Annotated in this window: 56 protein-coding genes, 1 tRNA gene and 1 pseudogene (1 of these 58 cut by a window edge); 28 read left to right on the top strand and 30 right to left on the bottom strand. The window is 60.0% G+C overall.

The features are described 5' to 3' along the window. The first annotated feature begins 64 nt into the window (after window positions 1-64). From GFM02_RS17910 to GFM02_RS17900, 3 genes are all read left to right on the top strand, one after another. Window positions 65-140 (top strand) — tRNA-Phe (locus tag GFM02_RS17910). 148 nt (window positions 141-288) lie between these two features. After that, window positions 289-534 (top strand): type II toxin-antitoxin system RelE family toxin, encoded by a 246-nt coding sequence (locus GFM02_RS17905; RefSeq protein ID WP_168322327.1) that lies wholly within the window; start codon window positions 289-291, stop codon window positions 532-534. Between the two features lie 9 nt (window positions 535-543). Continuing rightward, window positions 544-891 (top strand): helix-turn-helix domain-containing protein, encoded by a 348-nt coding sequence (locus GFM02_RS17900; protein WP_020048406.1) that lies wholly within the window; start codon window positions 544-546, stop codon window positions 889-891. A 177-nt stretch (window positions 892-1,068) separates the two neighbouring features. On the opposite strand, the pseudogene GFM02_RS17895 reads toward GFM02_RS17900, so the two are convergent. The 4 genes and pseudogenes from GFM02_RS17895 to GFM02_RS17880 all read right to left on the bottom strand — a co-directional run. After that, a pseudogene (locus tag GFM02_RS17895) lies at window positions 1,069-1,332 on the bottom strand (transposase); the annotation flags it as partial. A gap of 7 nt (window positions 1,333-1,339) precedes the next feature. Then, window positions 1,340-2,785 carry an HlyD family type I secretion periplasmic adaptor subunit gene (locus tag GFM02_RS17890; RefSeq protein ID WP_168322326.1) on the bottom strand — a complete coding sequence of 482 codons (1,446 nt, stop codon included), beginning with the start codon at window positions 2,783-2,785 and terminating at the stop codon, window positions 1,340-1,342. 14 nt (window positions 2,786-2,799) lie between these two features. Continuing rightward, window positions 2,800-4,515 carry a type I secretion system permease/ATPase gene (locus GFM02_RS17885; protein ID WP_168322325.1) on the bottom strand — a complete coding sequence of 572 codons (1,716 nt, stop codon included), beginning with the start codon at window positions 4,513-4,515 and terminating at the stop codon, window positions 2,800-2,802. Window positions 4,516-4,618: 103 nt separating this feature from the next. Continuing rightward, window positions 4,619-5,194: a hypothetical protein gene (locus GFM02_RS17880; protein WP_003545387.1), complete on the bottom strand. Its 576-nt coding sequence runs from the start codon at window positions 5,192-5,194 to the stop codon at window positions 4,619-4,621. A gap of 463 nt (window positions 5,195-5,657) precedes the next feature. Here GFM02_RS17880 and GFM02_RS17875 point away from each other — a divergent pair, with 463 nt between their 5' ends. From GFM02_RS17875 to GFM02_RS17865, 3 genes are all read left to right on the top strand, one after another. Beyond that, window positions 5,658-6,752, top strand: coding sequence for a hypothetical protein (locus GFM02_RS17875; protein WP_026264899.1), 1,095 nt, complete (start codon window positions 5,658-5,660; stop codon window positions 6,750-6,752). A gap of 787 nt (window positions 6,753-7,539) precedes the next feature. Then, window positions 7,540-8,304, top strand: coding sequence for a LuxR C-terminal-related transcriptional regulator (locus tag GFM02_RS17870; protein WP_168322324.1), 765 nt, complete (start codon window positions 7,540-7,542; stop codon window positions 8,302-8,304). Window positions 8,305-8,422: 118 nt separating this feature from the next. After that, window positions 8,423-8,671: a hypothetical protein gene (locus GFM02_RS17865; RefSeq protein ID WP_020048412.1), complete on the top strand. Its 249-nt coding sequence runs from the start codon at window positions 8,423-8,425 to the stop codon at window positions 8,669-8,671. Between the two features lie 9 nt (window positions 8,672-8,680). On the opposite strand, the gene GFM02_RS17860 is transcribed toward GFM02_RS17865, so the two are convergent. Together GFM02_RS17860 and GFM02_RS17855 are read right to left on the bottom strand one after the other, a co-directional pair. Continuing rightward, complete coding sequence (locus GFM02_RS17860) at window positions 8,681-9,157, bottom strand: SDR family oxidoreductase (RefSeq protein WP_246792287.1); 477 nt, start codon at window positions 9,155-9,157, stop codon at window positions 8,681-8,683. 288 nt (window positions 9,158-9,445) lie between these two features. Next, window positions 9,446-9,643, bottom strand: a complete 198-nt coding sequence (locus GFM02_RS17855; protein ID WP_168322322.1) for a hypothetical protein — start codon at window positions 9,641-9,643, stop codon at window positions 9,446-9,448. A gap of 411 nt (window positions 9,644-10,054) precedes the next feature. Between GFM02_RS17855 and GFM02_RS17850 the strand changes: the two genes are divergently transcribed. Both GFM02_RS17850 and GFM02_RS17845 read left to right on the top strand, forming a co-directional pair. After that, entirely contained in the window at window positions 10,055-11,212 is a 1,158-nt protein-coding gene (locus GFM02_RS17850; RefSeq protein ID WP_205930368.1) for a patatin-like phospholipase family protein, read from the top strand. Window positions 11,213-11,252: 40 nt separating this feature from the next. Further along, window positions 11,253-12,134 carry a DUF3313 domain-containing protein gene (locus GFM02_RS17845; RefSeq protein ID WP_205930363.1) on the top strand — a complete coding sequence of 294 codons (882 nt, stop codon included), beginning with the start codon at window positions 11,253-11,255 and terminating at the stop codon, window positions 12,132-12,134. Window positions 12,135-12,405: 271 nt separating this feature from the next. Here GFM02_RS17845 and GFM02_RS17840 read toward each other — a convergent pair whose 3' ends face one another. Beyond that, window positions 12,406-15,543, bottom strand: a complete 3,138-nt coding sequence (locus GFM02_RS17840) for an efflux RND transporter permease subunit (protein ID WP_168322320.1) — start codon at window positions 15,541-15,543, stop codon at window positions 12,406-12,408. Next, window positions 15,540-16,568 carry an efflux RND transporter periplasmic adaptor subunit gene (locus tag GFM02_RS17835; protein WP_168322366.1) on the bottom strand — a complete coding sequence of 343 codons (1,029 nt, stop codon included), beginning with the start codon at window positions 16,566-16,568 and terminating at the stop codon, window positions 15,540-15,542. Before GFM02_RS17835 ends, GFM02_RS17840 begins: the two co-directional genes overlap by 4 nt. A gap of 692 nt (window positions 16,569-17,260) precedes the next feature. Between GFM02_RS17835 and GFM02_RS17830 the strand changes: the two genes are divergently transcribed. Both GFM02_RS17830 and acpP read left to right on the top strand, forming a co-directional pair. Beyond that, on the top strand, window positions 17,261-17,635 hold the full coding sequence (locus tag GFM02_RS17830) for a hypothetical protein (protein ID WP_168322319.1): 375 nt from the start codon (window positions 17,261-17,263) through the stop codon (window positions 17,633-17,635). 228 nt (window positions 17,636-17,863) lie between these two features. Continuing rightward, window positions 17,864-18,109, top strand: a complete 246-nt coding sequence (acpP, locus tag GFM02_RS17825; RefSeq protein ID WP_020048420.1) for an acyl carrier protein — start codon at window positions 17,864-17,866, stop codon at window positions 18,107-18,109. A gap of 163 nt (window positions 18,110-18,272) precedes the next feature. On the opposite strand, the gene GFM02_RS17820 is transcribed toward acpP, so the two are convergent. The 6 genes from GFM02_RS17820 to GFM02_RS17795 all read right to left on the bottom strand — a co-directional run bounded on the left by GFM02_RS17820 (window position 18,273) and on the right by GFM02_RS17795 (window position 23,590). Further along, complete coding sequence (locus GFM02_RS17820; RefSeq protein ID WP_168322318.1) at window positions 18,273-18,998, bottom strand: SDR family oxidoreductase; 726 nt, start codon at window positions 18,996-18,998, stop codon at window positions 18,273-18,275. A gap of 11 nt (window positions 18,999-19,009) precedes the next feature. Then, on the bottom strand, window positions 19,010-20,071 hold the full coding sequence (locus GFM02_RS17815; RefSeq protein WP_020048422.1) for an ABC transporter ATP-binding protein: 1,062 nt from the start codon (window positions 20,069-20,071) through the stop codon (window positions 19,010-19,012). 60 nt (window positions 20,072-20,131) lie between these two features. Continuing rightward, window positions 20,132-20,338, bottom strand: coding sequence for a DUF2160 family membrane protein (locus GFM02_RS17810; RefSeq protein WP_003545406.1), 207 nt, complete (start codon window positions 20,336-20,338; stop codon window positions 20,132-20,134). A gap of 4 nt (window positions 20,339-20,342) precedes the next feature. Then, entirely contained in the window at window positions 20,343-21,179 is an 837-nt protein-coding gene (locus tag GFM02_RS17805) for a carbohydrate ABC transporter permease (protein WP_018447077.1), read from the bottom strand. Window positions 21,180-21,183: 4 nt separating this feature from the next. Continuing rightward, window positions 21,184-22,059: a carbohydrate ABC transporter permease gene (locus GFM02_RS17800; RefSeq protein ID WP_168269114.1), complete on the bottom strand. Its 876-nt coding sequence runs from the start codon at window positions 22,057-22,059 to the stop codon at window positions 21,184-21,186. Window positions 22,060-22,156: 97 nt separating this feature from the next. Next, on the bottom strand, window positions 22,157-23,590 hold the full coding sequence (locus GFM02_RS17795; RefSeq protein WP_168269112.1) for an extracellular solute-binding protein: 1,434 nt from the start codon (window positions 23,588-23,590) through the stop codon (window positions 22,157-22,159). 298 nt (window positions 23,591-23,888) lie between these two features. Here GFM02_RS17795 and GFM02_RS17790 point away from each other — a divergent pair, with 298 nt between their 5' ends. From GFM02_RS17790 to GFM02_RS17735, 12 genes are all read left to right on the top strand, one after another. Then, entirely contained in the window at window positions 23,889-24,773 is an 885-nt protein-coding gene (locus tag GFM02_RS17790) for a sugar phosphate isomerase/epimerase family protein (protein ID WP_020048426.1), read from the top strand. 62 nt (window positions 24,774-24,835) lie between these two features. After that, window positions 24,836-26,050, top strand: coding sequence for an ROK family transcriptional regulator (locus tag GFM02_RS17785; protein WP_168322317.1), 1,215 nt, complete (start codon window positions 24,836-24,838; stop codon window positions 26,048-26,050). A 30-nt stretch (window positions 26,051-26,080) separates the two neighbouring features. Next, entirely contained in the window at window positions 26,081-27,058 is a 978-nt protein-coding gene (locus tag GFM02_RS17780; protein ID WP_168269106.1) for a tagatose kinase, read from the top strand. Then, window positions 27,058-28,335, top strand: a complete 1,278-nt coding sequence (locus GFM02_RS17775) for a D-tagatose-bisphosphate aldolase, class II, non-catalytic subunit (protein ID WP_168322365.1) — start codon at window positions 27,058-27,060, stop codon at window positions 28,333-28,335. The genes GFM02_RS17780 and GFM02_RS17775 overlap by 1 nt, the downstream gene beginning before the upstream one ends. Window positions 28,336-28,364: 29 nt before the next feature. Continuing rightward, on the top strand, window positions 28,365-29,090 hold the full coding sequence (locus tag GFM02_RS17770) for an SDR family oxidoreductase (RefSeq protein WP_168269104.1): 726 nt from the start codon (window positions 28,365-28,367) through the stop codon (window positions 29,088-29,090). An 11-nt stretch (window positions 29,091-29,101) separates the two neighbouring features. Beyond that, window positions 29,102-29,875: an SDR family NAD(P)-dependent oxidoreductase gene (locus GFM02_RS17765; RefSeq protein WP_168269102.1), complete on the top strand. Its 774-nt coding sequence runs from the start codon at window positions 29,102-29,104 to the stop codon at window positions 29,873-29,875. 137 nt (window positions 29,876-30,012) lie between these two features. After that, window positions 30,013-30,837: a class I fructose-bisphosphate aldolase gene (locus GFM02_RS17760; protein ID WP_020048431.1), complete on the top strand. Its 825-nt coding sequence runs from the start codon at window positions 30,013-30,015 to the stop codon at window positions 30,835-30,837. Window positions 30,838-30,859: 22 nt separating this feature from the next. After that, a complete protein-coding gene (locus tag GFM02_RS17755) occupies window positions 30,860-32,014 on the top strand; it encodes a Gfo/Idh/MocA family protein (RefSeq protein ID WP_168269099.1) in 1,155 nt (384 codons plus the stop codon). Further along, a complete protein-coding gene (locus tag GFM02_RS17750) occupies window positions 32,014-32,685 on the top strand; it encodes a D-lyxose/D-mannose family sugar isomerase (RefSeq protein WP_168322316.1) in 672 nt (223 codons plus the stop codon). The genes GFM02_RS17755 and GFM02_RS17750 overlap by 1 nt, the downstream gene beginning before the upstream one ends. Beyond that, on the top strand, window positions 32,685-33,743 hold the full coding sequence (locus GFM02_RS17745) for a carbohydrate kinase family protein (RefSeq protein ID WP_168322315.1): 1,059 nt from the start codon (window positions 32,685-32,687) through the stop codon (window positions 33,741-33,743). Before GFM02_RS17750 ends, GFM02_RS17745 begins: the two co-directional genes overlap by 1 nt. 105 nt (window positions 33,744-33,848) lie before the next feature. Next, the gene (locus tag GFM02_RS17740; RefSeq protein ID WP_168322314.1) at window positions 33,849-34,637 is read left to right on the top strand and encodes an L-iditol 2-dehydrogenase; all 789 of its coding nucleotides are present in this window, start codon (window positions 33,849-33,851) and stop codon (window positions 34,635-34,637) included. A gap of 88 nt (window positions 34,638-34,725) precedes the next feature. Continuing rightward, window positions 34,726-35,736, top strand: coding sequence for a zinc-dependent alcohol dehydrogenase family protein (locus GFM02_RS17735; protein WP_168322364.1), 1,011 nt, complete (start codon window positions 34,726-34,728; stop codon window positions 35,734-35,736). 15 nt (window positions 35,737-35,751) lie between these two features. Here the strand turns inward: GFM02_RS17735 and GFM02_RS17730 are convergent, their stop codons facing one another. The 10 genes from GFM02_RS17730 to GFM02_RS17685 all read right to left on the bottom strand — a co-directional run bounded on the left by GFM02_RS17730 (window position 35,752) and on the right by GFM02_RS17685 (window position 44,708). Further along, window positions 35,752-36,771: a substrate-binding domain-containing protein gene (locus GFM02_RS17730; protein WP_168322313.1), complete on the bottom strand. Its 1,020-nt coding sequence runs from the start codon at window positions 36,769-36,771 to the stop codon at window positions 35,752-35,754. A gap of 178 nt (window positions 36,772-36,949) precedes the next feature. Next, window positions 36,950-37,810 (bottom strand): Pnap_2097 family protein, encoded by an 861-nt coding sequence (locus GFM02_RS17725; RefSeq protein WP_168322312.1) that lies wholly within the window; start codon window positions 37,808-37,810, stop codon window positions 36,950-36,952. 2 nt (window positions 37,811-37,812) lie between these two features. After that, complete coding sequence (locus GFM02_RS17720) at window positions 37,813-39,087, bottom strand: MSMEG_0569 family flavin-dependent oxidoreductase (protein ID WP_168322311.1); 1,275 nt, start codon at window positions 39,085-39,087, stop codon at window positions 37,813-37,815. Between the two features lie 11 nt (window positions 39,088-39,098). Continuing rightward, window positions 39,099-39,386 (bottom strand): MSMEG_0570 family nitrogen starvation response protein, encoded by a 288-nt coding sequence (locus GFM02_RS17715; RefSeq protein WP_017992911.1) that lies wholly within the window; start codon window positions 39,384-39,386, stop codon window positions 39,099-39,101. After that, complete coding sequence (locus tag GFM02_RS17710) at window positions 39,379-40,545, bottom strand: MSMEG_0565 family glycosyltransferase (protein ID WP_168322310.1); 1,167 nt, start codon at window positions 40,543-40,545, stop codon at window positions 39,379-39,381. Before GFM02_RS17710 ends, GFM02_RS17715 begins: the two co-directional genes overlap by 8 nt. Further along, entirely contained in the window at window positions 40,542-41,516 is a 975-nt protein-coding gene (locus tag GFM02_RS17705; protein ID WP_168322309.1) for a sll0787 family AIR synthase-like protein, read from the bottom strand. Before GFM02_RS17705 ends, GFM02_RS17710 begins: the two co-directional genes overlap by 4 nt. 2 nt (window positions 41,517-41,518) lie before the next feature. After that, entirely contained in the window at window positions 41,519-42,061 is a 543-nt protein-coding gene (locus tag GFM02_RS17700) for an MSMEG_0567/Sll0786 family nitrogen starvation N-acetyltransferase (protein ID WP_168322308.1), read from the bottom strand. After that, window positions 42,058-43,176, bottom strand: a complete 1,119-nt coding sequence (locus GFM02_RS17695; protein WP_168322307.1) for an MSMEG_0568 family radical SAM protein — start codon at window positions 43,174-43,176, stop codon at window positions 42,058-42,060. The genes GFM02_RS17700 and GFM02_RS17695 overlap by 4 nt, the downstream gene beginning before the upstream one ends. Next, window positions 43,103-44,149 carry a Nit6803 family nitrilase gene (locus GFM02_RS17690; RefSeq protein WP_168322306.1) on the bottom strand — a complete coding sequence of 349 codons (1,047 nt, stop codon included), beginning with the start codon at window positions 44,147-44,149 and terminating at the stop codon, window positions 43,103-43,105. Before GFM02_RS17690 ends, GFM02_RS17695 begins: the two co-directional genes overlap by 74 nt. Before the next feature lie 76 nt (window positions 44,150-44,225). After that, a complete protein-coding gene (locus GFM02_RS17685; protein WP_020048446.1) occupies window positions 44,226-44,708 on the bottom strand; it encodes an MSMEG_0572/Sll0783 family nitrogen starvation response protein in 483 nt (160 codons plus the stop codon). Between the two features lie 697 nt (window positions 44,709-45,405). Here GFM02_RS17685 and GFM02_RS17680 point away from each other — a divergent pair. Together GFM02_RS17680 and GFM02_RS17675 are read left to right on the top strand one after the other, a co-directional pair. Then, window positions 45,406-46,056: an esterase/lipase family protein gene (locus GFM02_RS17680; protein ID WP_168322305.1), complete on the top strand. Its 651-nt coding sequence runs from the start codon at window positions 45,406-45,408 to the stop codon at window positions 46,054-46,056. Between the two features lie 74 nt (window positions 46,057-46,130). After that, entirely contained in the window at window positions 46,131-47,276 is a 1,146-nt protein-coding gene (locus GFM02_RS17675; protein WP_168322304.1) for a right-handed parallel beta-helix repeat-containing protein, read from the top strand. A 32-nt stretch (window positions 47,277-47,308) separates the two neighbouring features. Here GFM02_RS17675 and GFM02_RS17670 read toward each other — a convergent pair whose 3' ends face one another. The 3 genes from GFM02_RS17670 to GFM02_RS17660 are packed head-to-tail and all read right to left on the bottom strand — an operon-like array spanning window position 47,309 to window position 50,535. Beyond that, window positions 47,309-48,415: an acyltransferase family protein gene (locus GFM02_RS17670; protein ID WP_168322303.1), complete on the bottom strand. Its 1,107-nt coding sequence runs from the start codon at window positions 48,413-48,415 to the stop codon at window positions 47,309-47,311. Beyond that, window positions 48,402-49,757 carry an O-antigen ligase family protein gene (locus GFM02_RS17665; RefSeq protein ID WP_168322302.1) on the bottom strand — a complete coding sequence of 452 codons (1,356 nt, stop codon included), beginning with the start codon at window positions 49,755-49,757 and terminating at the stop codon, window positions 48,402-48,404. The genes GFM02_RS17670 and GFM02_RS17665 overlap by 14 nt, the downstream gene beginning before the upstream one ends. Window positions 49,758-49,800: 43 nt before the next feature. Further along, entirely contained in the window at window positions 49,801-50,535 is a 735-nt protein-coding gene (locus GFM02_RS17660) for a GDSL-type esterase/lipase family protein (RefSeq protein WP_168322301.1), read from the bottom strand. Between the two features lie 235 nt (window positions 50,536-50,770). Here GFM02_RS17660 and GFM02_RS17655 point away from each other — a divergent pair, with 235 nt between their 5' ends. After that, a complete protein-coding gene (locus tag GFM02_RS17655; protein ID WP_168322300.1) occupies window positions 50,771-51,577 on the top strand; it encodes a Ku protein in 807 nt (268 codons plus the stop codon). Window positions 51,578-51,757: 180 nt separating this feature from the next. Here GFM02_RS17655 and GFM02_RS17650 read toward each other — a convergent pair whose 3' ends face one another. The 3 genes from GFM02_RS17650 to GFM02_RS17640 are packed head-to-tail and all read right to left on the bottom strand — an operon-like array spanning window position 51,758 to window position 53,171. Continuing rightward, window positions 51,758-52,612 carry a Ku protein gene (locus GFM02_RS17650; protein ID WP_168322299.1) on the bottom strand — a complete coding sequence of 285 codons (855 nt, stop codon included), beginning with the start codon at window positions 52,610-52,612 and terminating at the stop codon, window positions 51,758-51,760. Window positions 52,613-52,630: 18 nt separating this feature from the next. Beyond that, the gene (locus GFM02_RS17645) at window positions 52,631-52,864 is read right to left on the bottom strand and encodes a DUF2188 domain-containing protein (protein WP_168322298.1); all 234 of its coding nucleotides are present in this window, start codon (window positions 52,862-52,864) and stop codon (window positions 52,631-52,633) included. Between the two features lie 46 nt (window positions 52,865-52,910). Next, complete coding sequence (locus GFM02_RS17640; protein WP_020048452.1) at window positions 52,911-53,171, bottom strand: hypothetical protein; 261 nt, start codon at window positions 53,169-53,171, stop codon at window positions 52,911-52,913. Between the two features lie 145 nt (window positions 53,172-53,316). Between GFM02_RS17640 and GFM02_RS17635 the strand changes: the two genes are divergently transcribed. The 3 genes from GFM02_RS17635 to GFM02_RS17625 all read left to right on the top strand — a co-directional run. Further along, window positions 53,317-53,745, top strand: coding sequence for an OsmC family protein (locus tag GFM02_RS17635; protein ID WP_168322297.1), 429 nt, complete (start codon window positions 53,317-53,319; stop codon window positions 53,743-53,745). Between the two features lie 88 nt (window positions 53,746-53,833). Further along, window positions 53,834-55,285 carry an FAD/NAD(P)-binding protein gene (locus GFM02_RS17630; RefSeq protein WP_205930362.1) on the top strand — a complete coding sequence of 484 codons (1,452 nt, stop codon included), beginning with the start codon at window positions 53,834-53,836 and terminating at the stop codon, window positions 55,283-55,285. Between the two features lie 109 nt (window positions 55,286-55,394). Continuing rightward, window positions 55,395-56,189 carry the 5' portion of a DMT family transporter gene (locus GFM02_RS17625; protein ID WP_168322295.1) on the top strand. 111 nt of this gene lie beyond the right edge of the window, so the window shows 795 of its 906 coding nt (coding positions 1-795); it begins with the start codon at window positions 55,395-55,397; the stop codon falls past the right edge of the window.

Genomic DNA, 56,189 nt, shown 5'->3' with positions numbered 1-56,189 from the left:
CGCTTCCGGGGTGAACCAAGGCCCCGCGGTTCCTTTTCTGAAAGGGACCATCGGAAGCAGGTTAGCCCAGGTAGCTCAGTTGGTAGAGCAGCGGATTGAAAATCCGCGTGTCACTGGTTCGATTCCGGTCCTGGGCACCATCGCCATCCACGATGTTTTCATTGCATTTTTATATCAGCATCATCGATGCGCGCGGGCATCCGATCGAAAGAACCTGCAGAATTTCGCAGGTATCGCCATTGGCAATATTATTGTTGCGAAATAATTCGCTTTCAGCTATATTTACCCATGAAAAAGATCGCCTACAGCAAGGCCGCCACGAAGGCACTCCGCAAGATGCAGCCGAAGCGCGCAGCGGCGATCGTCGCCAAGGTCGAAGCCTTCGCCAACGGCGAGACGGTCGACCTCAAGAAGCTGCAAGGCAGCGAATTTTTTCGAAATCGTGTCGGGCAGGACTGCGTCATCATCGACGATCAGACCATGCAGGTTCTCGTTATCAAGGCCGGCCCACGCGGCGACATCTATAACGAATAGGAGACCACCATGGGTGAAATCCAGAAACTGACCATCGGCGGCAAGGGGTACGTGCTGCTTTCCGAAGACGACTATCAGGATCTAGTCGACGTCAGTGAGGCGCGTGCCGCAAAGGCGCGTATCGACGCTGGCGAAGAGACCTGGCCTGAAGACGTCGTCAAGGCGCTGATCGCCGGCGAAGATCCTGTCCGGGTGTTCCGTAAGCATCGTGGCATGAGCATCAAGGAGCTGGCTGAAAAGTCCGGACTCTCCCAGCCCTATCTTTCCGAAATCGAGACCGGAAAGAAGGAGGGCTCCCTGGACGCCCTCAGGTCGATCGCCAGCGCCCTGGACGTCGACCTTGACGATGTGGCTTGATGTATACGCATCCCAAGGCGGCCACGTCGTGATCGAGCTTGCTACTTTTCGGGCCGTATCCCTTTGTTCCCACTTGGAGAGGCTCCCCTCGTCCAAAAATATGATGTCGCGCTCCTGATATGCAGCGCCAGAAGGCGGCTGACAAAGCCCTCTGCTCAGAGGTTAGTGTCGCCCTTTCAATGTCTTCGCCAGCATCTCGCTCAGTGTTGCCGCCGAGAGCATGGATTCGGCCAAAAGCTTCTTGAGTTTCTGGTTCTCTTCCTCCAGTGCTCTCAACCTTTTGGCATGGAGACCGACATTTCCGAACTGCAAGGATTGCCACCGATAGAAGGTCGGCTCGCTAATCCCGTGCTTGTGGCAAACATCTGCCACCGTCACTCCGGCTTGGTGCTCCTTCAGAATACCGGTAATCTGGTCGTCGTCGAATTTTCGTTTGCCCATCACCGTCTCAGTCCTCGCGAAATGCTCTGTTGAAACTGTCGAGGAGTGGTCTGATGGCATAGAGCGCCACGCTGCTTTGGCCCGTTTCGATCAGTGTCTGTGTGGGCATGCCGGCGACCAATTCGACATCACGCATTTTCGCCAGCCGCTCGTCCGTTACACGGATTGTCGCCGCAAAGTAGGGCTGGCCGCTCTGCGGATCGATGAGACGGTCCGCTGAAACATACTCGACCCGACCTTTCAGGAGCGGAACGCGCCGCTGATTGTATGGAAGGAGGTGGACCTGTGCCTCGAGCCCGGCACGGACAAGATGAATGTCTTCCGGTCTGACGTGGGCAGACACGACAAGGCGATCGGTGCGTGGCAGAAGATCGACGAGCGGTTCACCCGCGCCGATCACCCCTCCTGATGTGTGGATGCGCAGGTTCATGATGGTTCCATCCTCGGGAGCACGGATGTCGGTCCTCGACAGTTGGTCGTCGATCGCCCGCAAGCGCTCGCGCAGTTGCATGATCCGGCTTTCCGTATCGCGCATGCCTTGGGCGACTTCGCTCAACCGGTCGCTCTCGAGCTTTGCGACATCGGCCTGTGAGCCGCTGATCACCTGGTAGGCGCGAGAGATCTGTGCCTCTACTTGACCCTGCTGGCCATCGAGGTCTGCTTTTTCCCGCTGTAGGTTGAGAAGTCTGCTCCTTCTTTCCAGTCCTTTGGCGCTGAGGATCGTAACCTGATCCAGTTCTTGGCTTGAGATTGTGGCTCTGTCGGCCAGTGCTGCCTTCTGCGCGCCAAGTCCGACGATTTCCTGCCGCACCTGCGCGATCTTTTCATTGGCGATCTGAATTTCCGCCTGCATGACCCGGCGACGGGCCTCGAAGATTTTCTGCTGCCCGATCAAAATCGCGCTGACCGAGGGATATTTATCCATTGCTGCCCTGAGATCCTCAGGATAGGCGACATGGTCGCCGCCCGTCTGCTCCGCAAGCAGGCGGGCGCGGCTTCCTTCGGCGTCCCAAAGTTGCCCTTGAATGCTGTCGCGCTCCGAGCGAGACTTCGTATCGTCGAGCTCTATCAGGATTTGCCCGGCCATGACCGCATCGCCGTTCTTGACGAGGATCCGTCGGACAATTCCGCCCTCCAGATGCTGAATGGTCTTGCGGCTCGTCTCCGGTTCGATGACGCCCGATGCGATCGCAGCGCTTTTCAGCGGCGCCAAGACCGACCAGATTCCCAATCCGACGATGAAAACCACGATCAACAGGTTCCCCGTCCAGACAACGCCTCTGAGCCCCGGCATGGGCGAGGGGGGCGCGGGTCCGCGCTGTTTCGACGCGATCACCGGCAAATAGGCCGTCTGTTGCCTGGCTGTCGCTGTCGATCGTTGAGCCAGCCGCCGATCCGTCCTTGACGAATTTGAAAATCTCGCCGGCGTTGCGTCCAGTTGAACAAGGGCCATGGCAGCGTTTCTCCCTATGTTCCTGTTCGCGACGGCGGTTGAAGATAGGTTTCATAAATCCGCTCGCTGTCGCCGAAGGCAGCCACCGTCCCATTACGCATGATGGCAATCTTGTTGGTGACCGGCAGGATCCCCATCCGGTGCGTTATGATAACGACGGTCATCCCCCTGGATTTCATGCGCTCGATTGCCGTGAACAGCATACGTTCGCCGTCATAATCCAGGCTCGAATTCGGATCGTCGAGAACGATCAGAGACGGATTTCCATAGGCAGCCCGTGCCAGTCCCAGCTGTTGGCGCTGGGCCCGAAGGAGCAGGTTTCCACCTTCACCGATATCGGTCTCGTAGCCCTGCGGCAGCCGCATGATCGCTTCGTGCAAGCCAACCAGCTTTGCGGCGTCGATCGCTTTGCCGGGATCCCCTCCGTCCAGCCGGCCGATCACATCCTTGATTGCTCCGCCGAAGAGTTCGATGTCCTGCGGCAGATATCCGACGTGGCAGGTCCCCCCGCAAAGGCGCAGAGCCGAGATATCGACCCCGCCGAGAAGAGCATATCCGCTCGTTGCCGGCACAACGCCTGCTATGACGCGACCGAGTGTCGATTTTCCCGATCCCGACGGACCGATGAGCGCTATGCAATCGCCTGGCGCGAGGCGCAATGTGATGTCAGTCAATATCGGCCGATCGGCGAATGGCTTGAAATAGCTGACGTTATCGAGAACGAGGCCATTGGGTTCCGGTCGTGGCACCATTCGGGCATCGTGTTCCGATGCAACTGATATCAGCATTCTGTTCAAGCGATTGAAGGCATTGCGCGCAAACGTAAAGGAGCGCCATGCACCTATTGCGCCCTCGATTGGTGCAAGCCCGCGCCCGAGCAGCAGGCTCGCAACGAAGATGATCCCGGCACTGCCATTGTTCGCAAGAACCAGCCAGGTCGCGGATCCCATCATCAGGATCTGCGCCAGTGTGCGGATCGATTTGGAGAAACCAAGAATGATCTCCGTCCGATGCATCGCGATGTCCTGCGCCCTTCTTGCCATTTCCGCATCGCGATAGACGATCAGCGCTGCGCCATCCTGCATGCCCATTGCCCGGATTACCTCAATGTTTTTGAGGGCGGTCGCAAATCGGATATAGCTCCGCGAAAGAGCAAGATTGGCGTGGGCAAGCGGCTCTCGCGTCGCCAGTTCCGTCATGAACGCAAACAGCAGCAGTGCGAGCGCGCTCAGCAGACCGATGGCCCCAAGCAGTGGATGAACAAGAAAGAGCAGGAACAGGAATACCGGCGCCCAGGGAACGTCAAAAAAAAGCGAGCTGGCCGGTGAATCGAGGAACTGGCGCAATGCGGCGAGGTCCCTGTAGCATTCCGTGGCGGCTCCCGTGTCGGCGCGAGCGGCATATTCGAACGATGCTGTCAGCACCATGGGCCGTAGCCTGTGGTCCAGCCAACTGCCGATGCGCGAAAGAGCTGCCCTGCGTACGATGTCCAGCGCGGACCCGACCACCACGGCGATGGCGATGATCATCGTCAGCATCAGGAGCGTGTCAGCGCTTCTACTCGACAGGACCCTGTCATAGATCTGCAGGAGATAGATGGAAGGCGCCAGAAGAAAGAGGTTGTAGCCGCAGCTATAGAGAAAGACCAACCCGAAGGCTCCGGCACAAGCCCGGAGCGCAACAACAAGCTGTGTCGGCGGGCGCGGTGGCTTTATGGAAATCGTTGTCATTACCAGATCTCGCTGCATTTGATACTGACGAGAAAAGACTGCGTGCTGGTTCAGCAATTCAGGAGGGTCGCCAGCCGAAACCGGCGACCCTCAGAGTCTGAGTTCAGGAGCCGAGATGGTCGACGTCGATATGACCGAAGGCGTTTATGAAGTGATCGAGCGAATTGTTCACCGTCGTCGTTTCGGGATCCGTGTGAACCAGAGCTGACGAGATATCGCCGCCCAGAGCGTTGTTTCCGTTGCCGCCGTTGCCGCCGACGCCGGCGAGGATGGTGGCATGCTGATCGGCCACGAGCTGCGTATATTGTGTAGCGGTCGTAGCCGCATTCACCGTAGCCGTGTCGCCGCCGCTCGAGTTTCCTTGGCTGCCGTTGGAGTTTGAATCTCCCCCCGCGCCGCCGTCGCCGCTGTTCGTGACCGCCGCCAGGAAGCCGTTCTTGGCCTGAGCAAAGCCACCGTCTCCGCCACTGCCGGCGTCCCAACCTGCCTTCTGCCAAACGTGATCGCCATTGTGCAGATCGGTCGTTGCCCCGTAGACCGTTTGCACGGGGTCTACATATGCAACCGGGTTGTAGTTGATGTTCCCATCGTTGTGGCCATCACCGCCGTTGCCGGCATTCGCGTCACCGGCATCCGGATTGTTGAGATGAATCGTGTCGGATATCTGTGGAATAGGCATTGATGTCACTCCTTCTACTTCGTTTCGTCAGTGTTACTTTTACGGCGTCCCCCTGCGGCGTGCGTTCCAGCATGTCACCGCAGCCAATACAACCGCCGGCAAATACTGCCTGCGATTTAATCTTTGGCCTATCCAGATATTCGGTGACACTCATTCGGGCGTATACTTGGAGTGGCGGAGCGTTATTTGGATCGGTGCTTGGTAATTTGGTGCAGGGTGGCATGGTCATGATCACTCGTCGAAGCGACGCCAGCGCCTCTAAACCAAGGCGGATTAGTGCTCGCAAAGTCGCATAACGGCCGCTGCGGCCATGACAGCCAAATGGCTATAGAACTAGCCGACAGGATGTAGACGAATTGCAGGCTCTGCTTTTCCTGCGTTCAGATGCACAATGTCTGAACAATTCAGGCTGCATAGGGCCGCATGCTCGGTGGACGTGCGGTCGACGCGAATGGAGACGGTAATGGCTGAAACTCGTCCCTTATTGGAAAATCAGCCCAAGACGGGCGCCGATCAATACCTCGCCTCCAATGTGGCCGCGGGGCATCTGGCATTGATGCCGACCTGGCTTCCATTGGATGTCGCTTCCGGTCCAAGTCATAATTCAGCCGGCAGCGGTGGTGACGGGATAAGCGAAGGCGTGATCAACAGCAATGCGTTGGCCGTCTTCACGCCGTCAAATGCCGCCATTGCGGGACCTCATTCGGGTGCCGACGCCTTCCAGGGCAATGATGCGCTCATCAATCAGCATCCCACCGAAATGGCGGGGATAGGCGGGAATGGTGGAAGCGGCAATGTTGCCATCGGTAGCGGCAATGGCGCCAATCATGCCGGCAGCGGGGGCAATGGGCTTTTTTACGGTGGACTGGTCAGCACCGAAGTTGCGCTGTTTGCCCCCGTGAATACTGCCGTGGCTGCAGGCCCCGGTGCGGAGGCTCACGCCGATCAAACGAACAACGCGTTGTTCCTGCAGGGCGCAACCCAGATCGGCGGCATGGGCGGCTCGGGCGGAGACCATAACGTCACGGGCCATGGCCCGTCGATGAGCCCAGGAACTGCGCTGACATTGACCGGCGATTTTTATGCAGGCCACGGCGGCGATGGATATTTCGTCGGCAGCATGGTCGACGTGAGTATCGCCATCTTCTCGCCGATCAACATCGCCATCGGCGCCGCAGGCGGATCGGCGGAGGCTCATCAGACAAACAATGTCATTTTCGATCAAGACACTGTGCAGATCGCAGGCATCGGCGGCAATGGCGGTGGCTTCAACCTGTCGTCAGACACGATTTTCACCGGCAACCATGCGCTCGGCGGTGGCGATGGCGGCACCGGATCCTCAACCGGCAGTATGGTAGACGTCAATTTCGGCTATTTCCATCCCATCAACATTGCCGTTCCCGCCGGCGGGACGGCGGACGCCCAACAGACCGATCATGTTCTCTATGATCAGCAAGCGCTTCAGTTGGCCGGCATCGCGGGCCATGGCGGAGACGGTAACCTCACGGACGCCCATTCGGCTCTCGTAGACGACATTCTGAGCTTCATGCATAGCTAGAGCATGATGCCGAAAAGTGTGAGCGGTTTTCGGAGGACATCCTGTTCTCGCGGATAGACTCCCCACTTGTATTGCGGTGGCTCGACTGCACGAAACCGTTCTTCGTACGATCTTTCAAGCCATATGTTGAATTGTTTCCTCCGCCCGGCATTCGGCTCCTTATGCCGACATGGCACTGAACGGCGGGCTCACTGAGATCCCGAACATTCCACAATGACCTCATCCGCATTGTCGTCGATTTCGGCCGCCAGGGGTCGTGACCTCCGGCCGCTTATAGGTCGGTGCTGGCGTAGTGCTGCCTGTGGTGGAACAATGCTAACTGGTATTAATGCGTCGTTAGAGCACAGTTTCACTAATCATAACGGGTAGTCAGCGATCTCAGGCTTTTGTTGATTTTCGCGTTTGTCGTTTTGCTGTCGGATCTGTGACTGCTTTGAATTGAGATATGGAAACAAGGCCGAGCCGATCGGCAGCTCGTTATATCCAATGGCGCTTTCCGAAGTGGGTCTGTAGCAGATTGGTTGCCTTTTCAGTGCCTTTGTAAGCTTTGTTGACCCGCTTGCCGTACGTGAATTCGACGAAGGCTGGAAAGTCTACGGCGACAAGTCGAACTGGCAGGAATTCATGAAAAAGCTCTTCAATGTTCTCTGCAATCCCAGTTATCTATCGTTGATATCTTATAAACTATAAGAATTATCATGAGAGATCAGACTATTGATATCTGATATACACTCACTTTTTCTCATGACATGTAGTGAGAACAGGAATAATATGAATAGCTGTTGCGTTGCAAATATTCGTGGGGAGCACGCAAGTGTCCGACATTACTGGAACTAGGCGCCGTATGGGGCGCAATGCACCAACTGTGATCATCATCGAGCATTCTACATTGGCGCGCACCACCGTGGTGAAACTTCTTGAGCGTGAACTCGCCGGATGGAACGTTACAGATTTGATCTCGACCGAGAGTCTCGATAGTGCTCTTGGAGCTGAGGTGCGTTTGATTGTATTGGGTCTGGCCGGCAGAGGTGTTGAGAGCACCAGCCTGCGTGATGATCTCGCGGCGATTGCTGCACGTTTTCCTGAGGCCCCTGTCACGTTGCTCTCAGGTACGGATGACGCCATCATAGCCCGTCAGGCACTCAAGATGGGCATCCGCGGCTTTTTCTCGACTTCACTTCCCGTTGACATTGCTCTTGCCGGTCTTCGTCTCGTTCTGGCAGGAGGAACATTTTTCCCGCAGCTATTGGGAGCTGTTACAGCAGGCTCAAGCGAGCATACTCCGGCCAGAAGTGAAGCCGAAAAGAGCTTGGATGATAGGACGCAGTACCTGGCGATTGCTGATTTCACTCCCCGGGAAGCGGATGTCCTCGCAGAGCTGCAATGCGGCTGCTCAAATAAGGTCATTGCAGGAAAACTCAATTTGTCGGGGCATACGGTGAAGATGCATTTGCAACACATAATGCGCAAGCTGCAGGCGCAGAACCGCACTGAAGTGGTTGCCCGCTTAATTCAAAGAGCCGCCAGTGGGCCTGACGTCTCGCCGAGTTAGGCGGTGTCGCCAGTACCGGGGAGTATCGGCGTTCGTTCGTGTCAACGGGTCTCATATCGTGATGCCCTGACGGGAACCGCGACTCCCGCCGTCCGTTACCCTTTGAGGAACGGAGGACATGGACATGCGCAAGAAAAAAGCCATCGTCGAGGCGGCGCTCGAGTCCGAGTACGAGCGCCAGGCACTGGGGATTATGAATACGGAGCAAGCGCTGAAGCTTGAGGATTCCGACGGTCTTGTCTTCAGCCATCCGGATAAAGAGGCCGGCGTGACGGATCACTTTGTCGATCAAGATGAGCTGCGCCGGTTGGTGCGGCGGTCAACCTCGCCGCTTCCCGTGCAATCGCAGGATCGTACGGCACGTTAGCCCTGAGCTTCAGGCAATCATATAACCGCCGTCCACCGGCATCGATATGCCATTCACCATCGCAGTCTGATCGGAGATCAGGAAAAGAACAACCTCGGCACTGTCTGCCGGCTCAGCGAAGCGACCGACCGGAATTCGCTTCATCATCCCGCGACCTTTTCGTGATCGCTCGACCAATGTCTCTTCGATCATCAACGTCAGAGCGTCGATGTCTGCCAGCAAGGCGTCGCGCAGAGACAGTTCGGTTGAGCGTTCGGTCCTGAGGCGCAACCGCGTCAACGGCGTTCTCAGGTCGTGACTGATGGCACGCAGCATGCGCGTCCGCGCTTCGATCATCCCGCGGACGCGGCTCCGCATATCGTTCAATGACTTCGCGAGCGTGCGGATTTCCGGAGGCCCCCTTTCCTCGAAGGGCCGCTCGGGCCCTTTGTCCGGATCCAGATCGCGTGCTGCCTGGGAAAACCGCTGAAGCGGCGAGGCGATCATGCGACTTCCATAGAGGGACAATAGAATGACCGGCACGAACATGGCCATGGTCGCGAGGAAGTCGCTGATCTCGCGATCTGTGATGCGGTAGGATCCAACATTCATCAAAACCGTACGGCTGGGCGGTTATATCTTCACGCCTGAGGTTTCGGTGACGCGCGACTAGCACGATGCGAGGATTCAAAGATCGCGACGCGCTTTAGTGTCAGCCAAGCCCAAGTTCACGAGCGCTGCCGGGCGCCGATGATCCGGTTGAACAGGAACTTGCGTCTCTGAAGCCCATGAGCGTCATGGCCTTGCGCGAACCGGATCGACTCTCTCTGCCGCCTGCGGAACACGTTGGAAATGCTTTGAGACAGACTGCCTCGTCGCTGCTTGCGCAAGCAGCTTTTCCATCTGTTCTAGAGATACGCGGTCAGCCTGCATCATCTGTCTGATCAGTGGGTCGTTCAGGATCTCGGCGATGGTCATCTCATGGTGGCGCATGGTTATCTCCCTTGTCGCCGACACGAATAGTCGATGCAGCAAGCCTGGCGATGTCAAAACGGCGACGAAATCAAGGCGGTTGGTGAAGTTATGTTTCCGGTCGGTTCTCGCCCCAGCGTGCGAAGCTTACAGCGCCGCGCGTCTTTTCAAGAGCCGCAAAGGGCGCTGCAGAGCTTTGAATTATGCAGCTGGCGGCAGCAGCGATGTCGACAGTGAACCGTGATGCGGAGCCGCGGTAAAGACGAGGGGTAACAACTCTTAACATCACAAAACCCAAGGCAATCGCGAATCCTGATTAATGCCATCAGACGCGATCCGGAAGGAAGCTCGCGGGGCGACGCTCCACGGCCAGCGGCGATCTTGCCGCTCTGGGCCGTGGTCGAAGATAGGGCGACAAATTTGATTCGACTGATGGCCATCCTGATGCTGGCCCTTCTGGCCGGCTGCATGGCGCCGGACCGGATAACCTACAGCCCGAAGGCGGCCGCCAACGCCAATATCGAAGGGTTCGGCGATATCCGCACCTATGCGGATACCGGTCGGCAATTGCCCGATGCCCGTGCCTGGCTAGCCGTCCCGAGGCACAAGGACGTCAATTATCTCGTTTTGTCCGGCGGCGGGGCCGGCGGGGCTTTCAGCGTCGGAGCACTGAAGGCCTGGTCGGACAGGAAAGAGCGGCCGGAATTCGATATCGTCAGCGGCGTCAGCACCGGCGCACTGATCGCACCTCTGGCTTTCCTCGGTCCGACCTATGACGACACGCTCGTTGAGCTCTATACGAGCGGAGTCGCAAAGGAATTAGTCGATGCAGATTTTCTGCCGAAGGGGCTGCTCGGCCCAAGCCTGCTGAAGCAGGAACCGCTTCGCCGGATGGTCGAGCGACACCTGACGCAGAACATTCTGAAGAAAATCGCGTCCGAGCACTGCAGGGGACGGCGCCTGCTCGTCCTGACTTCCAATCTCGATTCCCAAAGACCCGTGATTTGGAACATGGGCGCCATTGCCAATAGTGGTCGGCCGGATGCGCTGAAGCTCTTTCAGGACGTGATCATCGCCTCGGCAAGCATTCCAGGGATTTTCCCGGCCGTGCTGATTAAGGCCGAGGCAGGCGGCCAAGAGTTCGAGGAAATGCACTCGGACGGAGGCACGTCATCGCAGATCCTGACGATCCCCGAAGGCTGGATGGCGAGGCCGCAGCAGGCGGCGTGGCCGAAGGGTCTCAAGCTGAACATGTATGTCATCGTCAACAACGCCCTCATGCCGGAGTTCTTGACGACGACGAACAACACGCTGGCGGTCATGGCCAGGGCGAGTTCAGCCCTCATCAAGTCACAGACACGCAGCGCATTGGTCGCCACCTACGTCTACTCCCAGAAGAACGGCATTCGCTTCCGTGTCGCTTCGATCGACAGGCACATCCCCTACAAGATGACCGACCCCTTCAACACCAGCTATATGCGCGCCGCATACAACCTTGGATACGCAAAGATGGCGAGTGGCACGCTGTGGAAAGACCAGCCGATCTTTACCGATCTCGCCGCCGCTGAACCCGCTCAAGCCTCGCAATAGTCCACCGATCTCTCGCACTTTCCAACCCTAGGAGAACGAAATGTCACATTCCCGCATTGGCCCGGCCACCATTCGGCGCCATTGTAGTCCGGCGGCCCCGGCGCTCTTGTCTTGCCTGATCGTCTCAATTGCCGCAGGTTGCGCCGCAGTGCCGCTGGAAGAGGCGCACACGCTGGCATCCTACGACGGCCTGACGTCGAACAATGGCAAAATCACCAAAGCAAAATTCAAGGTCGACCCGAACGATCTCGCGACGGCTAAGACCATCTACATCGAGCCGGCGACGGTTTCGCCGAATGCGGCGCCTTCCATCAAGAAGCCTTCCGATCAGGCCCTTGTCGCCAATGTGATCAGCCGCGCCCTGTGCGTCGGCGTCAGCGACCGTTTCCAGGTTGTCGACCGGCGGGAGAATGCCGACGTCGTCGTTCACGCCACTGTCACCCGCATCGTGCCGACGAACGCAGCAATGGCCGGAGTATCGACCGCGACCTCGCTCGGCGCATCGCTCGTCTCTCCGGTTCCCGTACCGCGACTGCCAATGGGTCTGGGAGGTCTTGCGGTCGAGGCTGAAGCGACGACAAGAGACGGCAAACAGGTGGGCGCCATGGTCTGGGCCAAGAGCGCCAACGCCATCACCACGAGCGCACGCGTTTCGCAGGTCGGCGACGCCTACTCGCTCGCCTCGAGCTTCGGCAGCGATTTCTCCAAGATGCTCGTCACCGGCAAGACACCCTATAAAGGGTTGCCCAAATTCCCGTCGGCCCAGAAGATCAAGTCGAGCCTCGGCGGAAGGCCGAAATATCCCGCCTGCGAGCGGTTCGGCCGTTCACCCGGGGTCAAGGACTTCGCGGCCTCGCAAGTCGGCCTGCCACCATCCTGGACGGACAAGCGGCCCACGGTCGTCGGTCAATGGTCACCGTGACGGACGCGATGATCGAAGCCTTGCCGGTAAACTCGTTTCGCTTTGTCTGCCGGACCGGCTGATCAAGCCTACATCGCTTGATGTGTAGGACGGCGCCCGGTTTAATCTTCTGTGATGCGTCATCGCCGACATCCCCGGATGTCGGCGGAGTTGCTTGCGGCCACCCGGTTGAGAGGGGCATGAACCGCCCTCCGCCATTGGCGCCGGTTCGTCCGCGACGCGACCAACCCACCGGGCCGGCTCATGCTCTAACTATTTAAATTAGAACAGCTTACTTTGCCAGGCTGATCTTGGCGCTATGGGGCCTCTGGTCGTTCGAATTTCTTTCCTGCTTGTCAGTTGCCGGCAAAGCCTCGTGCTGTTTCGCGCCGACAATTCGCCTGAGGAATTGGAGGAAATCGTCGACGAAGGTGAAGATGACGGGAATGACCAGGAGGCTGAGGACGGTTGAGGTCATCAGACCGCCGATCACCACGATTGCCATTGGTTGGCGAAAGCTCGCATCACCACCGCTGAGGCTGAGAGCAACAGGGAGCATGCCGCCACCCATCGCCATCGTCGTCATGACGATCGGGCGGGCGCGTTTGTGGCATGCATCGACGAGGGCATCGAAGCGCGAGACGCCGGTGCGTCGCGACATGATCGCGTATTCGACCAGCAGGATGGAGTTCTTCGTCACCACCCCCATCAGCATCAGCAGACCGATGACAACAGGCATGGAGAAACTGGTCCCCGTCAGCACGAGCGGCAGAAGAGCGCCACCGAGTGACAGCGGAAGCGCCATGAGAATTGTCAGCGGCTGGAGGAAGTCGTGGAAGAGCAGGACCAGCACGGCGTAGATGCAGAAGACGCCAATTGCCATGGCGACGCCGAAGCTGCCGAACAGGTCGGACCTGCGCTCCAGCTCGCCCTGTTCGACGAGCCTCACGCCTTCAGGAAGGTTCTGAAGCGCGGGCAGGGCCTGGGCCTCGCCGTAAACATCGCCGAGTACCCGATCATTGAGCTCGACCGAGAGCATGACGTTGCGCGATCGGTCGATCCGGCTGATTTCAGACGGGCTGCCGCCGATCCGGATATTGGCGACCGAGCCGAGGTCGACGCTGCCTCTGCTGCCGGCGACGCGAAGATTGGCGATGTCATCGAGCGTCGTGCGGTTGCTCGGATCGAAACGAACGCGGATGGCGAGTTGGCGTTGCGGCAGGTTGAGCTTGGCGAGAGCGGCGGAATAGTCGCCGCTGGTTGCAACGCGCACCGCCTCCGACATCGATTCCGCCGTTACCCCAAGGGCGGCGGCCCGGTCGAAATCCGGGACGATCTGGATCTCAGGAGCCTGGAGCGAGGCGCTTGACGTCACCGCCCCTATGCCGGGCAGCGACCGAAGCTGTTCCTCAAGCGCGCCCGCCGCCTTGTCCAGCGCACCCGCATCGTCGCTGGCGAGCGTAATGTCCAGCCTGGTGCCGTTGCCTCCTGAGCCCACCTGGATCCGCGCGCCAGGGAGAACGCCGAGCGCCTGCCGGATATCGTTTTCAATATCCTGCTGCGAGCGCTGTCGATCGCCGATCTTCTTGAGATTGACCACGAGGGATGCGCTTCCCGTATCGACCGTCGTCATGGCATCCAGAAGATCGCTCGATGAAACGGTTCCGACAGCGGTGAACACACGGGTCACATCAGGCAGATCGGAGATGATAGCGCCCGCGCGCCGCGCGGTCGCGTCGGTCTGCTCGATCGGCGTGCCCGGCTGCAACGTGATGGTGACCTGCGTTTGCGCATCGTCGGAAGCCGGCAGGAAGCCGGAACTGAGCAGCGGGATCGCCGCCAGCGACAGGCCGAGGAAAACGAAGACGCAGATTATGGTGGGCATGCGGTGGTTGAGGCAGATTTTGACGAAGGCCATGTAGCCCCGCATGATCCGTCCGTCCTTGGTCTCGACGGGCTGAATTTTCATCATGTAGGCGGCCATCATGGGCGTCAAAAGCCGTGCGACCAGCAGCGAGGCAAGAACCGCGATCGAGGCCGTCACGCCGAACTGCCGGAAGATCAGTCCCGGAATGCCGCCCATGAAAGCGGTCGGCAGAAAGACAGCGACGAGTGTCAAGGTCGTGGCGATGACGGCAAGGCCGATTTCGTCGGCCGCCTCGAGGGCTGAGTTCTTCGCCGACTTTCCCATCTGCATGTGGCGGGTAATGTTCTCGATTTCGACGATTGCATCGTCGACGAGGATGCCGACCACCAGCGAGAGCGCCAGGAGCGTCACCGTGTTGAGGCTGAAATCGGCCAGATACATGACAACAAAGGTCGGAATCACCGATAGCGGCAGCGCCACCGCGGACAGGAACGTCGCCCGCCAGTCGCGCAGGAAGAGCCAAACCACGATAACAGCGAGGATCGCCCCTTCGTAGAGCATCTGCATGGAGCCGTCGTAATTCTCGATGATCGGCCCGACCGTGCTATAGGCCTCGACGATTTCGACATCGGGATTGGCCTTGGCGAAGTCCCGTATCGCTGTTTTAATAGCCGCGGCGACAGCGGTGTCGGAGAAACCGTTCGAACGCTTGATCTCCACGGCGATGACCTGCTTGCCGTCGAGATAGGCGATCGACGAGCGGTTGGCAAAGCTGTCCGTTACCGTGCCGATTTCGTTAAGCCGCACCTGCGCGCCACTCGGAAGCGGAATTGCGAGCGCCTCCAGTTCCTCGATCGAGGAAACCGCTCCGAGCGTTCGGATCGCCTGTTTTGTCCCTCCGATATCCCCTCGTCCGCCCGAACTATCGGACTGGACGGACCGCAGTCTCGACGAGATGGTCGCCGCGTTGATGTTGAGCGAACTCATCAGCTGCGGGTCGAGGTCGATATGCACTTCGCGGTCGACGCCGCCGACGCGGCTGACGCTGCCCACTCCCCGGACGGCAAGCAGCGCTTTCGTCATCTCGTTGTCGACGAACCAGGAAAGCTCGGTCTGATCGAGCCGGCCGGACCGAACGGCGTAGGCAATCAGCGTCGACTCCTGAATCGTGGTCCTTGTCACGCTCGGAGGCTGCATGGCAGGGGGGAGATCCCCGCTCGCGCTGTCGACGGCGTTACGCACTTCATTCAGCGCTTCCTCGCCGTCCTTGCCGATCTGAAAGGACACGTTGATCATGACCGTCCCGTCGGTGATCGTCGTCGTGATGTGGTCGAGAAGGCCGAGCGAGGCGATTTTGTCTTCGAGCTTCCGGGCGACTTCGGTTTCAAGTTGAGCCGGGGCGGCGCCCTCAAGGGTGGCGTTGATCTGAACCGTCGGAAGATCGATGTCTGGAAAATTCTGCACGGAGAGCCGCTCGAAGGCGATAAGACCGCCGGCAGTCAGCAGAATGAACAGAAGGACGGCGGGAACCGGATTTCGGATGGACCAGGCAGAGACGTTCATCGTGCTTTTCCTTCCACACGCACGAGCGCGCCGTCCGAAAGGAAGGCGCCGCCCGTTGCCACGACCTTTGCCAAGCGATTGAGGCCGGAGAGGATTTCCACCTCGCCGTCGTTACGGCGGCCGGTTTCGACCCGGAGACGTGTGGCGCGCTTGTCTCCATCGACCGTAAACAGGTAGTTGAGACCGTCGCGCACAAAAAGCGCGGTCTCCGGTACGGTGAGGGCGGCTTCTGTCCCGAGTTCGATCTGCCCGGTCGCATAGAGGCCAATCGGCGGATGCGCCTCGGCCGGTAGGGAGATGTAGACGAGCGCCCTGCCTGTGTCGGCGCTGACCGTTGGGACGACGAGACGAACCGTTCCCTTTATCTGCTGGCCGCCCGGACCATGAATCGTCGCCGCCAGGCCTTCCTTGATGAATGGGCGGTATCGCGCCGAGACCTCGGCCTGCCACTCGACTCGCTGTTGGCGCACGAGACGGAACAGTTCTGTGCCGGACGCGACGACCGCGCCAAGCTGGGCGGAGCGAGAGGTAATGAGACCGTCGTCGGCTGCCACAATCGTGGTCTGCGAAAGCTTGATCCTTTGGCCATCGACAAAAGCTTCGGCGGATTCGACGCCAGCGATTGCCGTTTGCTCGGTGCTTAGATATTCGATGATCTTCTCATCCGACAGAACGCCGGTTTGCTTCATCTTGCGCGCGCGCTCGGCGTTTGTCTCGGCCTTGGCAAGCTCGGCTTTGGCCGTCGCCAGAGAGGCTTCCTCCTTTCGCAGATCGGCGCGGACGGCGTCGTCGGCGAGGCGCGCAAGTGGCTGGCCTTTCGTCACGACAGAGCCGACATCAACGAGAACATCGGTGATACGCAGGCCGTTGACCTCTGCAGCGCTAATCGCCTCGTGCCACGGCTTCAGCCAGCCGCTGGCAGGGACGGTTTCGGGCCATTGTCGTTCCGCAGGTTTTTCGACGGCAACGGTAAGTGCCGCGGCGCTGCTCTGTTGCGCGAGGGCGGCTCCCTGACAAGTAAGCAACGCGCCGCAAATAAGGCCAAGGATTAAGGGGAGGCGGTGCCTCAAAGCAGACTTCCTTTCATGAATTTCCTCCAGCCGGTGCGTAAAGTGCGTTCGCATGCCCGATGGCACGCGACCTCGCGGCGCATGGGCTCGCGGCGGGTTCGGCCGGGCGACCGCTGAAGGCCGCCTTTCTGTACTGGATGTAGCGGATCGACTGCTCGATGCGGTCAAAGATTGGCAAAGTTCAGTTAAGTTAGATTAAGCCGAAGGTTGAAGGCCGCGGGCAGCCCTGAAAGCGGCGCGATGAGGACGTCGAGATTGACGGCCAGCCGACATCAGGAAAGTCGCTGAACAGATGGGGCGATGTTCCTTGGCGAGGTGGTAGCGAGTCGAGGTGGCGATCCTTCGACGGTCGTTTGCGAGTCAAAAAAGCGCGGTTCGGCATCCTCGTCACCTGAGGACTGCATCCGATAGGCCGGGCGCTTCGGCACGTCCGAACCCCTTAACAAATCAAAATATAATTGGTGGTGACATTCGGGAGCGAGCCGAAGATGATCCGGATGATGTCATGGACCCCCTTGATGAGCCTCGGGTCTTTTCACATCGACCATGGCGGGCCATCCGGACCAGGCGTCGCCACGGAGCACTCACGAAATAGACGCCGTCTGCATTCCATCGTGGAATAGACCTGTGATGGGAAAGGAATTCTTATGTCCGTCGCGTGCCTGCCCAGGGACCGCTCTATTCAAGCGTCGCTCATCCCATTGATCGCCACCCTTGTCGTTCTGGCCAGCCAACCCGTCCGAGCCGACGAGCCGCTGGCAAGCGTTATCGCCGATGGCAAGCCATGGGAAATGCTCGTTGTGAAACGGCGGGCTTCCAATATTCTCGTGTTTCGACCGGACGGCGGCGGAACGATCAGCGACGGTCTGGCAAGCATCCATCCGACATGGAGAGCGGTTCCCGATGGAATTTGCATAACGCCCAAAGCCGGTGATGGCGAAAAATGCCTTGAGCTGACCCGGACGAAAGGCGGCATCGAGGCTTCGCAGAACGGCAGGACCGTTTGGGTGCTGAAGCGATGACGCTTATGGCAGTCTGCAGATACTGGCCGTCGGCGAGGCGAAGCCCATCGAACAGCGGCAAGTTTGCCAGTATCCATTGTCGCCATCGTCTTCTCACTATCCTTCCGGCATGGCCGTAAAGGTTTCGTCTAACCGATGCTTCGCGGTTTCCTCCTGGCTTTTTTCCGCCATTCCAGTCGCTCCATGCGCGGCCATTCGCGCGGAACCATCTCTAAAAGGACGTCTCACATGAATGCTGTTAGTCAGCGAGTTAAGGCCATCATCGCCTATTATCTCGATGTCCCATCTGAATTGGTTTTGGAAAATTCCAGTTTAATCGACGATCTGGGCGCCGACTCTCTCGGAGTGGTCGAGATTGTCCTAGCCATCGAGGAGGAATTCGGCCTCGATGTCGACGATGAGAAGGCCGATAAGATCTCAACGGTCGGCGACGCGATAAGATACATCGAGGAGGTGCGCACGCTTAGAGCATGATGCCGAAAAGTGTAAGCGGTTTTCGGACGCCATCCTGTTGTAGAGCATAAACGACAGATACTTCTCTATTGCCCGAGATCTTCTCAGCGTGCCATTGGATTGCACAACATGTTGTGTCTGTTCGATCCTTTGCTCGCAGGAAAAAGGCCCGGCGCTGTAGACATCAGGCAATCATGTAACCGCCGTCCACCGGCATCGATATGCCGTTCACCATGGCAGCCTGGTCTGAGAGCAGGAAAAGAACAACCTCGGCAATGTCTGCCGGCTCGGCGAAGCGACCGACGGGAATTCGCTTCATCATCCCCGCAGCCTTTTCGGGATCGCTCCATGCCTTCACCGCCATTGGCGTCAACGTCACCGTTGGGTGGACGCCGTTGGCGCGGATGCCGTGCGGCGCGAGCTCCTTTGCCATGACCCGCGTCAAGCCATCCAATCCACCCTTCGATGCACAATAGGCAGCGTGGTCGGGGATGCCGACGAAGGATGCGACCGACGAGACATTGACGATGGCGCCTGGACGGCCCTCCTTGATCAGCGAGCGGGCATATTCCTGAGCGACGATCATCGGAGCACGCGTGTTGACCGCGACGAGACGATCGAATGCTTCGACGGTTGTCTCCAGGAATGGCTGAAGCTCGGTCGTGCCGGCGCAGTTGACAAGGAAATCTGCGGGAAGGGCAGCGATTGCCACCTCTCTGGTCGCATCGGCATCGGCGAGATCGACCTGGATTGCCCGGCAGCCGAATTCCCCTCGCAGCGCTTCGACGTCGGCGCCGCTGCGGGTCAGGGCGACGACCTGCGCACCCCGTTCGACAAGCATCTTTACAATTTCGCGTCCGATGCCTTTGCCGGCGCCGGTCACGATCACCGTCTTTCCTTTGAACTCCATGGGTCGATCTCCTAAAGTCTCTGGCCTGTTTCCCGATCGAAAATATGCGCACGTCGCGGATCGATGTGGAAGTACATCGTCCGTCCGGGGTCGACCTCGATACGCTCGCGGATCAAGGCGTCGATCGGCACGCCTCCCGTGCGGCCGAAGATCAATGTCTCCGAACCCGTCGGCTCGAACACCGATACCTCGACCGGAACGCCTTCTTCGCCGATCGTGATATGCTCCGGTCGGATGCCGTAGGTAACGGCTCTTCCTTCATCTGCATTTGTATCCGCCATCGGAAGGGCGATGCCCTGGTCGGTGACGACGATCTTCCTGCCGTCGCGGGTGGCTATGCGGCCCTGAAGGAAGTTCATCGATGGGCTGCCGATGAAGCCGGCGACGAAGAGGTTGACGGGGAAGTCGTAGAGATCGAGCGGCTTGCCGATCTGCTCGACCCTGCCGTCGCGCATCACCACGATCTTGTTGGCCATCGTCATCGCCTCGATCTGATCGTGCGTGACGTAGACGGTTGTGGTCTTCAGCCGCTGGTGAAGCTCCTTGATCTCGACGCGCATGGTCACCCGGAGTTTGGCGTCGAGGTTCGACAACGGCTCGTCGAACAGGAAGACCTGCGGATCGCGGACGATGGCACGGCCCATTGCCACGCGTTGACGCTGTCCGCCCGACAGCTGCTTCGGATAGCGGTCGAGATAACGCGTCAGATCGAGGATCTCGGCAGCCCTGCCGACCTTCTCGGCGATCTCCGCCTTTGGACGCTTGGCCATTTTCAGCGGAAAGCCCATATTCTCGGCAACGGTCTTGTGGGGATAAAGCGCGTAGCTCTGAAACACCATCGCGATGTCACGCTCCTTCGGGGGAGCGTTGGTGACGACACGGCTGCCGATCCGGATGTCTCCGCTGCTGACCGTCTCCAGTCCGGCGATCATCCGGAGCAGGGTGGACTTGCCACAGCCGGATGGACCGACCAGCACGACGAATTCGCCGTCCTCGATGTCGACGCTGACGCCATGCATGACCTGAAGAGAGCCATATTTCTTGGTGACGTCGCTAACCTGTACGTTTGCCAATGTCGTTCCCCCTACAGCAGCGCGGTTTTTGTTTTGATGTCGTTGACGGAATTCATCATCTCATCCCTTCCAGACGATATAGGCGCCAAGGACTGCCGAGATTGCCGCCGCGAACCATACGGAAAGCCCGAACGGTTCGATGAACCGCATCCAGAACAGCGAGAGCGCGACCCAGATCACGATCGAGATGAAGAGCCGGTCGAACCAGTTCGTTTCGATCGGCAGGAAGCCTGGCTTAGGTTCGTTATTTTCTGATTGGGACGTCATCGTTTCATCCTTTCACGGCGCCGAAGGTCAGGCCGGCGACGATGTGACGCTGCACCACTGAAAAGACGATGAGCGCCGGAACCAAGGTCAGCATGGAGATCGCGGCCATGATGCCCCAGGCCGTCCCCGTCGTGGTCACATATTCCGACAGGCCGGTGGTGAGTGTCCGCGCATGGAAGTTGGTGAGTGTCGCCGCCAGCAGGTATTCGTTCCACGCAAATACCCAAGTCAGGATCAGCGTCACCGCAAGTCCGGGCCGTGCCAAAGGAAAGATGATATCATAGAGCACCGTCCATGGGCTCGCGCCGTCCATATAGGCCGCTTCGTCCAATTCCTTCGGAATGCCTTCCACCGTCGGGCGCAGCGTCCAGATGGCGAAGGGTAGGTTGAAGGAGCAATAGACCAGGATCATGCCCAGCTTGGAATCGGCGAGCGAGAAGTCGCCAATTCTGTAGACCTGCGTCAAAAGCAGGAAAAGCGGCAGCAGGAAGACGGCCGGCGGCGCCATGCGGTTGGTAATCGTCCAGAAGAAGATGCTTTCCTTGCCGGCGAGGTCGAAGCGCGTCAGGGCGTAGCAGGCAAGGAAGCCGAGCGTCGTGACGAGCAGCGCGTTGCCTGACGAAATGATCAGCGAGTTGAGCATGTATCCGCGCAAGGTCGGATTGGTCAGCACATCCTGGTAATTCTTCCAGAAGAAGCTCCGGAGAATGACATCAGGCGTCGAAAACAGGTCGAACGGCTGTTTCACCGATATGACGAAGAGCCAATAGATCGGGAACAGGGTGACGAAGCTTATCAAGGTCCACAGGAGGACCGGAAGCCAGGGATTTTTGGTCTTCATCGCTTCAACCTCTCTTCACGCGGGGTGCAATCAGGCCGACGTAGAGCAGCCAGCAGACGACGATGGTGAGATAGAGGACGATGACGGAGATCGCCGAACCGTAGCCGTAATTCGTCTTGGGAAAGACTTCCCTGAAGATATGGACGCCGATGTAGCGCGTCGACGAGCCCGGGCCGCCGCCGGTCAGCATCAGGACTTCGTCGACGGTGCGCAGTGCGTCCATCAGCCTGATGAACACCGTGGCGAGCAGGGCCGGGCGGATCAGGGGCAGCGTTATGTGCCAGAAGATCTGGCTCTTGCCGGCGCCGTCGATCTGCGCCTGCTCGAACGGGTCTGACGGAAGCGAGACGAGTGCGGCGATCAGCGATAGGGTGACGAGCGGTGTCCAGTGCCAGATGTCCATGACGACAGTGACCGTGAAGGCAGCAACCGCGCTCTGGCCGATATTCAGATCGTAGCCGAACCAGCTCCTAAGAAGATAGGGAATGATGCCGATCGACGGGGTGGTCATCAGCTTCCAGACCGAGCCGACGATGATCGGCGCCATGATCAGCGGCAGAGTATGGATCGTGCGAAACACCGCTTTTCCGGGAAAGTCCTTGAGCAGCGCCTGGGCGAGGATATAGCCGAGGACCAGTTCCGACACGACCGCGAAGAAAACGAATGCCAGGGTTATGCCGAGCGATGCCAGGAACTGCGGGTCGAAGACGAGCCGCCGATAGTTCTCAGCCCAGTTGAAGACCATGCCGGGGTTGGCCGCGAACGGGTTCCATGAATGGAAAGAGACCCAGAGGACATAGATGAACGGAAATATCCCGAACAGTCCGAGGATCACTATAGTCGGTGACAGCAACAGCCACCCGAGCTTCTGCGAATGCATCGCCTATCCCCCATTGAACACTATGTGGATGTCCGGCCCATCTGGGAACGGAAGATGACGGGTCGTCGGAACGACCCGTCAAGTTGGGGAGGATGTTTTATTTGCGATAGCCAAGCGAGGTGAGTTCTTCTTCGGCCTTGGCCGCCATCTGGTCGAGGCCCTCATCGGGCCCGATGTTGCCGGTCAGGATGTCGTAGAAGATAGGAGCGGTCGCTTCACGCACCTGCGCATGGAAAGGGTAGGCGGGAGCGCCGGCGAAGAGCTTGCCGTCGTCCTTCAGCATCGTGTAGAAGCCACCGAGCTTGACGTCCATCTCCTTCACCTGCGGATCGTCGAACGTCGCCGCATTGGTGATGCGCGGTGCGGCGATGGCCCAATCGGGCTGCACTTCGTTCTGGCCGATGAATTCGAGGAACAGCAGTGACGCTTCCTTGTTCTTGGACGTGACCGGCACGCCGAAGGCACCGCCATCGTAATAGCCGATATAGCCCTTTCCGGCTTTCGCGTCGTCCAGCACGCCCGGCTCGAGCGGCGGCAGAGCGAAACCGACCTGGCCGACTACCTTCGACTGCGCCGGATCGCTTGCGATCCAGGCGCCGTTCTCACCGTAGATCAGTCCCTGGGCGACACGGCCGGCTGCGAAGGTCGTTGCAGTTTCCGTCCAGGTTGACTGCGTCGATTCCGGAGGAGCGATGTCGCGCAGGTGCAGCCAGTACTTCAACGCTGCCTTCGCCTTGTCGCTGTTCATCGCGCCGCCATGTTCGACCGTCGCCGCATAGTTGTTCTTGGCGTCGATGCCCCAATTGTAGACGCCGAAGGTCGGCACGATGGACTCGAAGAATTCATACCAGGACGCCGGATGGCCTGTATGTGCCTGAGCGGTCGTGCCCCAGAGCTCCATGCCGTTGTCCTTGCCGTACTTCGTGAAGAATTCGGCGATCTCGGTGTATTCCGCGTGTGTGGTCGCCGGCTTCAGGTCCTTGCCGGTTTCCTTCTTGAAGGCTTCCTTGATCTTCGGATCGTCGAAGAGGTCCTTGCGATAGAGATACGCCTTCAGGAAGGCTTCCATCGGAACGCCGAAGAGATCGCCGCTCGAGTCCTTGAAGTAGTCGGCAAAGCTGGTGAAATTGGCGTCGTCGTAGGTCGGCGCCTTCAGATCAGGCTGTTCTTTCAGCGTCTTCGTGATGTCGACGAGGAAATTCCTGGCCAGATAGGAGTAGATGATGTCCTGCTCGATGTAGACCATGTCATAGATGCCGGTCTTGGCTTCCATGTCCTTGATGGCCTTGTCGTACATCTGATCCCAGGACGTCGTCTCGATGTCGACCTTGATGCCGGTCTTTTTTTCGAATTCCGGAGCGAGCACGTTTCTAATGTAGTTCGATGGCGGGGTGCTTTCGGTGACGCCGTGCAGTGTCACGCCTTTGAATTTGGCGCCGGCGTCGGACCAGAAATCAGCCCAGGCCGGCGAAGCAGTGGCGGCGAGGCTGAGCGTCAGCGCAAGCGCGCTAGCCTTCAAAGCATAGTTCATTTTCAATCCTCCCAAAGTGCAGCGAGATCATTTCGCCGGTCCTTTGTGTAGGCCAAAAAAACTAACGACGCAACATTTGTTGTCTAAACATGCAAATCGTTGATCTATCCCATTGATTTTTGCAGAAACTAAATTCCGGCAGAGGGTGCGATGCAAATCGCAAGGAGCGTAATATATTGCATCGCAAGGTAATTTTGCAAAGCAGCACAAAAATTGCCGACAAAATTATTTGTTGTCTTGCCAAACTAAATGGCATAGCACTGTCCGCAGCCAAAGGCATTTTTTGGAGGAAAAGGCTATGCGTCGATTGGGTATCCATTCATTTGTATGGACAGGCGGCCAAACGCAGGAAGGGCTGGAGATGGCCCTCAACAAGACGGCCGAACACGGATATCGCACCATCGAATTTGCCTATCTCCGCCCCGAGAAATTCAATCTCGATCGATTGGCAAAGCTTGCGCAGTCGCTTGACGTGGAGATTGGCGTGACGATGGGTCTGCCGCTCGACAGGGACGTATCGAGCGAGGACATGTCTGCTGTGTCCGCCGGCAAGCAGACGCTGGCCGACGCCGTTCGTGCGGTCCGCGATATCGGCGGCAACAAGCTCGGCGGAATTCTCTATTCGGCGCACACCAAATACAATCGCCAGCCGACGAAGAAAGGCTGGGACAACAGCGTCGCCGCGATCGCCGCGACTGCGGAAGTCGCGAGACAAGCGAACGTCGACCTCGTCCTGGAGATTGTCAACCGGTTCGAGACCAACCTGCTGAATACGGCGGCGCAGGGGTTGAAGTTCATCGCCGAGACCGGATCGGAGCATGTCCGTCTCCACCTCGACACGTTCCATATGAATATCGAGGAAGCCAATCCGGCCGCCGCGATCCGCCTGGCCGGCGACAAGATCGGTTACTTCCACATCGGCGAGAGCAACCGCGGTTACCTCGGCGACGGCGTTATCAACTTCGATCTGATCTTCGACGCTCTGCTCGACATCGACTACAAGCGCGACATCGTGTTCGAAAGCTTCTCGACGACGGTCGTGGATGAAGGCCTGTCGCTCGCCTGCGCGATCTGGCGCGACACCTGGGAGGATAATGATCCGCTTGCGGCGCACGCGAAGCGCTACATCGAGCTGAAATATGACGAGGCCAAGCGCCGCCGCGCCACAAACGCGCGGCCCTGATTATCCCTCTGACAGCCTGTTCCAGTCGTGTAAGGGTTGGGCCGACTGAAGGGAATTGAAATATGAACGACACCGTCTCCATCGGAAGCTCGCCGCGCAGGATCCGGCAGAACAATATCGTCGCCGCCTTGCAGACGATCTATGCCCACCGAAGCCTCAGCCGGGCGGATCTCGCCCGCAAGCTCGGGATGAATCGCTCATCCTCGGGAGAGATCGTCGCCGAACTGACGGAAGGCGGGTTCGTTCAGGAGTCGGACGAGAGCGGCAAGCAGCGCGTGGAGCATTCCCGTGCCGGGCGTCCTGGTATTATGCTCGAACTGGTCCCCGATGCCGCATTCTTCGTCGGGATAGAGATTGGCGTCGAGCATATATCGGCAGCAGTTGTCGATCTCTCCGCCGAAGTTCGGGCATGTCGGAAAATCGCGTTCGACACCATGTCGTCGACTGTGGAGGAGGCCGTGGCGCGGGGTGTCGAGCTGATCATCGGCGCGATGGCGAAGGGGATGATCGGACGGTGCAAGGGTCTCGGCATATCGGCGCCGGCCCACATCCGGCCGGACGGAATCGTCACCCTCGCACCCATCATCGGCTGGCGAGAGGTGTCGTTGAAGGAGATCGGCCGATCCGCCTTCCCGGCCGCCGTCCCGATCGCGGTTGAAAACGATGCCAACGCGTTTGCGATCGGCGACAGCTATCGTCACGGCGTCTCAGGCGTGACCTTGTTCCTGCTGATGGAAACCGGCGTCGGCGGCGGCATCATGATCGATGGCAAGCTGTTCCGGGGCGGCCACGGCCTGGCGGGAGAAATCGGCCACACCCTGGTGCCGGGAAGCGGCGGTCAGAAGTTTGAACAACTGATCGGTCGAGAAGTGCTGATCAGGCAGTATCGCGAGGCTATTGGACGTAAGCACGTCGATCTGCAGGAATTCCTTGGCGACGTTCACGACCGTGTCCCGGCCGCGGTCAATATCGCCGAAACTTGGTCGCGCCATCTCGCATATGCATTGCTGCAGGCCTGTCGTCTGCTCGACCCCGACAGGATTGTGCTGGGTGGCTCCGTGGCATCTCTCTACCCGATGGTGGCCGCCCGCGTGGCGGTCCACATGTCGGAGGGCCAGAGTATACCTTTCCCCACGCCTGACATCGTCGTGGACGATAATGCGGAGTTCGGTTCCGCCTTCGGGGCGGCGTGCATGTTGCACCAGCGCTTTCTATCATTGGAGAGCGAGGAATTCGGCGGCGAGGACGGTGCGCCGATCCAGTCGGCGACGAGTTGATGACAAGAACGATCGAAAGCAGGATTGCAAATGACTTTAGTACTGGCTCCGGACCCGCTTGGTCCCACCGTTTGCGTAGGGGAGATCCTCGTCGAGATCGTCGCCACGACGGTCGGAGACGGGTTTCTCGAAGCCCAGCCGCTCGTCGGTCCGTTTGCGAGCGGAGCGCCGGCGATCTTCATCTCGCAATGCGGCCGCCTCGGCGGCAAGGCGGCAATGGTCGGCGCAGTCGGCGATGACGATTTCGGCCGTGTCAATACCGATCGCCTCAAACGCGACGGCGTCGACGTTTCGACGATCTCGATCGATCCGGATTATCCCACGGGAAGCGCTTTTGTCCGCTACCGCAAGGATGGCTCCCGGGATTTCGTCTACAACATCGCCACATCAGCAGCTGCGCGCTTCGGCTGGTCTCAAACGGTCGGCGATCTTATCAATCGGAGCGGCCATCTTCACGTGATGGGTTCCGCTCTATCTGTCCCCAGTGCGCGCGCGGTGATCGACAAGGCGGTCGACATCGTCAGGGCGCGCGGGGGAACGCTCTCGGTGGATCCGAACATTCGCAAGGAATTGAAGCTGGACGAGGACACCGAGCGCCGCTTTTCCAAGCTTGTCGCTGCCGCCGATCTGCTTCTGCCGTCCGGAGAGGAGCTTGAGCGTGCCGCAGGTGTCGAAGGAGAGGCAGACGCGATCCGCCGCTTGTTCGAGGTGGGCGTCAAGGAGATCGTGCTGAAGCGCGGAGCCGAGGGCGCGACCTATTTCGGCAGGCAAGGGGACCGCATCGACGAACGAGCATTTGTCGTTCAAGAGGTCGACCCCACCGGCGCCGGCGACTGCTTCGGCGGTGCCTATCTCACCTGCCGGCGGCTCGGAATGTCTCCGCAGCAAGCTCTGACCTATGCCTCGGCCGCCGGCGCCCGCAACGTGACGGTCCTGGGTCCGATGGAGGGCGCCGGCACCCGTCAGGAACTCGATGCGTTTATCGCTTCAACGGAAAGGCGTCCGTGATGCAGGTGCATCTCAACGAACTGGCCAGGCTGAGGATCGAAGGCCACCCGAGAGGCGTGACCTCTGTATGCTCGGCCCATCCCATCGTGCTTCGAGCAGCACTCCGACACGGGCGGCAACAGGCAAGCACCGTCCTGATCGAAGCGACCTGCAACCAGGTCAACCACCTCGGCGGCTACACCGGAATGACGCCAAGCGACTTCGCGTCCCTCGTCCGCAAAATAGCAGTCGAAGAGGGGTGCCCCGAAAATCTCATCATTTTCGGCGGCGATCACCTCGGCCCCAATCCTTGGCGCGACCGCCCGGCCGAAGAGGCCATGGCCGAGGCGGAGACGATGGTTGCCGCTTATGTCGATGCGGGGTTTCGCAAGATTCACCTCGATGCCTCGATGGGCTGCAAGGGCGAGCCGGTGGCGCTCGACGACGAAACCACTGCCCATCGCGCCGCCCGGCTTGCAGCGGTCGCCGAGGCCTCGGCGAAGAGGGCCGGCGGCGCAATGCCGGTTTACGTCATCGGCACCGAAGTGCCGCCGCCAGGCGGGGCCGATCATGCCCTGACAACCATCGAACCGACGGCCGCCTCAGCGGCGCTGAAGACGATCGAAGTCCACCGCCGGATCTTTACGGAGGCCGGACTCGGCCAAGCATTTGGACGGGCCATCGGTCTCGTCGTTCAGCCGGGCGTAGAGTTCGGCAATCAGAATGTCATCCTGTACGACCGCAGCAAGATAGACGCGCTGAAATCGGTGCTCACCGAGGAGCCGCAGTTCGTCTTCGAGGCGCACTCGACGGACTATCAGGGAACCCGGCCTTTGACCGCGCTGGTGGAGGACGGCTTTCCCATTCTGAAAGTCGGTCCCGAACTGACCTTCGTCCTGCGCGAAGCGCTCTACGCGCTGGATGCGATCGCTTCGGACCTCTTGCCCGATTACGGCCAGCGTCCGCTCTATGCCGCGATGGAAGCGCTGATGCTCGATCAGCCGGGCAACTGGAGCCGCCACTACCACGGCACAAACGCCGAGATGCGCTGGCTGCGGCATTACTCGCTGTCTGACCGTATCCGCTATTATTGGGCGTCGGCTGAAGCACGAGGTGCCGTCCGGCACCTGTGCGAGGCCCTTCGAGGGCAATCCATACCGCTGCCCCTGCTTTGGCAGCATATGCCGGCCGCGCACGGCTTCGCAGATGCGCCGCTCGATCCGGAACAGGTTTTGATCTGGAGAGTGACGAAGAGTCTCTCGGACTATCACGCCGCCTGCGGCGTCGGGAAGAATTAACAATCAGCATCAAGACAGGAGGAAAATCGATGACGGAATTGAATGGGAAGATCGCGGCGGTCACCGGTGCTGCGTCCGGAATAGGGCTCGCTTCGACGGAGGCAATGCTCGCCGCTGGCGCGACGGTCGTGCTGGTGGACCGCGATGAGAAGGCCCTTGAGACTGTTTGTGCCAGGCTTGGCGAGCGCGCTGTTCCGCTGGTGCTCAACTTGCTGGATCCGCACCAGTGCGCGGGATTGCTCGAGGGCATCCTGTCGAAGACGGGCAAACTCGACATCCTGCATGCCAATGCGGGGACCTATATCGGCGGCGACCTGATGGAAACCGACCTCGATACCATCGATCGGATGCTCAATCTCAACGTCAATGTGGTCATCAAGAACGTTCGAAATGTCATTCCGCACATGATCGAACGTGGCACCGGCGACATTGTCGTCACCAGCTCCGTTGCCGGACATTCGGCGATTCCATGGGAACCGGTCTATTCGTCATCGAAGTGGGCGATGACGTGTTTTGTCCAGACGATGCGGCGCCAGCTTCTGAAAAACGGCATTCGCGTGGGGTCGGTTTCTCCGGGGCCGGTGATCAGCGCTTTGCTTGCAGATTGGCCGGAGGAAAACCTTCGCAAGGCGAAGGAGGCCGGAGCTTTGATCGAGCCCAAGGAAGTCGCCGACGCGATCATCTTCATGCTGACCCGGCCGCGCAACGTCACCATCCGCGACATCGTGGTGCTTCCAAGCGCCTTTGACATCTGAAGGAGCAGAACATGAGTTACCAGCAGAAATTTCGCCTCGACGGCGAACGGGCGGTGGTCACAGGCGGAGGGCGTGCGATCGGTCTCTGCTGCACCGAGGCGCTGGCGGAGGCGGGCGCCGCCGTCGTCGTCATCGAACGCAGCGAGGCCGATGCCGAGCAGGCGTTGGCTCTCCGGGACAGAGGCTACGACATCGAAGTCCGGGTCGGGGACGTCACCGACGCGGCCCGAATGGACGCGATCGCGGCTGAGCTCGCCGATAGCGGCCGGCCGGCGACCATCCTGGTGAACAATGCCGGAATTGGCCAGAGCGGCATCCCGGCGCAGGATCTCACCGACGCCGATTGGTTGCGCATGATGGACGTCAATCTCAACGGCGTCTTCTGGTGCTCGCGCGCCTTCGGTCGTTCGATGATTTCGATGAAACGCGGCGCCATCGTGAACCTCGGTTCGATGTCGGGGCACATCTGCAACCGGCCTCAACCTCAGACCGCCTATAACGTCTCTAAGGCGGCAGTCCATCACCTCACGCGTTCGTTGGCCGCCGAGTGGGCACACCACGGCATCAGGGTAAACGCCGTCGCCCCCACCTACATCGAGACGCCGATGGTGGTGGCCGTCGAAGCCAATCGGGAGCGTATCCCGCTCTGGCTCGCCGACACGCCGATGGGAAGAATGGGAACGCCGGAGGAGGTTGCCAGCGCGGTCCTCTTCCTCGCCTCGGACGCGGCCAGCCTCATGACCGGGGCGATCGTCAACGTCGATGCTGGGTTCACCTGCTGGTAGTCGGTCCCGGACGAGGTGCGAGCGGCAGCTCGTTCACACCTGGAAACCAGTATGGAAACGTTACCACATTATCTTGACTCGCATTTCTGCTGCGTTTATCCAAATGTGGAAACGTTACCATATTGGGAGGAAGTTTGATGAAATCCGCGCGGTTGAACCGACTTTTCGGCGTGTCTGGAAATTGTTTTGACGTTGCTATCGATCACGGCATGTTCAATGAACGGACCTTCCTCGCCGGCATCGAGAATATGAAGACGGCCATCGAGGTGATCGCGGATGCGGGCCCGGATGCCATTCAGCTTCCGCCGGGGACGGCACCCCTTCTGCAGGCGATCCCCGGCAAACATCGCCCGGCACTGGTGCTGCGCACCGACATCGCCAACATCTATGGCAATCCCCTGCCGTCTCAGCTGTTTTCCGAAATGATCGACAGGGCGGTGGAGCAGGGCGTTGCATTGGATGCTGCCTGTGTCGTCGTCAATCTTTTGATGCTGCCGGACCAGCCGGACGTCTATCGCGCCTGCGTGCGCAATGTGAACAGCCTGAAGCGCGAATGCGAAATCTACGGCATGCCGCTGATGGTCGAGCCGCTCGTCATGCAGGACAATTCCAAAGGCGCCTACATGGTCGATGGTGCGATCGACAAGATCCTGCCGCTCGTGCGCCAGGCGGCCGAACTCGGCGCCGATATCATCAAGGCCGATCCCTGCGACAATGTCGAGGAATATCACCGCGTGGTCGAGATCGCCCAAGGCCTGCCGGTGCTCGTGCGCGGCGGCGGTCGCGTTTCGGATCAGGAAATCCTGATCCGCACCAAGCAGTTGATGGAGCAGGGCGCCCGTGGCATCGTTTATGGCCGCAACGTCATTCAACATCAAAATCCCGCCGGCATGACGCGGGCCTTGATGGCGATCGTCCATGACAAGGCTTCCGTCGAGCAAGCCTCGCTGCATATTGGCTGACGCGCGTCTGGGAGGACATGTCATGACGAAAATATTCCGCTTCGGCGTCATCGGCTGCGGTCTGATGGGGCGCGAGTTCGCGAGTGCTGCGGCGCGCTGGCTGCATCTGGCCGATGTGAAGGCGCGACCGGAAATCGTCGCCGTCTGTGATACCAACGCGACGCTGCTCGACTGGTTCAGGGATCATGTGCCGACCGTTCGGCAGTTCACCGCCGATTATAAGGAGCTTCTGGCCAATCCCGAGGTCGATGCGGTCTATTGCGCTGTCCCGCATGTGCTGCACCAGCAATTCTACATCGACATCCTGAAGGCCGGAAAGCATCTTCTCGGTGAAAAGCCCTTCGGCATGGACGCCGCGCAGAACCGAGAGATCATGGCTGTTCTCGCCGAGCATCCCGAACGTCTGGTCCGCTGCTCGTCGGAAATGCCTTTCTTCCCCGGCGCGCAGAAGGTCATCGCGCTCGCAAAAAGCGGCGAGATGGGGGATATAATCGAAGTCGAGGCGGGTTTCCTGCACTCTTCGGATATCGACCGGCAGAAGCCGATCAACTGGAAGCGCATGGCCGATATCAATGGCGACTATGGCTGCATGGGTGATCTCGGCATGCATGTGCTGCACGTGCCGCTGCGTCTCGGCTGGCGCCCGACCACCCTGCATGCGCAATTGGTCAAGAAGGTCACCGAACGTCCGGACGGCAAGGGCGGCATGCTGCCCTGCACCACCTGGGACAATGCCACAATCAGCAGCCGCGTGCGCACCAGGGATCAGGATTTCCCGATGGTGCTGAAAACCTGGCGCATCGCGCCCGGCGAATCCAACACCTGGTACATCCGCGTTCTCGGCATGAAGAAGAGCGCATTCTTCAGCACGAAGTCGCCGCGCCAGTGGCAGTGGATGGATTATAATGGCGGTGCGCAGGCCTGGAGCACCGAGGATCTCGGCTATGGCTCGCTGTTTCCGGCCATTACAGGCAAGATCTTCGAATTCGGTTTTGCCGACGCCATACAGCAGATGTGGGCGGCCTTCGTCGATGAGCTTGCCGGAGGAAATGCCAACGGTTTCGGCTGCGCGACGCCGGCCGAGGCGCAGGCGCATCATGCGGTCCTGACGGCAGCCCTCAAATCCGGCCGCGAGGACGTCGTGGTACCGGTCGCGTATGACGGGGCGTCAGCCTGATGAAGCGCTCCGAGATCAATGCCGCGTTGCTGCGGGCAACCGAGGCCCTCGAGCGCTGGCACTGGTCCCTGCCGGCATGGGGCTCCTGGACGGCGGCGGATTTTGCCGCTCATCCCGAGGCATTGGCCTATTTGCGCGCCCATCAGCTGGGTTGGGATGTCACCGACTTCGACTCGAACCGCTTCGCCGAATGCGGTCTGGTGTTGTTCTGCCTGCGCAATGGCATCGTCGATATCCGGGGTGAGCGGACCTATGCCGAAAAGCTGCTCTTCGTTGGCGAAGGGCAGGTCACGCCGATGCACCGTCATGCGGCGAAGATGGAAGACATCATCAATCGCGCCGGTGGTGATCTCGTCATCGAATTCGCCGCAACCGATGCCGATGGCAATGTGCTGACGGAGGATGTGACGGTGCCGGTAGACGGCCTGCCGCACCGCCTCGCTGCATGGGAGTCGCTGATCCTCCAGCCTGGCCAGAGCGTGACGATCCGCACCGGGCTTTACCATCGCTTCTACGGCAGGAAAGGCGGCGGACCTGTCCTTGTCGGCGAGGTCAGCCAGGTCAACGACGACAACAGCGACAATTTCTTTCTGGAGCCGATCGCACGCTTTGCCGCGATCGAGGAAGACGAGCCGCCGCTGAGACCCTTGTGGAACGAAGGAGTGAGCTGATGCGAGCCGGGGAGGGGGTTCACGATCGCGACAGTCGGAAGCAGGGCGGCATCGTTTGCGCCGGAAACTTCATCGTCGATCGCGTCCACACCCTGTCCTATTGGCCAGAACAGGGCAATCTCGCGCATATACTGCACCAGGATCTGGGCGTGGGGGGCGGCGCGGCCAATGTCGTCACCGATCTGGCCTCGCTTGGGTTTCCGGGAAAGCTGGCGGCAGCGGGATGCATCGGCGCCGATCAGGACGGAGAGATCGTCAAGGCCCGCCTTGCACTTGCCGGTGTCGATGTCGGTGGGCTGACGGCGCTTGCCGACCGGGTGACGGCGCATACGCATGTCATGAATGTGCCCGGCCAGAACCGGACCTTCTTCTACCATGGCGGCGCCAACGATGCCGTCACGGACAAGCTTGTCTTACCCACAGCCTTCGCCAAGGCCGGCTATCGGCTGTTCTATCTCGGTTATCTCATGCTGTTGCCGGGTCTCGACCGCATTGGCCCTGACGGCCGTTCGGGAGCGTCGCGCCTGCTGGAAGCGGCGCGACGCTCCGGGCTGACGACCTGTGTGGATTTCGTATCGAGCGAAGACCCGGAATTTGCGAAGAAGGTCGGCGTCGCTCTGCCCTTCTGCGATTTCCTGATCATCAACGAGATGGAGGCGGGGCGGGCAACTGGCGTTATCGTTCGCGATGCGAAGGGAGATTTGATCGAGGCGGGGCTTTTGGAAGCAGGCGAGCGCCTGCTTGCGGCGGGCGTCCCCAAGGGCGCGATCATTCATGCGCCGGAAACCTGCTTCTGGTTTGCATCAGGCGCTTCCCCGATCATCACGCGGTCACGACCTGTCGATCCCGATGACATCGTCAGTACCGTCGGCGCAGGAGACGCCTTCTGTGCCGCCGTGCTCTACGGACTGCATGAGAACTGGCCGGTCGAGCAGATCTGCGCCGTCGCCCATGCCGCAGCCGCGCGTTGCCTTAAGGGTGCGACGGCCACTGATGGCATCCCCGACATGTCTGTCCTTCTTCGCGAGGCGAAGGAGGCGAACCCGCAATCCGCTTAGCCCATTGGCGTCGCTCAGCAGGGCGGCGCTGATCACTGTCCAGTCAGAATGGAGGAGAGATATGAAGCTATTTGTTATGGTAGCCGCGACCGGGGAGGCCGTGCGATGACATATGCGGAAACGGCGCGGCTCTCCGGCAAGGTGGCATTGGTCACAGGAGGAGCCAGCGGCATCGGCAAGGCGGTCTGCGAACGTTTTGCCGCCGAAGGCGCGAGGGTTGTCGTGGCGGACCTCGACGGTGAACGATGCGCACGGGTGGCGGAAGCGATCGGCCCGCATGCCTGGGGCGTGGCGCTTGACGTGACCAGCCAGGACAGCATCGAAGAAGCCGCACGCTTCACCGTCGCCACCGCCGGTCAGATCGACATCCTGGTCAACGCCGCAGGCATTTACGAGGTCGAGTCCATCCTGGAAATAACCCGGGAACGGACCACGAAGGTATTTCAGGTCAATATCGAAGGCCTGATCTTCATGACGCAGGCCGTTGCCCGGCACATGGTGGAGAGAGGGGAAGGTGGACGCATCATCAACTTCTCGTCCCAGGCTGGCCGTCGGGGCGAAGGGCCGGCCGTGGCTTACTGCGCTTCCAAGGCGGCCGTCATCAGCATCACGCAAAGCTGCGCCCTGGAGCTGATCCGTTACGGGATCAACGTCAACGCCATCGCTCCCGGTGTCGTCGATACGCCGATGTGGGACGTCGTCGATGCAAAACTCGGCAGCCGGGAAGGTTTGAAACCCGGTGACGTCAAGCGCCGCGTGGCCGCCGCCGTTCCCGCCGGACGATTCGGCGCCCCCAAAGAACAAGCTGCCATGGCGGCCTTCCTGGCCGGACCCGATGCAGCATACATCGTGGCGCAGTGCTACAATGTCGACGGCGGCAATGTCATGAGCTGAGCGCTTGAGCCGTGCCCGGGATGGCGATGCCGTGTCATCCCGAGAAGCGGCTTCATCAGCACAATTACTTGAGGTCTGGAGGAATGAAATGAGGGCTGTACGCTTGGAGTCGATCGGGTCTTTGACCATGCGCAGCGTCGAGAAACCGGTTGCCGGGCCGGGCGAGCTGCTTGTCCGGGTTGCAGTGGCCGGCATCTGCGGTTCCGATCGCCACATGTATAAGGGCGAATATCCGACAGCGATCCCCGTGACGCTTGGCCACGAATTCTGCGGCATAGTCGAAGAGATCGGCGATACCGTTACCCGCTTTACCGGCGGTGAGCTTGTGACTGTCGACCCGAATATCTCCTGCGGCACCTGTCGGGCTTGCAGGCAGGCGCGGCCGAACTTGTGCGAGAGCTTGACCGCAATCGGCGTGACGCGGGATGGCGGCTTTGCCGAGTATGTGGCGGTGCCGCAGGCCCAGGCCTTCGTCCTGCCGGCCGGCCTCGATCCTGTTTACGGCGCCTTCAGTGAACCGCTGGCCTGCTGTATCCACGCCATCGACAAGGCAAGGATCCGTCCCGGCGACAGCGTCGCTATCCTCGGCGGTGGCGTGATCGGCCTGCTCATGGTGCAACTGGCCCGCCTGGCTGGGGCAGGCGAGATCATTTTGATCACGCGCCAGCTATCGAGACGCCAAACCGCTTTGCGCCTGGGAGCCACGCACGCCTTCGACCCGGCCACTTCGGATACAATCGCTTCCGTTCGGGAGGTCACCAAAGGCGGCGCCGACGTGGTCATCGAGTGCGCCGGCGTCAGCGACACGCTTCAAAACGGGCTGAAAATGGCGCGGCGCGGTGGTACCTTCGTGCTTTTTGGGGTGACGCCGGCGGGTGTCGAGGTGCCGGTTCTGCCTTTCGATCTGCTCGTAAACGAAGTCGATATCAGGCCGGCCTACCTCAACCCCTTCACGCATTCGCGCGCTGCGGCAATGGTCGCGAGCGGGGCGTTGGAGCTGGATGCGTTGGTTACCAAAACCATCGGTATCGAGGAGGTCGCCGACGTGGTGGGCAACGCGCCATTGCCAGGCGAGATCAAGGTCATCGTCCGGCCCTAGCTTCGGGCTCCCACCTCAGTTGCGGACGAGACCGGTGGAATCGCGCTCGATCAGGGTGACCGGCACCTTTACGATCGCGCCTTGCCGAGATTCGTCTTCTGTTTGGTGCTCGTCGACCAGCGCTTCCAGCAGCCGTGCTGCCCGCCGCCCGACGTCGCGGATCGGCTGCGCGACCGTTGTCAGCCGTGGAAAGACGTAGGCTGCCTCCGGCAGGTCGTCGAAGCCTACGACCGAATAGTCGTTCGGAACGGAAAATCCGCGATCCTGGATGGCATGGATTGCGGCAATCGCCGAAACGTCGGTCGTGCCGATGATCGCGGTGACCTCGGGTCGAGACGCCAGCAGCTCTCGCGTCAGTCGGTAGGCCTCTGCAAAGCTGTGCTCTTCCGCCATCGCCACGATGGCGGGCGCGATGCCGTCTTTCGCCATTTCCGCCGTGATGCCCTGAATGCGAAGCTGGATAGGCTGGCTGTGAGCCGGCGCGCCGACGATGGCGATCGCCCGGTGGCCGAGATCGATCAGATGGCGCGCCATCAGCCGTCCGCCTTCCTCGTGATCGGCCATGACCGCGTCGTCGGCAATGCCGCTCAGCTCGCGGTCAATGGCGACGATCGGAATGCGAGCGTCCCGCAGCACCCCGAAATGCTCGATGCTGCCGAAGGCGCTTGCCACGATGACGCCATCGACGCGCTGGGCGAGCAGCATGGAGATGTAGCGCACCTCATGGTCCATATTTTCCGCCGTGCTGCAGATCAGCGTCTGATAGCCGTGCTGGAACAGTTCCTGTTCGATCGCATGGGCCAGGATGCCGAAGAAAGGCACGTCGATCGACGGCAGCATCAGTCCGATCATCCGGCTTGGTGCACCGCGCAGCATACGGGCACCCTTGCTGGGCGTGTAGTTCAGCGTTCGGATAGCCGCCTCGACCCGCTCCCTGAGCTCAGGCGAGGCATAACCGCTGTTGTTGAGCACGCGCGAGACCGAAGAGACTGACGTTCCTGCAAGTTTAGCGATATGTCGGATGCTGGTCGTCACGTGCTCGCATTTCTTTCTCTACAGCGCCGCGCGTCCTTTCAGACGCGCAAAGGACGCTAGCATAGGAGCGGTCGAACATTCATGAGACGGGCTGCTGAAGTTCACCTTCATTTCATCATCACTAGATCACTAGCGGGACGCCGCATCAAGCGCGCCGCTGGTGCACTCCCGTGCAGGCTCAGCAAAGACTTTTCCAGGTGCCGAATATTTTGGCGATCACTTTCCCATTTTCGCGTCGTAGCTGCCCATGGACAGTTCTTTGCTCGTCAGAAAAATCAATAAGGTCGAAGAAGACGCTTTCATTTTGTTCGATATTTCCGAGGAAGAAGACGTCCTTTCGGACGGCCGGCCCCTTCAGGGGAAACCAATTTTCCAAGGCGCGGTCGGCCAATGCCTGATACTCGGCAAAGTAAAACAGGCCTGCGCCGTTGAACTCCTGAGAGGCGCTGGGATCAAACCGAAAGGTTCTGAGCACTTTGTTAGTGGGTACCGGAAACCCGAAATGCGTCCCTAATCGGCCATTCCGGATGTCTGCAGCATTCTCAGCCAGAAGACTTGACTGGAACCGCTGTCCCTGCGGTTCAGGCAACGTCACACGGGCAATCGAGTGATTGTTGTCTTTGATCGTTCTGTGAACGAAGGTTGAGATGAGTTCGACCGCGCCGACGCTTTTTCCGTGGACGGACAACTCGTGCCGGGTCGACGTCCGGGTTCGCGAGACTGCGGACAGTCTCGAGTGGATGGTCAAAATGTCGTTCGCCTGCACCACGTCGAAACGTGCATCCGCTAGTGACGTTGCACAGATCGCGGCATAGGCCACTTCTCCATCGGCCGTTCTGAAATCCGCATTGTCGAGCCCGAGATGACACGCAAGCATCAGCCAGTGACGGTGGCCGAGTTCCTTCATCAGCCATGTCTCCGACAGTCCGTTTCCATTCAAATGCGGCATGCCGAGAAGCATATGCGGATCAAGGGCACGTTCCATCAGGTCGCGTGCCGAAGGTCCTGCGGGCGGAAAATCGAGAAGGGCCGCGCTCATGATCAGGCGCTGACCGATTGCTTGAGAGACGATGCCTGTGCCGAACGTCGCGCTGCGAGATGCCCGACCACATGTTCGGCATCCCTGCCGACGCCGAGGAACCGGCCCGAGCCCCAGGTCCAGAGCCAGGGAAGTCCCAGCACGTAGACGCCATCGACGGCGGTGACGCCGCGGCGATGAACAGGATAGGCGTTGCCGTCGAAGATCGGCAGACCGACGAAGGACCAATCCGGGCTGAATCCCGTGGCCCAGATGACCGAGGTGATCCCCTCCGCCTTCAGGTCGAGTTCGGCAATCTCCGCCTCAGGCTCCCAGACAGAGAGATAGGGGGATCCGGCCGGAGCATCGATGCCTTTTTCGGCGATATGCCGGTCAATCAGGGCATTGATGCCGTTATAGACCCGGTCGGCGCCGTCGAGATTGGCCTTCAGGTTCGGCTCGAACAGCATCCGGCCGGCGGCGATGCCGGACATGCGGCCGTAAAGCGCCATGCCCTCCAGCGCGAACTTGCGCAGATCGATATCGCGTCCGCCGTCGCGTCCCGTCAGGTAATGGTTGGTGTCGTGCTTCTTCTTCGTCATGCCATCATGTTCGACGGTGATGTCGTATTGGCCGATATCGGAAAGCCAGTCGACCACATCGCGGCCGCGATAGAACCGGGCGCAACGTGGCGCATTGCCGGTGACGAGATGCACCTTGCGGCCGGCGAGATGCAGATCCTCTGCAATCTGGCAGCCGGACTGACCGGAGCCGACGACGATGACGCCGCCATCCGGCAGTTGATCGGCATTGCGGTAGGCGGCGGTGTGGATCTGCATGATGTCCTCGGGCAGGCGCTCGCCGGCACGCGGAATGGCCGGATCTGCATAGAGGCTGGTGGCGATCACCACAGCATCGGCGGTTACTGCGCCAGCCGAAGTCTCGAGCCGGAAGAGGCCGCCGTGCTTTTCGAGCGACGTTACGCCGGTTTGCTCGAAGATCGGAGCATCGACCTTCTTCACGAAGCGATCGACATAGGCGAGGATCTCGTCCTTGACCATAAAACCGTGCGGATCCGTGCCGTCATAGGGATGGTCCGGAAGCTGGCATTGCCAGTTCGGCGTCACCAGGCAGAAAGCGTCCCAGCGTTCGTTCTTCCACTTATGCGCAACGGTCTTCTTCTCGAAGACCACATGATCGATGCCGTGCCTCTTCAGATAGTGAGAGGCCGAGAGCCCCGCCTGGCCACCGCCGATGACAACCGCACTATAATGGCTCTTGAGGGATGGTGTAGTCATGATGGGTCCTTTCACAGGATGAAGCTTTCGCAGCGGACTTCGGCCTCTGCGTCGGTGAGATAGGGAGTGGCGGCCTGCTCGATGCGCGACAGCTGGCCGAGCGCCAGCGAGCAGGGATAGCCGTATTTCGCCTTGACCCTGTCGCTGGCGATGGTCAGTGCCGTGCGGCTGCGATTAAGAAAGTCGGACAACGGATAGGTTTGGCCTTCGGCGAAATAGTCCTTGATCACCAGCGAGGGCGAATAACAGGTCTCCTTGCGGCCATCCGGCCAGGCAATGACGAACCGCATTTCAGGCATGGTCGGGCTCCAGCGTGTGATAGTGGGCAAGATGGGCTGTTGCGGTTTGCTGCCAGCCATGGCGGGCGGCCACCGCAAGACCACGGGGAATGATCTGCTCGCGGATCGGTGCGACCAGCGCCAGCGCCATGCCTTCGGCAATGGAGACCGGATGAAGCGGATCGCACCAGATCGCATCGCCGGGACCCAGATATTCGGTGAAGGGCGCAATCGAGGATGTAACAACCGGAATGCCGCTGGCCATGGCCTCCAGAACGACGAGGCCGAAGCCTTCCTTGAGCGAGGGAAACACCAGCGCATCCGCCAACCGGTAGAGGCTCGGCATGTCGGCATCCGCCATCGCACCGGTGATATGCACCGCTGCGGCGTCCCGACCGAGGCAGGCGAGGCAAGAATGGAACTCCTCCTGATAGTCGCCATGGTCCAGGAGGGAGGCGCCGCCGGCGATGACAAGCTGGGCATCCGGCCGGATGGCGCGGACCTGGCGAAAGGCTTCGAGAATACCAAGGGTGTTCTTTCGCGCCTCGATGCCGCCAATACTGAGGAAGATCGGCCCGCTTCCGAGCTGCAGTCTGTCGCGCAGAGCGACCTGTTCCCCGCTCCAGGCAGGCGAGAAGCGGTTGGTATCGACGCCATTGCCGACCACTGCCGCCTCGATGCCGCGCTCGTCTCTCAGCCTGTCCTGCCAGAGGCGGCTGACGGCGAAGAAGATATCGGCCGCATCGATCGCGCGATCCTGCAAGGCCATCAGGCGCGGATCGGCGAACTGGTCGATATGGTGGACAGTGCGGGCAAAATTCGCGATCAGGCCTTCCAGCTTGAGTGTCGCCAGCGCATTGCCGGAAATGCCGTCATGGGCGTGAAAGAGGTCGAAGCCATCGGTTCCCGTTCTCCGGAAATAGTCGACATAGTCGGCAATCCGCTGTTCGACCATTTGCGTCATGTCGGCGGGTGCTGGCGGCACGGCAATGCAGGCCGCCCCGCAGGAGGGTTGGCGAAAGAAGCCCGTCCCCTTGGCATCCGGCGCATGCAGGACCACCTCATGGCCAAGCGAGGTCAGTGCTTCCGAAAGCTGCATGGCATGAACGACGCCGCCACGCGGATTGGTGGAATGGGTCAGCATGGCAATGCGGAGCGTTCGGTGCGGCGGGAGGCTCATGCGGCGACATCCTGTCGGCCGAGCTGCAGCAGGGGTGTTTCGACATGATTGCGCACCATTGCACGGCTCTCGCCGTCGACCAGCGCGACTTCGGCGCCGGCTACGACCGCGCCGATGACCGCAGCGCTGATGCCGCGCGCGCTGAAGCGGCTGACGACGTCGGCCACATCTTCCGGCGCGACCGACAGCAGGTAGCCGAAGCTCGGAAAGGTGACGAGCCAGCGATCGAGACTGACACCGGCGGGCAGGGGAATGGCGGTGACGTCGATGTCGATGCCGACATGCGAACATTCGGCCAGCATGATGGCCGTGCCGACGATGCCGCCCTGACTGATATCCTTCGCAGACTGAGCCAGCCCGGCCTCGGCGATCTCGGGCAGCAATTCGAGGTCGCCGCGCAGGCGTGCCGGCGCCGCATCGGTGGCGGCTTCCCAGTTATTGAAAGGTTCGCGGTATCGGCCGCGATGGTCGATGGCTGCAACCAGCACATCGCCGGGCTTTGCATCGAAGCTGGTCAGCAACTTCCTGGCGCGACCGAGAATGGCGACCGATAACTGGCCGCGTTCGCTGCGGATATTGGTATGGCCGCCGACGATCGGCACGCCAAACGCGCTGGATGCCGCCCGCAGACCTTCCAGAACGGGTGTCGCGCCGGCCTCGCCACTGGCCCAGACGGCATCGACCACGGCGATCGGCCGGCCGCCCATGGCAACGACGTCGGAGATATTGACCATGACGCCGCACCAGCCGGCGAACCAGGGGTCGGCGGCGACGAACTCGTTCATGAACCCCTCGATGGCAAAGAGCAGATAACCGTCGCCGTCGGGCAGCGCGGCGCAATCGTCGCCGACGGCAATCTGCTGCCCCTGCAGGCCGAGCCTTGCCGCGATCGTGCCGATATCTTGCTTGGCGGCGATGCCGCTGCTGGTCGAGAGTTTTGCCGCCAGGGCCTTGATGTCGATCGCGGCCATTCTCACGCCGCCTTTCTGGAAATGGCGGTGAAGCCTGCCTCGGGTGTGGTGCAGGGCGGATAGTAGGCAAGGTCAGCCTTCATCCTGAGATGCGGCTTGCCATAGACCTCGAACTCCTCGATCACATCCCAGTGCAGCCTGCGGAACAGCAGACCGTTCTGCACCTGCACATTGGCGAGGAACGTGTGGCATCCGATCGCATTGGCGGAGGACACGGCAAGCTTGATCAGGGTCGCCCCCAGGGCGCCGATCTTGCGGAAATCCTGGTGGACCGCCAGCCGCGAGCCCCACCAGAGGCCGGGTTCGGCCTGATGGATGCGCACCGTTCCGACCAGCTGGTCGGCGGCAATGCCGAGCATGGAGAGAGCAACGATCGGGATGGCGTGATCGTCGATCGCGTCGCGATCATCGCCCTCGAAGATCTGCTGTTCCTCGCAGAAGACGGCACGGCGCAGCGCGTGCGCTTGGCTGCGCTCCCAGGCGGAGGTCGCGAACTTCACCTGGAACTCGCTCGAGCGATAGGGAGCAATAGTTTCGAGCATCATTTGGTGAGCATCCTTTCATAGGTGGAAAGGGCGGAGCAGGCGCCGCATTTGCCGCAGCCGGCCTTGATGTCGACGGCCTTCAAGCCGCTGGCGACCAGCATCTTGGACAAAGGTCCGAGGATCGAGTGCATGAAGTCGGGCCTCGGTGCCGGATGGCTTTCGAGCGGCGTGCCGGAGATCGGCACGAAGGGCACGACGAAGGGATAGACGCCGAGCGCAACCAGCTTTTCGCAGATGTCCAGAATGGCTTCACGGCTGTCGCCGAGCCCCGCCAGGATATAGGTCGAGACCTGGCCGCGCCCGAAGACCTCCACTGCGGCCTTGAATGAGGCCATGTATTTGGCGATCGAGACCTGCGCCTTGCCCGGCATGATGCGGGCACGCACCTCCGGTGTCACGGCCTCCAGATGCATGCCGAGGGCATCGACGCCGGCCTCCTTCATGCGGGTGAACCATATATCGTCTTCCGGCGGCTCGCATTGCGCCTGGATGGGAATGTTGACGGCCGCCTTGATGGCGCGGGCGCTGTCGGCGAGGATCGCAGCGCCGCGGTCGTCGCCCTTCGGCGTGCCGGTGGTCATCACCATATGCTTGACGCCGTCGAGTTCGACGGCGGCCTTGGCGACTTCCGCGAGCTGCTTTGGCGTCTTGTGGGCGATGGTGCGGCCGGCGGCCAGCGATTGGCCGATGGCGCAGAACTGACAGGTCTTGGTGCGGCTCTGATAGCGGATGCAGGTCTGCAGCACGGTCGTGGCCAGCACGTCCTTGCCGTGCAGAACGGCGATCTGCGAATAAGGAATGCCGTCGGCGGTCGAGCGCTCGTAGAAGCGTGGGCGCAGGGGAAAGGAGACCTCGCCCAGCACCGTGCCATCCCGGCTGATACGGCTGCGGCCCATATCGTCCGGCTTTTCCACCAGATAGGGGCTCTCGAACGCCGGTGCGGTGTGAACCGGCACCATCACCGTCATGCCGTCAATGGTCAGTGCCTTATGGTCGGAAGGTCCGGCACCACCGCGGCGGCTTTCATGTCCGGCCTTGGGATCAACGAGCCGGGCTCCGTAGGACTGCAATTCGTTGATCAGAATCTCGGTCGGCAGACGTGTCGTATTCTCCATCGGAAAGGGTCCTTGCTTCGGCTGTGGGGAGGGATGGCTGGGTGGTGGTGACCATCGGCGCAGTGGCGCGGCCATCCATGACAAGATGCAGCAGCTCGGGTCTGGCATAATGGCCGACCGAATCCATCATCCGCTTGCGTTTGATAATCAGGCTCATGTCGAGATCGGCGATCAGGATGCCTTCGCCTTCTGTGAGCGGCGGCACGACGTGTTTGCCTTCGGGTGAGATGATCGCGGTCATGCAGCCGCCGCGCAGGGCCTTCTGCAGGCCTGCGTCGGACGTGATGGAGGCGATCTGCCCGTCGGTCAGCCAGCCTGTGGCATTGACCACGAAGCAACCGCTTTCCAGCGCATGGTGGCGGATGGTGACTTCCATCTGGTCGGCAAAAATCGGCCCGACCATCGAGCCTGGAAACTGGGCGATATGAATGTCCTCGTGCTGCGCCATCAGGGCGTAGCGGGCCAGAGGATTGTAATGCTCCCAGCAGGCCAGCGCCCCAAGGCGTCCGACGGCGCTGTCGACCACCTTCAGGCCGGAGGCGTCGCCCTGGCCCCAGATCATCCGCTCGTGAAAGGTCGGGGTGATCTTGCGACGCTTGAGGATGAGCGTGCCATCGGCATCAAACAGCAGCTGGGCATTGTAGAGCGATCCGTGGTCACGCTCGTTGACGCCAAGCGCCACGACGATGCCATGCTCGCGGGCGGCTGCCGACACGGCATCGGTGGCAGCGCTCGGCACCGTGACGGCTTCCTCGTAAAGTCGCACGTGCTCCTTGCCGGAGAGAACAGGCGGCAGCACGAAAGAAAAATAGGGGTACCAGGGGACGAAGGTTTCGGGAAAGACGATCAGCTCGGCGCCTTTGACCGACGCTTCGCGAATTGCATCCAGCACGCGGGCCAGTGTTTGCTCGCGCGAGGTCAGATCCGGCGCGATCTGCGCGGCGGCAACCCGGACGCTCGGTTTTTTCTCCATGACGAAATCCTCGATTGACGGTGGGGAGGCGGAGCGCCAAGGCTCCGCCCGTTATTCTTCGGCGCGCGCTTGGTGCTTAGAGCGTCCAGGTATCAAGGATGAAGGCGCCGTCGCGGCGATGGATCAGGATCAGGTCGAGAACGTCGAGCGGACTGATCGGCGTGATGCCGGGGATCAGCGCGCCTTCGCCATGGCCGTAAAGCGCCTGAAGGGCAAAACGGCAGGCATAGACCTTGCCGCCTTCGTCCATGAACTTGACGATCTGGTTGTTGAAATTCAGATGGCCGGGAAAAGCCTCCGCGCCGAGCGTCGGAAAACCGCGCTGGACGCCGAGCGTCACGCCCGGGCCGTAGAGAAGGATCGAGGTTTCGAAACCCTTCCGCTTCAGGCGTGTCGCCTGCAGCAGGTTGACGAATCCGATCGATCCTTCGAAGGCCACGGTATGGAAGGTGACGAGGGCTTTTTCGCCTTCGCCGGCCTGTACGTCCTCGAAAACCTTGTCCTCGTAATCGACAAGAAAGTCGCCTTTTTGATTGGCTGGCTTGGTCACTGCGGGCATGGATGGCTCCTTGATTGAAATCCGATCCCCTTCCGGGGAGCATCCATCCAATTGCAAGCGTCATGCCACATTGATTATGCATAAATAGCAGTCAAATCTACCAATAATGCATTCAATTATGCGATCAAGTACGAGGGTTAAAGCTTTAAAGCTGATTTTCTGGGCGATCGAATGCAAAAAACGAATGCATGAAAGTTCAAAACAGATGCATTCAATTGATCGTCAATCAGTGCAAGGAGACATAATATTTGTGCAGCATGAGCCGCTTTCGCGGCTGGGGTCCCAGGGAAGCTCTTCGAGTTTGCCGCCTCTTCTAGTGTTGGTCACATGGCCATGGATGCGAGGGAGGGCCCCGTGTCAAGATGCCTGGCCGCATCAAATCGGAAAATTCTAACTATATTGAATGCAATCAATCAATGTATTTGGATGTATTGTGAGGGCTGTTCGAGCGCCAACGGAGTAAGCCGCCCATTCCGTCGGCGGAAGAGCGGAGGCTGGCCTGCGCCTCTCCTGCGTCGAAAGGGAATGCTTGGATTTCGTTCTCACCGATCACGGCCGTGTCGCTCTTAGCTTCGAGCACGTGTGCGCCGCAACGAAACTGTTCGGATGTCTGGCTGTTCGGTATTGATCGACACGCTTCACCTTGAGAGCTAGAGGATAGGCCTGATCGATAGCAGCCCCGTCAAGCGGACACATTATGAACGACACAGTCCTCCTTTTTCACGGCATTGCCCGGACGAAGAAAAGCATGGCAAAGCTCGCCGGCTTCCTGTCCGGCCACGGTTATCGGGTTGTGAATGTCGGTTACTCCTCCACCAAGTTTTCGATCAGCGACCTCGTCGACACCATCCGACCTGAGATCGACGACGCTGCAAAGGAGGCAGGCGATGGTCGGGTCCATTTCGTCGGTTATTCGATGGGTGGGCTGATCATCCGTGCTTTTCTGACGCGTTATCGCCCAGCCAACCTGGGAAGGGTGGTCATGGTCGGAACGCCGAACAACGGCAGCCAGATTGCCGATTTACTCAAGAGCTGGCCACTATACAGGAAGTTCTATGGACCGGCGGGGCAGCAGCTGATTACCGATCAAACCGCCATGACCGAGCTGTTCGGCACGGTGGATTATGAACTTGGCATCATCGCCGGGAATCGGACCATCGACCCGGTCTCTTCGCTTATCATCGGCCTCAGGGTTCCGAACGATGGGAAGGTTTCGGTGGAGAGCACCCGTCTCGACGGCGCGTCGGCGCATGTCGTCATTCCGGCAAACCACACTTTCTTGCCCGTCAACAAGACGATGTGGAGCCAGACCCTGTCGTTTCTGAAAGATGGGCGGTTTACAAGCTGAATTTCCAAATATTCAAACATCCGCCACATGCCCTCTGCTTAATTCCCCGCGGCACCGGTATCGAAGGAAATGTAATGACCGCCATCCTGCGAAAGAAAGTTCACGGCGCGTCTACACGCGGACAGGTCATCGATGGTGCGCCCGATGTCGGCGTCGCCTATCAGGTGTTTTCCGATACGGTGATCGAAGACGTTATCGTCAAGAATTCTCCTCGAGGCTTCAAATTTCACAATGGCAGGAATCTCACCGTCAGGCGCTGTGAAACGGAGAATGTGAACGGCGACGGCATCTACCTGACGAAGACGACGCACGTGTTGCTGGAGAATAATCGCATCGGCGCGGCGCCAGGCGAGGGAGCAGACTGCTGCCAGTTCGCCTATCAAAACAGCGACGACAATATCAGCTCCGATATCGTGATCCGCGGCAACCTCTTCCTGCAGTCGCCGGCGAGCGCATCGAACAAGGGCGCGCTGGTCTGCGACAAAACGCGAAAATACCTGGTCGAGTACAATTTTATCGGCGGCAAGAATTTCTCCTTTTCGTCGATTGGGGATGACGCTGTGGTGCGCAGCAACATCATGCGCGACGGCAGGATGAATGATTATTCCTTCGGCTACGGCATTGGCGACAAGGCCGACCACGCCGGCCATCACATTTATGACAACTGGATCGAGAACACCAATCGTGGCGTCAGCCTGAGCGGCTTTTCGGATAAGGAGCTGGCATTTCGCAAAGACATCGATATCCACGATAACGTCATTAGCCAATGCGACATCGCGTTCTTCGCCAACCGTCGGTGGTCCGGCAGCTTTCGGCGCAACATATTCCTGCGGTGCGAACAGGACATCGTTCTCGAGAGAAACGGCAAAGCGACTGCGGGTGATATCGATGGCAACTACCGCAACGATGGCAGCTTTCTGAATGTCACCCCGCCGCCGCTTCGCTTCAAGCCCGATGGCAACGCTTCCGTTGCCTCCGGCGAATGGACATCCGAGCCCGACGAAATCCGCATCCAGTGGCGTAACAAGGGCATCGATATCCCAGGCGCCAACCGGCCCTCGATCGCGGTCGAGCCTGGCATGGAATTGTCATGCGTCCTGCTGGCCCGCAAGGCGCAGAACTGGATGCTGGCGATCGCCGAGACTGCCTATGACGATTTCACGCCGCGCGCATGGCAGGAACACATGCTGCCTTGGCGCAAGCGCTATCTCTCGATTTAAGCGGTGCGACGGGGACCAGGATCGCGCCAAAATCAGGATCGACGCCAGCGAAGCTTCATGGCCTTTCCTGCGCTGAGCGCTTTGCGAACCGGTTCATCGTAGAGGCGGGTGACGACAATGGCCAATACGACGATCAGCGGAAGAACGATGGCAAAGATCGCCCAGGCCGGCGGTTGTCCCAGGCCAGCGGCTTTCCAGGCTCCCAACAGCAAGCCGAGCAGGGGAACATGAATTGCATAGAGCGCGTAGGACGCCTCTCCGGCAATAAGAAGGGGCTGCCGCAGCACGCCGTCGAAGTTGGCTGTGTAAAGGACAAGCACGGCGATAGGAAATAAAGCAGTGATGACAATCAGGTCCTTTATGCCAACCAGTGGGGCTGGCACCTGGAAGACGAGAAGTGCAGTCGCGACGACGATTGTTGTCACTGCGGCTGCTTTTCCGATGCCCGAAGGGGAAAGCCGCTGACGGTAGCGGTACATCAGGATACCGAGGCTGAAAGAAAAGAGAACGCGGGGAAATCCGGAGAGCAAGGCGCCGTCGAGCGGGATCAGGTCGGCGCTTCCATGGGCCAGCGTTTGCGCCGCCAGCCAAACCCATGACGCAAGCAGGATGACAGCGAGCACACCGTTGGACAGCAATCTCGCCGTATAGCCGTAGGCGAGGTTGATCACGATCTCCAGGAACAGAGACCATGACGGACCGTTGAAAGGGAACAGGTTCGGCGCCTTCAGCGATGTTCCACCGATCGCCGGCAGGAAGAACATCGAGGCAATCAACGAGGTGGCAAACAGCATCGGATCGATTTGCTGATTTCTGCTGAGCGACATGCCTGCATAGGCGAGGACGCCGAGCAGCAAACCGAGCAGATAGAGGGGGTATAGGCGGATGAGACGCTTGACGGCGAAATCATTGGCGGAGAGTGAAGACTCTTGAATGAGTTTCCTCTCATAGGCGTGGCCGATCACGAAGCCGCTGAGACAAAAAAACAGGTCGACGGCGAGATAGGCAGCAGGTGCTGCATCAAATCCGACAAAACCTTCGGTGTGATGCGCTGCCACACAAATAGCCGCCAAGCCACGAATCCCATCGAGGCCAACCAGTCTACGATTATTTGAAGTCATCTTTTTAGCCTGATGCATGTTGCGCGCCTGCCTGGGTCGGTTTGCGGAAGCGGGACAGGAACTCCGGGCCAAGGCTCGTAAGCGCGATCACGGTGTGGGGCCATAAGATGAAGGGGGCCAGCATCATTCCGGCTTCGGTGAATGCGCCGATCAAGATCAGGAGGATAATGACAACCTCCTTTCTCTTGGTGATGGCGAGCGCTTGATTGAGGGGCGACGAGGTCATCTTCGCCACGAGCCGCACCACGACGAACGACGTCCAGATTATGGTCGCGGGTATGCCCATGTTCAGCGCAAGTTCGATATAGGTGTTGTGGGTGGATTGAGCATCCCACGTAAGGCGAACATATTGCTCCATGATGTCGGGTTGTCGGAACAAGGCAAATCCCCAGCCTGAAAGCGGCCGCTCGTAGATCAGCGGCAGCAACTGTTCCCAGACATTCGTACGTCCGCTGAGCGTAAGGTCTTTCCCGAATGACTCGGCAATCGCCTGGGCCACGCCCATCAACGCGACGGAGACGACGAAGCCCAGCAGGGCGAATGCAAGAAGAACGACGAAGGATCTGAAGATGCGGCCTGGAAAGCGCTGAATCCAGCTCATTCCGTAGTATACGGCAACTCCGATCGAAAGCAGGATGATCGCCGTTGATGATTTCGCCAGCACGATGAGCACGAGGTAGAGCAGCATTGCCGCCCATCGCAGGAGATCATAGTAGCGCAGACGCCACATCGGCAGGGCTGGAAGCAGCAGGATGAAGTTTGTTGCCGAAAACTGGCCGAGCATGTTTTTGTGGTAGAACGCCCCTTTCACCATCCCGGCATAACTGCCTCTCATCACCGCAAACCGGGGAAAGGCTGCCGTGTAAAGAATATTGATGAAAGCCGTCGCAATCGCAAATTTCGCCAGGCTTTCAAATGTGTCGACGGCTCCATAACGGGCTCTGTAAAGAAGGGGTCCAGCTGTCAGCAATGTGACGGCGACGAGCGCCCGGAGCGAGGCTGTAACGCTGACGGAAAAGGCGATCGACAGAAAGACGCATAAGCAGACGATGCCGACCAGCGGCGAGGCGCTGCGGAGCAATTCAACGACTCGCCTGGGCTCCAGCAAGCAGTAGAGGCCAATGAGTGGAACGAGCGACATCAGCAACAGTCGCATTGGCATGGGATCTTTGCCGACACCCTCCTGGAAGTCGGCGGGCAGCCCGTACCACATGCCGGTCGCTCTCCAGAGGGAAATATAAAATATTGCCGAGAGGACGATCCGAACGAGGGTTTCACGCCGAATGCGATATTGCGCGCGAGCTCTGGGTCTATGTCTTTGCAGGCCAATCGGTTGGTAGCTGTCAAATGAGGTGCTCATGACATTCCGCCTTACGTTTTGGTAACCACCTGAGCGGCAAAAATCAAAGCTGCAGACCCGCTGCGGCGAGGAAGCTCGTGATCAGCTTGTATGCCCCTTCATTGAAATGAAGATGGTCAGGCTTGTAGTTGGAACAATCCTTATCGCTTGGCTTGCCGCACCGCAACATATCATCGTTCATTTGAACGAACGTGACACCCGGCATTTCAGCCAATGACGATGCGACAAGCTGGTTGGCCGGAATTCTGACATCCTCGTAGAAGGCATAGCGCTTGCCCCGAGGCGGTATGGACAACGCATAAATATGGGCGCCCGGCCAAAGAGCGCGAACCTTGCTGACAACAGCCACGACACCAGCTGCCACGGCGCATGGCGCAGTTTTCGCACCAAGGTTGTTCGTGCCGATCAGCACGACGACATCCGCGGGATGGAAATCCGGGAGGTCTAAACCCTCGAGGCGGTACAATGCATTTTGCGTGGTGTCGCCGGCGACCCCGAGGTTCATCACCGGGCGCGTGGGAAAGCTGTCCTTGATCCAGGGCTGCCAGAGCTCGACAAGCGAATCGCCGACAAGAGCCAGATTGTATCGGGCAGATTTGTCGCGATAGCTGGGAAGGGCGCGTTCATATCTCTTGTTTGCCGGCTTTTGTAGCGCCAGCGCATTCGACACTTTTGCAGGGTCGGGGCATTCCTGTGCGAAGGACGGGCCAGCATTGCCGACGATGAGAAAGAAATTGCATGCGAGGACGATGACGAGGTTGGCGAAAAGTCGCAACATTCAGATTACCGATATCCTGACGTCTTGGGGCTTTCATTATTGAAGAGGAAAATGGCGGTGGCAAGGAAAGAGTGGCTCTGGTCCCTCCGCCCGCAATGCTCGGGCCCATGGCAGCCGATCCATGAAATGGAAATGCGCCGACCGCATCTGATCAACGAAATCTTCAACTCCCGGAACCAAACACCGAACCCGCCGTTGATTGCCATGTCCAACCGTGTCCGGGAGCAGGGCAGACATGGCACGTCAGACATTCTGGAAAGGTTATCTCAAGCTCTCGCTTGTCACCGCCGCCGTCTCGCTGACGCCGGCGACGACCGAAAGCAACAAGGTCCGTTTTCACGTCCTCAATCGCCAGACGAAGAATCGCGTCGAAAGCCGCTATGTCGACAGCGTCACCCACAAGCCGGTGGCCGAGAGGGACCAGGTAAAGGGTTATCCGCGTGGCGAGGACGACTATGTGCTTCTCGAGGACGAGGAGATCGAGGAGGTCGGGCTCGAAAGCACCCGCACCATTGAGATCGACAGCTTCGTGCCGAGCGGCTCGATCGATTGGATCTGGTACGACAAACCGCATTTTCTGGCGCCTGAGGACAAGGTCGGGGTGGAAGCCTTCTGCGTCATCCGCGAGGCGATGAAGGCAAATGACGTCGTCGGCATCGCTCGCCTTGTTCTCTATCGCCGCGAACGTGCGGTGCTGCTGGAACCGCTAGGCAAAGGCATCGTTCTCTGGACCCTGCGCTATGGCGACGAGGTGCGTGATCCCGTGGCCGAACTCGACAGCAAAACTGAAGTCGACAGCAAGCTGCTGACGCTGATGACGCAACTGGTGAAGGAAGAAACGAAGAATTGGAGCCCGGCCATGGTGCAGGATCCGATCCAGAAACGCCTGAAGTCGATGATCCGCGGCAAGCAGAAGAGCCTGAAGAAGGCGGCGCCCGCGCAAAAACCTGCACCGGTGAAATCGACCGGCAACGTCATCAATATCATGGATGCGCTGAAAAAGAGCCTTGCGGCCGAAGGTGGCGAGAAGCCGCGCCAATGAAAAAGTGGCCAGCGATTTTGGGAAACGACATACATAAATCAAAGACTTAAAGCGCACTGCGGGAATCCACTTGGACGCGCTTGGGGTCCAGCTAGCTTCGCCGGCGCGACAAACCGATGCATTCGCGCGAGGTCGGTGCGCCTGAGATTGCCCATCGCCCGCCAGGGGGACGAGGCCATCTCAGCTTGCCTTCTTGCTGCGGCTGTCGCTGCGCGCCGGTGCCTTCTTCTTCGCCAGGGCCTTCTTTGCTGGAGCCTTGCCGCTCATCTTGGCGCTCTGGCGCAGCGCTTCCATCAGGTCGACGACCTTGCGTTCCGGGGCTTGTTTCTTCTTCGGTGGCGCCCGGCCCTCGATCTTCGCCTTCACCAGCTCGACGAGGGCAGCCTCGTAGCGATCTTCGTATGTGCTCGGTTCGAAGCTGCCTTGCTTGGTGCCGATAATATGGCCTGCAAGCGCGATCATTTCCTTGTCGAACTTGATGTCGGGAATGTCCTTGAAAACCGTATCGGCCGAGCGCACCTCGTAGTCGAAATTCAGCATGGTCGCGACGATGTAGTCGTCATGCGGACGGATCAGCAGCGTCCGGTTGCGCCGGAAAAGCACGGCTTCGGCCAGAGCCGCGACTTTGCCGTCACGCATGCCCCTGGCGATCAGCGACAGCGCCTCCTCGTCATGTTCGTCGACGGGAGCGAGATAGTAAGGGCGGTCGAAATAAAGCTTGTCGATATCGTCATAGGCGATGAAAGCCTTGATATTGAGGATCTTGTCGCTTTCCGGCATGATTTCGGCAATCTCGTCGCCCTCGATGACGATGTAGTCGCCATTCTCCATCTGGTAGCCCTTGACCTGGTCGCCCCGCTCGACCGGTTTGCCGGTCTCGCTGTCGACGAATTGTCGTTCCACCCGATGGCCGGTCCTGCGGTTGATGATATTGAAGGAAACGCGGTCGGAGGAGGAAACGGCGGTGTAGAGCCCGACGGCGCAGGCAAGGTCGCCCACCTTCAGATGACCCTTCCAGCTTGCCCGAGCGGCCATTCCATCCTCCGTCGCAGATCAGAGCCGGCTGCCGCTCTTGTCGGTTTCGAGTTCCTGAAATGCCCAGCCGCGGCCGTCGGGCGTGGGATAGGCGAGCAGCGCATCGCCATCGCCGATCTTCTGACGCGATGCGGCGTCCTTGGCATGGATGATCGCTTCATCCGCTGTCGCATAGGTTTCCGAAAGTGTGTCGCCGAGCTTATAGGCCCAGCCATTGTCATGCGGCACGACCTGATAGGTGATATCGGCCATTTCGGATCTCCTCTTCTCACTCAAATAGGGTGCATGATGTCGTCGGCTAGTTCCGATTTGGTTTGCGCCGTTCATCGAGCGCAATGATCTTCTCCAGCGACGCGATATCCTCGCTGGTGACGACCGGAACCGGATCGGCAGCGATGGCTTCCAGCACCTCCTGCGAGACGGCACCATTTCGGATCGCCCATTCCAGCGTTTCGCGGGTTTCCCGCTCGGCCTTCAGCTGCGCATAGAGCGCAACGATCAGCCGATCGCGAGCATCCATCCGCCGGCCTTGGTTATCCGTGCTGCGGACGTCAGGCATCGCAATCCACCTTTGTCACTGATTTCGTTCAGGTGTATTCAACTGATGACGGATGGAAAGGTTCCGAAACCGGTGGGCGGGCCGTTGCCATTGCCGCGCCGGGCTGAAATCACCATCTGCAAGACGTTCGCAAGAGGATTTCAACATGGCCGATCTCAAGGCTCGTCCCCGCCCGACTGGTGCCACCGCCGTTCTCGGCCGTACCGGTTTTCCGCACGTTACCTCCGCCACCAAGGGCGAGATCGATATCGTCACCGCGCCGTCGCCGCCGGGTTTCAATCCGCTCGATCTGCTCTATTCCTCGCTCTCGGCCTGCCTGGTGCTCAGCGCCCGCATCGCCGCCAGCCAGATGGGCGTTCTCGACAAGATCAGCGAGATCACTGCAGAGGTCACCGGCAAGAAGGCGACGGAAGGCCTTTCGCGCGTTGCCAAGTTCAACGTCGCTTTTTCGATCAAGGGCGATATCGACGAAGAAACCCGACAGAAAATCGCCCATGCCGCCGAAGACGAGATCTGCACGGTGAGCAACACAATCCGCGGCAATCCCGAGTTCTCGACGACGATATCGGGGTGAGGCTAAATCTACATAATAATTATAGACAATCGGGGGGAGGAGGATTGCGTGACCACTGCCCCGCTTCTATGCTCGGGCATCGAAAGCAATGATCCCGGCCACCATGCAGCCCAAGCCTCTCCCGACGTCTGAACAGCCCGTCGTTGCCATCATCGGCGGCGGTGTCTCCGGCGCCGGCGTCGCCTATCATCTCGCGAGAGCCAACTGCGGCGAGCACCCTGCCATCGTGGTCTTCGAGCCGCGCGCCGAACTCGGCCGCGGCCTTGCCTATGACACGGCCGATCCGGCCCACCGCATCAATGTTCCAGCCGCCAAGATGAGCCTGCAGCCCGATGACCTGGGCGAATTCCTGGCCTGGATCGAAGCCCGCGACGCTGTCGCCGGCGACGCTGAGGCCAGGCAGCCCGATGGCTCGCTCTTCCCCCGGCGCAGGCTGTTCGGCGATTATGTCGCCTCGCTGCTGAAGCCGCTGCTGGAAGACGGTAGCGTGTGTCATTGCCGCGCTGCGGTGACGGCTGTCGAACGCCGTGCCGGCCGCTGGTCGATCCTCGACGACAGAGGCGGCGTGACGGAGGCCGATATCGTCGCGATCGCCACCAGCCATCCGCCGCCGGCAGCCCCCGGCCGGCTTGCGACCCGGCTTGCCGCCCATCCCCGTTTCGTCGCCGATACCACCAAGCCGGGCGCGCTCGAGGTGATCCGCCCGCAGGACCGGGTGTTGGTCATCGGCAACGGCCTGACGGCCGCCGATGTCATCGCCTCGCTTGTTGAGCGTGGGCATGACGGTCCGGTGACCGCGATCTCGCGCCGCGGTCTGCGGTCTCGCGGCCATCCGCTGGTACCGCAGGAGCTCTTCGGCGATTTCGTCTCCAGTGCAGCCCATTCCGCCGTGTCGCTGCTGAGAGGGATCCGCGCCACCATAGGTGCGGCGAAGGAAGAGGGCATAAGCTGGCAAGGGGTAATCGATCAGGTGCGGGCGCAGGGATACGATCTCTGGCAGGCGTTGCCGGTTGCCGAACGACGCCGTCTCGTTCGCCATCTGCGTCCCTATTGGGATGTGCATCGTTTCCGTATCGCCCCACAGGTCGAGGCCGTGCTCGACGCGGCGGTTGCTGCGGGCCGCCTCGATATTGTTGCCGGCTCGGTTGTCGATGCGCGCATCGAAGGCGAGCTCATTCTTTGCACGTTGCAGCCGCGTCATCAGCGCCAGCCTTTGGAGGGACGTTATGACGCCGTCGTCGTCACCACCGGCCCGGCGCATGGCGGCATTCTCGAAACCCAGCCCTGGCTCGCAGCACTTGCGGCAAGCGGCCACCTGTCGCTCGATCCGACCGGCCTCGGCCTTGCCTGCAACGAGCGCTCGGAAGCGATCGGCCCGTCGGGAAAGGCAGATCCCTCGCTGCTGATCTCCGGCCCGCTGGCGCGCGGCACCTTCGGCGAGCTGATGGGACTGCCGCAGGTGACCGAGCATGCCTTCTTCGTCGCGACCGAGATCGCCGAAAAGCTGCGGACCAGCGCGACGAATAGGCATCCTGCCTGATTTTCCATCGAGATGTCGCTCCTCGACTGTCGCCGGGGATCGACTTCTGATACTCACTCGGCAGCTAGTACCTACCGCCCCCGTTTGGGGATCAGAAAATATCGAGATCATGTCGCAGGCCGCTCCCACCCTTTCCGAAGCCTCGCCTTCCAATCGTTTCGCCCTTGCGGCGCTCCTTCTCGGCGGGGCGGCGATCGGCGGCTCGCCGATCTTCGTCAGGCTGTCCGAAGTCGGTCCGATGGCGACGGCCTTCTGGCGCGTAGCGCTGGCGCTGATCCCGATCGTCATCGTCTCGCTCTTGAAGAAGGAAAGGGGGCCGAAGCCGCAAAGCCTTTCCGACTATGGCATGCTGGTTCTCCCAGGCGTGATGTTGGCGCTCGACCTCGCCGCCTGGCACCTTTCGCTCACCATGACGTCGGTCGCCAATGCGACGCTGCTTGCCAACCTCGCACCGGTTTTCGTCACGCTGATCGCTTTCGTCTTTATCAGCGCAAGGATCAGCCGCGTCTTCGCGCTCGGACTTGTCCTAGCACTGTCAGGCGTCGTCATTCTGAAGGGCGGACCGGCAGCCATCGGCAATGGCGACCTTCGCGGTGACGGCATCGCGATGATCGCCGCCTTCTTCTATGCCTGCTACATCCTGGCGATCGGCAGGTTGCGCAGCCGCTTCGATACGATCCGCATCATGCTGTGGAGCACGGCCTGCGCTGCCGTCTGCATCTTTCCGATCGGCCTGATCTACGAGGGGCATATGCTGCCCGCGACCGTCTATGGCTGGTCGATTGTCTTCGGCCTCGCCTTTATCAGCCATGCCGGCGGACAGGTGGCGATCACCTATGCGCTCGCCTATCTGCCGCCGGCCTTTTCCTCGCTGACACTGCTGCTGCAGCCGGTCGTTGCGGCA

The organism is Rhizobium leguminosarum bv. viciae, assembly GCF_012276115.1.
GTDB classification, from domain to species: domain Bacteria; phylum Pseudomonadota; class Alphaproteobacteria; order Rhizobiales; family Rhizobiaceae; genus Rhizobium; species Rhizobium leguminosarum_T.
Note: the sequence above shows the minus strand (reverse complement) of the source record. Positions and strands in the feature narration are given on the sequence as shown.

Coding starts and splice junctions, on each gene's coding strand:
- GFM02_RS17905 (WP_168322327.1), top strand. CDS start 289: ATGAAAAAGATCGCCTACAGCAAGGCCGCCACGAAGGCACTCCGCAAG.
- GFM02_RS17900 (WP_020048406.1), top strand. CDS start 544: ATGGGTGAAATCCAGAAACTGACCATCGGCGGCAAGGGGTACGTGCTG.
- GFM02_RS17890 (WP_168322326.1), bottom strand. CDS start 2,785: ATGGCCCTTGTTCAACTGGACGCAACGCCGGCGAGATTTTCAAATTCG.
- GFM02_RS17885 (WP_168322325.1), bottom strand. CDS start 4,515: ATGACAACGATTTCCATAAAGCCACCGCGCCCGCCGACACAGCTTGTT.
- GFM02_RS17880 (WP_003545387.1), bottom strand. CDS start 5,194: ATGCCTATTCCACAGATATCCGACACGATTCATCTCAACAATCCGGAT.
- GFM02_RS17875 (WP_026264899.1), top strand. CDS start 5,658: ATGGCTGAAACTCGTCCCTTATTGGAAAATCAGCCCAAGACGGGCGCC.
- GFM02_RS17865 (WP_020048412.1), top strand. CDS start 8,423: ATGGACATGCGCAAGAAAAAAGCCATCGTCGAGGCGGCGCTCGAGTCC.
- GFM02_RS17860 (WP_246792287.1), bottom strand. CDS start 9,157: ATGATCGCCTCGCCGCTTCAGCGGTTTTCCCAGGCAGCACGCGATCTG.
- GFM02_RS17855 (WP_168322322.1), bottom strand. CDS start 9,643: ATGCGCCACCATGAGATGACCATCGCCGAGATCCTGAACGACCCACTG.
- GFM02_RS17850 (WP_205930368.1), top strand. CDS start 10,055: ATGGCCATCCTGATGCTGGCCCTTCTGGCCGGCTGCATGGCGCCGGAC.
- GFM02_RS17845 (WP_205930363.1), top strand. CDS start 11,253: ATGTCACATTCCCGCATTGGCCCGGCCACCATTCGGCGCCATTGTAGT.
- GFM02_RS17840 (WP_168322320.1), bottom strand. CDS start 15,543: ATGAACGTCTCTGCCTGGTCCATCCGAAATCCGGTTCCCGCCGTCCTT.
- GFM02_RS17830 (WP_168322319.1), top strand. CDS start 17,261: ATGTCCGTCGCGTGCCTGCCCAGGGACCGCTCTATTCAAGCGTCGCTC.
- acpP (WP_020048420.1), top strand. CDS start 17,864: ATGAATGCTGTTAGTCAGCGAGTTAAGGCCATCATCGCCTATTATCTC.
- GFM02_RS17820 (WP_168322318.1), bottom strand. CDS start 18,998: ATGGAGTTCAAAGGAAAGACGGTGATCGTGACCGGCGCCGGCAAAGGC.
- GFM02_RS17810 (WP_003545406.1), bottom strand. CDS start 20,338: ATGACGTCCCAATCAGAAAATAACGAACCTAAGCCAGGCTTCCTGCCG.
- GFM02_RS17805 (WP_018447077.1), bottom strand. CDS start 21,179: ATGAAGACCAAAAATCCCTGGCTTCCGGTCCTCCTGTGGACCTTGATA.
- GFM02_RS17800 (WP_168269114.1), bottom strand. CDS start 22,059: ATGCATTCGCAGAAGCTCGGGTGGCTGTTGCTGTCACCGACTATAGTG.
- GFM02_RS17795 (WP_168269112.1), bottom strand. CDS start 23,590: ATGAACTATGCTTTGAAGGCTAGCGCGCTTGCGCTGACGCTCAGCCTC.
- GFM02_RS17790 (WP_020048426.1), top strand. CDS start 23,889: ATGCGTCGATTGGGTATCCATTCATTTGTATGGACAGGCGGCCAAACG.
- GFM02_RS17785 (WP_168322317.1), top strand. CDS start 24,836: ATGAACGACACCGTCTCCATCGGAAGCTCGCCGCGCAGGATCCGGCAG.
- GFM02_RS17780 (WP_168269106.1), top strand. CDS start 26,081: ATGACTTTAGTACTGGCTCCGGACCCGCTTGGTCCCACCGTTTGCGTA.
- GFM02_RS17775 (WP_168322365.1), top strand. CDS start 27,058: ATGCAGGTGCATCTCAACGAACTGGCCAGGCTGAGGATCGAAGGCCAC.
- GFM02_RS17770 (WP_168269104.1), top strand. CDS start 28,365: ATGACGGAATTGAATGGGAAGATCGCGGCGGTCACCGGTGCTGCGTCC.
- GFM02_RS17765 (WP_168269102.1), top strand. CDS start 29,102: ATGAGTTACCAGCAGAAATTTCGCCTCGACGGCGAACGGGCGGTGGTC.
- GFM02_RS17760 (WP_020048431.1), top strand. CDS start 30,013: ATGAAATCCGCGCGGTTGAACCGACTTTTCGGCGTGTCTGGAAATTGT.
- GFM02_RS17755 (WP_168269099.1), top strand. CDS start 30,860: ATGACGAAAATATTCCGCTTCGGCGTCATCGGCTGCGGTCTGATGGGG.
- GFM02_RS17750 (WP_168322316.1), top strand. CDS start 32,014: ATGAAGCGCTCCGAGATCAATGCCGCGTTGCTGCGGGCAACCGAGGCC.
- GFM02_RS17745 (WP_168322315.1), top strand. CDS start 32,685: ATGCGAGCCGGGGAGGGGGTTCACGATCGCGACAGTCGGAAGCAGGGC.
- GFM02_RS17740 (WP_168322314.1), top strand. CDS start 33,849: ATGACATATGCGGAAACGGCGCGGCTCTCCGGCAAGGTGGCATTGGTC.
- GFM02_RS17735 (WP_168322364.1), top strand. CDS start 34,726: ATGAGGGCTGTACGCTTGGAGTCGATCGGGTCTTTGACCATGCGCAGC.
- GFM02_RS17725 (WP_168322312.1), bottom strand. CDS start 37,810: ATGAGCGCGGCCCTTCTCGATTTTCCGCCCGCAGGACCTTCGGCACGC.
- GFM02_RS17720 (WP_168322311.1), bottom strand. CDS start 39,087: ATGACTACACCATCCCTCAAGAGCCATTATAGTGCGGTTGTCATCGGC.
- GFM02_RS17715 (WP_017992911.1), bottom strand. CDS start 39,386: ATGCCTGAAATGCGGTTCGTCATTGCCTGGCCGGATGGCCGCAAGGAG.
- GFM02_RS17710 (WP_168322310.1), bottom strand. CDS start 40,545: ATGAGCCTCCCGCCGCACCGAACGCTCCGCATTGCCATGCTGACCCAT.
- GFM02_RS17705 (WP_168322309.1), bottom strand. CDS start 41,516: ATGGCCGCGATCGACATCAAGGCCCTGGCGGCAAAACTCTCGACCAGC.
- GFM02_RS17700 (WP_168322308.1), bottom strand. CDS start 42,061: ATGATGCTCGAAACTATTGCTCCCTATCGCTCGAGCGAGTTCCAGGTG.
- GFM02_RS17695 (WP_168322307.1), bottom strand. CDS start 43,176: ATGGAGAATACGACACGTCTGCCGACCGAGATTCTGATCAACGAATTG.
- GFM02_RS17690 (WP_168322306.1), bottom strand. CDS start 44,149: ATGGAGAAAAAACCGAGCGTCCGGGTTGCCGCCGCGCAGATCGCGCCG.
- GFM02_RS17685 (WP_020048446.1), bottom strand. CDS start 44,708: ATGCCCGCAGTGACCAAGCCAGCCAATCAAAAAGGCGACTTTCTTGTC.
- GFM02_RS17680 (WP_168322305.1), top strand. CDS start 45,406: ATGAACGACACAGTCCTCCTTTTTCACGGCATTGCCCGGACGAAGAAA.
- GFM02_RS17675 (WP_168322304.1), top strand. CDS start 46,131: ATGACCGCCATCCTGCGAAAGAAAGTTCACGGCGCGTCTACACGCGGA.
- GFM02_RS17670 (WP_168322303.1), bottom strand. CDS start 48,415: ATGCATCAGGCTAAAAAGATGACTTCAAATAATCGTAGACTGGTTGGC.
- GFM02_RS17665 (WP_168322302.1), bottom strand. CDS start 49,757: ATGAGCACCTCATTTGACAGCTACCAACCGATTGGCCTGCAAAGACAT.
- GFM02_RS17660 (WP_168322301.1), bottom strand. CDS start 50,535: ATGTTGCGACTTTTCGCCAACCTCGTCATCGTCCTCGCATGCAATTTC.
- GFM02_RS17655 (WP_168322300.1), top strand. CDS start 50,771: ATGGCACGTCAGACATTCTGGAAAGGTTATCTCAAGCTCTCGCTTGTC.
- GFM02_RS17650 (WP_168322299.1), bottom strand. CDS start 52,612: ATGGCCGCTCGGGCAAGCTGGAAGGGTCATCTGAAGGTGGGCGACCTT.
- GFM02_RS17645 (WP_168322298.1), bottom strand. CDS start 52,864: ATGGCCGATATCACCTATCAGGTCGTGCCGCATGACAATGGCTGGGCC.
- GFM02_RS17640 (WP_020048452.1), bottom strand. CDS start 53,171: ATGCCTGACGTCCGCAGCACGGATAACCAAGGCCGGCGGATGGATGCT.
- GFM02_RS17635 (WP_168322297.1), top strand. CDS start 53,317: ATGGCCGATCTCAAGGCTCGTCCCCGCCCGACTGGTGCCACCGCCGTT.
- GFM02_RS17630 (WP_205930362.1), top strand. CDS start 53,834: ATGATCCCGGCCACCATGCAGCCCAAGCCTCTCCCGACGTCTGAACAG.